The 53,946-nt window shown below is 72.1% G+C and carries 61 protein-coding genes and 2 pseudogenes (2 of these 63 running past the window's edge); 31 read left to right on the top strand and 32 right to left on the bottom strand.

Annotated elements, in window-relative coordinates; translation table 11 throughout:
- The 4 genes in view from P8R59_RS01650 to P8R59_RS01635 are tightly spaced (at most 11 nt apart) and all read right to left on the bottom strand, a layout consistent with a single transcriptional unit that may run on beyond the window.
- Positions 1-686: the beginning of a carboxylesterase/lipase family protein gene (locus P8R59_RS01650; protein WP_278102441.1), read on the bottom strand. It extends 868 nt beyond the left edge of the window; the window shows 686 of its 1,554 coding nt (coding positions 1-686); it begins with the start codon at positions 684-686; its stop codon lies off the left edge, out of view.
- An 8-nt stretch (positions 687-694) separates the two neighbouring features.
- Positions 695-1,372: a GAP family protein gene (locus P8R59_RS01645; protein WP_278102440.1), complete on the bottom strand. Its 678-nt coding sequence runs from the start codon at positions 1,370-1,372 to the stop codon at positions 695-697.
- An 11-nt stretch (positions 1,373-1,383) separates the two neighbouring features.
- Positions 1,384-3,099 (bottom strand): hypothetical protein, encoded by a 1,716-nt coding sequence (locus P8R59_RS01640; RefSeq protein ID WP_278102439.1) that lies wholly within the window; start codon positions 3,097-3,099, stop codon positions 1,384-1,386.
- The gene (locus P8R59_RS01635) at positions 3,096-3,734 is read right to left on the bottom strand and encodes a response regulator (RefSeq protein WP_278102438.1); all 639 of its coding nucleotides are present in this window, start codon (positions 3,732-3,734) and stop codon (positions 3,096-3,098) included. The genes P8R59_RS01640 and P8R59_RS01635 overlap by 4 nt, the downstream gene beginning before the upstream one ends.
- 61 nt (positions 3,735-3,795) lie before the next feature.
- On the opposite strand from P8R59_RS01635, the gene P8R59_RS01630 reads away from it, so the two are divergent.
- The 3 genes from P8R59_RS01630 to P8R59_RS01620 are packed head-to-tail and all read left to right on the top strand — an operon-like array spanning position 3,796 to position 6,335.
- Complete coding sequence (locus P8R59_RS01630; RefSeq protein ID WP_278102437.1) at positions 3,796-5,418, top strand: SDR family oxidoreductase; 1,623 nt, start codon at positions 3,796-3,798, stop codon at positions 5,416-5,418.
- Between the two features lie 9 nt (positions 5,419-5,427).
- The gene (locus tag P8R59_RS01625; protein ID WP_278102436.1) at positions 5,428-5,910 is read left to right on the top strand and encodes a MogA/MoaB family molybdenum cofactor biosynthesis protein; all 483 of its coding nucleotides are present in this window, start codon (positions 5,428-5,430) and stop codon (positions 5,908-5,910) included.
- On the top strand, positions 5,907-6,335 hold the full coding sequence (locus P8R59_RS01620; protein WP_278102435.1) for a molybdenum cofactor biosynthesis protein MoaE: 429 nt from the start codon (positions 5,907-5,909) through the stop codon (positions 6,333-6,335). Before P8R59_RS01625 ends, P8R59_RS01620 begins: the two co-directional genes overlap by 4 nt.
- A 28-nt stretch (positions 6,336-6,363) precedes the next feature.
- Here P8R59_RS01620 and P8R59_RS01615 read toward each other — a convergent pair whose 3' ends face one another.
- From P8R59_RS01615 to moaA, 6 genes are all read right to left on the bottom strand, one after another.
- Entirely contained in the window at positions 6,364-7,038 is a 675-nt protein-coding gene (locus P8R59_RS01615; protein ID WP_278102434.1) for a hypothetical protein, read from the bottom strand.
- Between the two features lie 119 nt (positions 7,039-7,157).
- The gene (locus tag P8R59_RS01610; RefSeq protein WP_278102433.1) at positions 7,158-7,394 is read right to left on the bottom strand and encodes a MoaD/ThiS family protein; all 237 of its coding nucleotides are present in this window, start codon (positions 7,392-7,394) and stop codon (positions 7,158-7,160) included.
- On the bottom strand, positions 7,391-7,870 hold the full coding sequence (moaC, locus tag P8R59_RS01605) for a cyclic pyranopterin monophosphate synthase MoaC (protein WP_077052274.1): 480 nt from the start codon (positions 7,868-7,870) through the stop codon (positions 7,391-7,393). Before moaC ends, P8R59_RS01610 begins: the two co-directional genes overlap by 4 nt.
- Positions 7,867-9,090 carry a molybdopterin molybdotransferase MoeA gene (locus P8R59_RS01600; RefSeq protein WP_278102432.1) on the bottom strand — a complete coding sequence of 408 codons (1,224 nt, stop codon included), beginning with the start codon at positions 9,088-9,090 and terminating at the stop codon, positions 7,867-7,869. The genes moaC and P8R59_RS01600 overlap by 4 nt, the downstream gene beginning before the upstream one ends.
- Entirely contained in the window at positions 9,087-9,857 is a 771-nt protein-coding gene (locus P8R59_RS01595; RefSeq protein ID WP_278102431.1) for a HesA/MoeB/ThiF family protein, read from the bottom strand. Before P8R59_RS01595 ends, P8R59_RS01600 begins: the two co-directional genes overlap by 4 nt.
- Positions 9,854-10,909 (bottom strand): GTP 3',8-cyclase MoaA, encoded by a 1,056-nt coding sequence (gene moaA, locus P8R59_RS01590; RefSeq protein WP_278102430.1) that lies wholly within the window; start codon positions 10,907-10,909, stop codon positions 9,854-9,856. The genes P8R59_RS01595 and moaA overlap by 4 nt, the downstream gene beginning before the upstream one ends.
- A 70-nt stretch (positions 10,910-10,979) precedes the next feature.
- Here moaA and P8R59_RS01585 point away from each other — a divergent pair, with 70 nt between their 5' ends.
- The 4 genes from P8R59_RS01585 to P8R59_RS01570 all read left to right on the top strand — a co-directional run bounded on the left by P8R59_RS01585 (position 10,980) and on the right by P8R59_RS01570 (position 14,056).
- The gene (locus P8R59_RS01585) at positions 10,980-11,375 is read left to right on the top strand and encodes a TOBE domain-containing protein (protein WP_077052270.1); all 396 of its coding nucleotides are present in this window, start codon (positions 10,980-10,982) and stop codon (positions 11,373-11,375) included.
- 91 nt (positions 11,376-11,466) lie between these two features.
- Positions 11,467-12,231, top strand: a complete 765-nt coding sequence (gene modA / locus P8R59_RS01580; RefSeq protein WP_278102429.1) for a molybdate ABC transporter substrate-binding protein — start codon at positions 11,467-11,469, stop codon at positions 12,229-12,231.
- Positions 12,228-13,010, top strand: a complete 783-nt coding sequence (modB, locus tag P8R59_RS01575) for a molybdate ABC transporter permease subunit (RefSeq protein ID WP_278102428.1) — start codon at positions 12,228-12,230, stop codon at positions 13,008-13,010. The genes modA and modB overlap by 4 nt, the downstream gene beginning before the upstream one ends.
- Positions 13,007-14,056 carry a sulfate/molybdate ABC transporter ATP-binding protein gene (locus P8R59_RS01570; RefSeq protein WP_278102427.1) on the top strand — a complete coding sequence of 350 codons (1,050 nt, stop codon included), beginning with the start codon at positions 13,007-13,009 and terminating at the stop codon, positions 14,054-14,056. Before modB ends, P8R59_RS01570 begins: the two co-directional genes overlap by 4 nt.
- Positions 14,057-14,075: 19 nt before the next feature.
- Here P8R59_RS01570 and P8R59_RS01565 read toward each other — a convergent pair whose 3' ends face one another.
- Positions 14,076-14,888 carry a DUF2690 domain-containing protein gene (locus P8R59_RS01565; protein ID WP_278102426.1) on the bottom strand — a complete coding sequence of 271 codons (813 nt, stop codon included), beginning with the start codon at positions 14,886-14,888 and terminating at the stop codon, positions 14,076-14,078.
- Between the two features lie 242 nt (positions 14,889-15,130).
- Between P8R59_RS01565 and P8R59_RS01560 the strand changes: the two genes are divergently transcribed.
- Entirely contained in the window at positions 15,131-15,814 is a 684-nt protein-coding gene (locus P8R59_RS01560; protein WP_278102425.1) for a hypothetical protein, read from the top strand.
- On the opposite strand, the gene cydC is transcribed toward P8R59_RS01560, so the two are convergent.
- The 4 genes from cydC to P8R59_RS01540 are packed head-to-tail and all read right to left on the bottom strand — an operon-like array spanning position 15,807 to position 21,604.
- Positions 15,807-17,501 (bottom strand): thiol reductant ABC exporter subunit CydC, encoded by a 1,695-nt coding sequence (gene cydC, locus P8R59_RS01555; protein ID WP_278102424.1) that lies wholly within the window; start codon positions 17,499-17,501, stop codon positions 15,807-15,809. The two genes, P8R59_RS01560 and cydC, sit on opposite strands and share 8 nt — an antisense overlap.
- Positions 17,498-19,123 carry a thiol reductant ABC exporter subunit CydD gene (cydD, locus tag P8R59_RS01550; protein ID WP_278102423.1) on the bottom strand — a complete coding sequence of 542 codons (1,626 nt, stop codon included), beginning with the start codon at positions 19,121-19,123 and terminating at the stop codon, positions 17,498-17,500. Before cydD ends, cydC begins: the two co-directional genes overlap by 4 nt.
- Complete coding sequence (gene cydB, locus P8R59_RS01545; protein ID WP_278102422.1) at positions 19,120-20,151, bottom strand: cytochrome d ubiquinol oxidase subunit II; 1,032 nt, start codon at positions 20,149-20,151, stop codon at positions 19,120-19,122. Before cydB ends, cydD begins: the two co-directional genes overlap by 4 nt.
- Positions 20,152-20,161: 10 nt before the next feature.
- The gene (locus P8R59_RS01540; RefSeq protein WP_077052263.1) at positions 20,162-21,604 is read right to left on the bottom strand and encodes a cytochrome ubiquinol oxidase subunit I; all 1,443 of its coding nucleotides are present in this window, start codon (positions 21,602-21,604) and stop codon (positions 20,162-20,164) included.
- Between the two features lie 133 nt (positions 21,605-21,737).
- Here P8R59_RS01540 and P8R59_RS01535 point away from each other — a divergent pair, with 133 nt between their 5' ends.
- The 3 genes from P8R59_RS01535 to P8R59_RS01525 all read left to right on the top strand — a co-directional run bounded on the left by P8R59_RS01535 (position 21,738) and on the right by P8R59_RS01525 (position 23,203).
- The gene (locus tag P8R59_RS01535; protein WP_278102421.1) at positions 21,738-22,289 is read left to right on the top strand and encodes a PadR family transcriptional regulator; all 552 of its coding nucleotides are present in this window, start codon (positions 21,738-21,740) and stop codon (positions 22,287-22,289) included.
- A gap of 99 nt (positions 22,290-22,388) precedes the next feature.
- The gene (locus P8R59_RS01530; RefSeq protein ID WP_278102420.1) at positions 22,389-22,628 is read left to right on the top strand and encodes a hypothetical protein; all 240 of its coding nucleotides are present in this window, start codon (positions 22,389-22,391) and stop codon (positions 22,626-22,628) included.
- A gap of 212 nt (positions 22,629-22,840) precedes the next feature.
- A complete protein-coding gene (locus P8R59_RS01525; protein WP_278102419.1) occupies positions 22,841-23,203 on the top strand; it encodes a hypothetical protein in 363 nt (120 codons plus the stop codon).
- Here the strand turns inward: P8R59_RS01525 and P8R59_RS01520 are convergent.
- Positions 23,184-23,885, bottom strand: coding sequence for an ABC transporter ATP-binding protein (locus tag P8R59_RS01520; protein ID WP_278102418.1), 702 nt, complete (start codon positions 23,883-23,885; stop codon positions 23,184-23,186). The two genes, P8R59_RS01525 and P8R59_RS01520, sit on opposite strands and share 20 nt — an antisense overlap.
- Positions 23,882-24,771 (bottom strand): annotated as a pseudogene (locus tag P8R59_RS01515) (FtsX-like permease family protein). The gene P8R59_RS01520 and the pseudogene P8R59_RS01515 overlap by 4 nt, the downstream one beginning before the upstream one ends.
- Before the next feature lie 144 nt (positions 24,772-24,915).
- On the opposite strand from P8R59_RS01515, the gene P8R59_RS01510 reads away from it, so the two are divergent.
- From P8R59_RS01510 to P8R59_RS01490, 5 genes are all read left to right on the top strand, one after another.
- A complete protein-coding gene (locus P8R59_RS01510; RefSeq protein WP_278102417.1) occupies positions 24,916-26,079 on the top strand; it encodes a sensor histidine kinase in 1,164 nt (387 codons plus the stop codon).
- Positions 26,076-26,696 carry a response regulator gene (locus P8R59_RS01505; RefSeq protein ID WP_077052256.1) on the top strand — a complete coding sequence of 207 codons (621 nt, stop codon included), beginning with the start codon at positions 26,076-26,078 and terminating at the stop codon, positions 26,694-26,696. Before P8R59_RS01510 ends, P8R59_RS01505 begins: the two co-directional genes overlap by 4 nt.
- Positions 26,697-26,733: 37 nt before the next feature.
- Positions 26,734-27,237, top strand: coding sequence for a bifunctional nuclease family protein (locus tag P8R59_RS01500; protein WP_278102416.1), 504 nt, complete (start codon positions 26,734-26,736; stop codon positions 27,235-27,237).
- A gap of 78 nt (positions 27,238-27,315) precedes the next feature.
- The gene (gene gnd / locus P8R59_RS01495; RefSeq protein WP_278102415.1) at positions 27,316-28,377 is read left to right on the top strand and encodes a phosphogluconate dehydrogenase (NAD(+)-dependent, decarboxylating); all 1,062 of its coding nucleotides are present in this window, start codon (positions 27,316-27,318) and stop codon (positions 28,375-28,377) included.
- Between the two features lie 46 nt (positions 28,378-28,423).
- Entirely contained in the window at positions 28,424-28,990 is a 567-nt protein-coding gene (locus tag P8R59_RS01490) for a ribonuclease H family protein (protein ID WP_278102414.1), read from the top strand.
- 15 nt (positions 28,991-29,005) lie between these two features.
- On the opposite strand, the gene P8R59_RS01485 is transcribed toward P8R59_RS01490, so the two are convergent.
- From P8R59_RS01485 to P8R59_RS01460, 6 genes and pseudogenes are all read right to left on the bottom strand, one after another.
- Positions 29,006-30,307 (bottom strand): HNH endonuclease signature motif containing protein, encoded by a 1,302-nt coding sequence (locus tag P8R59_RS01485; RefSeq protein ID WP_278102413.1) that lies wholly within the window; start codon positions 30,305-30,307, stop codon positions 29,006-29,008.
- A 93-nt stretch (positions 30,308-30,400) separates the two neighbouring features.
- A complete protein-coding gene (locus P8R59_RS01480; RefSeq protein ID WP_341210461.1) occupies positions 30,401-30,883 on the bottom strand; it encodes a nuclear transport factor 2 family protein in 483 nt (160 codons plus the stop codon).
- A 56-nt stretch (positions 30,884-30,939) separates the two neighbouring features.
- A pseudogene (locus P8R59_RS19220) lies at positions 30,940-31,050 on the bottom strand (GNAT family N-acetyltransferase); the annotation flags it as partial.
- A 294-nt stretch (positions 31,051-31,344) separates the two neighbouring features.
- The gene (locus P8R59_RS01470) at positions 31,345-32,073 is read right to left on the bottom strand and encodes a hypothetical protein (protein WP_278102412.1); all 729 of its coding nucleotides are present in this window, start codon (positions 32,071-32,073) and stop codon (positions 31,345-31,347) included.
- A complete protein-coding gene (locus tag P8R59_RS01465) occupies positions 32,070-32,966 on the bottom strand; it encodes an ABC transporter ATP-binding protein (RefSeq protein ID WP_278102411.1) in 897 nt (298 codons plus the stop codon). Before P8R59_RS01465 ends, P8R59_RS01470 begins: the two co-directional genes overlap by 4 nt.
- Positions 32,963-33,325, bottom strand: coding sequence for a GntR family transcriptional regulator (locus P8R59_RS01460; protein WP_077052248.1), 363 nt, complete (start codon positions 33,323-33,325; stop codon positions 32,963-32,965). The genes P8R59_RS01465 and P8R59_RS01460 overlap by 4 nt, the downstream gene beginning before the upstream one ends.
- 89 nt (positions 33,326-33,414) lie before the next feature.
- On the opposite strand from P8R59_RS01460, the gene P8R59_RS01455 reads away from it, so the two are divergent.
- On the top strand, positions 33,415-34,104 hold the full coding sequence (locus tag P8R59_RS01455; protein ID WP_278102410.1) for a hypothetical protein: 690 nt from the start codon (positions 33,415-33,417) through the stop codon (positions 34,102-34,104).
- Here P8R59_RS01455 and P8R59_RS01450 read toward each other — a convergent pair.
- The 3 genes from P8R59_RS01450 to P8R59_RS01440 all read right to left on the bottom strand — a co-directional run bounded on the left by P8R59_RS01450 (position 34,101) and on the right by P8R59_RS01440 (position 35,671).
- Entirely contained in the window at positions 34,101-34,784 is a 684-nt protein-coding gene (locus tag P8R59_RS01450; RefSeq protein WP_278102409.1) for a nucleoside/nucleotide kinase family protein, read from the bottom strand. The genes P8R59_RS01455 and P8R59_RS01450 overlap by 4 nt on opposite strands.
- Positions 34,781-35,224, bottom strand: a complete 444-nt coding sequence (locus P8R59_RS01445) for a hypothetical protein (protein WP_278102408.1) — start codon at positions 35,222-35,224, stop codon at positions 34,781-34,783. The genes P8R59_RS01450 and P8R59_RS01445 overlap by 4 nt, the downstream gene beginning before the upstream one ends.
- A gap of 165 nt (positions 35,225-35,389) precedes the next feature.
- Positions 35,390-35,671 carry a GlsB/YeaQ/YmgE family stress response membrane protein gene (locus P8R59_RS01440; protein ID WP_278102407.1) on the bottom strand — a complete coding sequence of 94 codons (282 nt, stop codon included), beginning with the start codon at positions 35,669-35,671 and terminating at the stop codon, positions 35,390-35,392.
- Positions 35,672-35,926: 255 nt separating this feature from the next.
- Here P8R59_RS01440 and yiaA point away from each other — a divergent pair, with 255 nt between their 5' ends.
- A complete protein-coding gene (yiaA, locus tag P8R59_RS01435) occupies positions 35,927-36,394 on the top strand; it encodes an inner membrane protein YiaA (RefSeq protein ID WP_278102406.1) in 468 nt (155 codons plus the stop codon).
- Positions 36,395-36,451: 57 nt separating this feature from the next.
- Here yiaA and P8R59_RS01430 read toward each other — a convergent pair whose 3' ends face one another.
- Positions 36,452-37,486 (bottom strand): LLM class flavin-dependent oxidoreductase, encoded by a 1,035-nt coding sequence (locus P8R59_RS01430; RefSeq protein ID WP_278102405.1) that lies wholly within the window; start codon positions 37,484-37,486, stop codon positions 36,452-36,454.
- Between the two features lie 87 nt (positions 37,487-37,573).
- Here P8R59_RS01430 and P8R59_RS01425 point away from each other — a divergent pair, with 87 nt between their 5' ends.
- The 3 genes from P8R59_RS01425 to P8R59_RS01415 all read left to right on the top strand — a co-directional run bounded on the left by P8R59_RS01425 (position 37,574) and on the right by P8R59_RS01415 (position 41,456).
- Positions 37,574-38,326, top strand: coding sequence for a hypothetical protein (locus P8R59_RS01425; protein ID WP_278102404.1), 753 nt, complete (start codon positions 37,574-37,576; stop codon positions 38,324-38,326).
- Positions 38,327-38,371: 45 nt separating this feature from the next.
- Complete coding sequence (locus P8R59_RS01420) at positions 38,372-40,903, top strand: DEAD/DEAH box helicase (protein WP_278102403.1); 2,532 nt, start codon at positions 38,372-38,374, stop codon at positions 40,901-40,903.
- A 115-nt stretch (positions 40,904-41,018) separates the two neighbouring features.
- Complete coding sequence (locus tag P8R59_RS01415) at positions 41,019-41,456, top strand: hypothetical protein (RefSeq protein WP_278102402.1); 438 nt, start codon at positions 41,019-41,021, stop codon at positions 41,454-41,456.
- A gap of 66 nt (positions 41,457-41,522) precedes the next feature.
- Here P8R59_RS01415 and P8R59_RS01410 read toward each other — a convergent pair whose 3' ends face one another.
- Positions 41,523-42,080 carry a Dps family protein gene (locus tag P8R59_RS01410; RefSeq protein WP_077052231.1) on the bottom strand — a complete coding sequence of 186 codons (558 nt, stop codon included), beginning with the start codon at positions 42,078-42,080 and terminating at the stop codon, positions 41,523-41,525.
- A gap of 163 nt (positions 42,081-42,243) precedes the next feature.
- On the opposite strand from P8R59_RS01410, the gene P8R59_RS01405 reads away from it, so the two are divergent.
- Entirely contained in the window at positions 42,244-44,052 is a 1,809-nt protein-coding gene (locus tag P8R59_RS01405) for a glycoside hydrolase family 15 protein (protein ID WP_278102401.1), read from the top strand.
- 53 nt (positions 44,053-44,105) lie between these two features.
- Entirely contained in the window at positions 44,106-44,999 is an 894-nt protein-coding gene (locus P8R59_RS01400) for an SDR family oxidoreductase (protein WP_077052229.1), read from the top strand.
- A gap of 97 nt (positions 45,000-45,096) precedes the next feature.
- Here P8R59_RS01400 and P8R59_RS01395 read toward each other — a convergent pair whose 3' ends face one another.
- Positions 45,097-45,558 (bottom strand): GNAT family N-acetyltransferase, encoded by a 462-nt coding sequence (locus tag P8R59_RS01395; RefSeq protein ID WP_278102400.1) that lies wholly within the window; start codon positions 45,556-45,558, stop codon positions 45,097-45,099.
- A gap of 84 nt (positions 45,559-45,642) precedes the next feature.
- On the opposite strand from P8R59_RS01395, the gene P8R59_RS01390 reads away from it, so the two are divergent.
- Entirely contained in the window at positions 45,643-46,608 is a 966-nt protein-coding gene (locus P8R59_RS01390) for a helix-turn-helix transcriptional regulator (RefSeq protein ID WP_278102399.1), read from the top strand.
- Between the two features lies 1 nt (position 46,609).
- On the opposite strand, the gene P8R59_RS01385 is transcribed toward P8R59_RS01390, so the two are convergent.
- On the bottom strand, positions 46,610-46,870 hold the full coding sequence (locus P8R59_RS01385; RefSeq protein WP_077052226.1) for a hypothetical protein: 261 nt from the start codon (positions 46,868-46,870) through the stop codon (positions 46,610-46,612).
- A 141-nt stretch (positions 46,871-47,011) separates the two neighbouring features.
- Between P8R59_RS01385 and P8R59_RS01380 the strand changes: the two genes are divergently transcribed.
- Positions 47,012-47,170: a hypothetical protein gene (locus P8R59_RS01380; RefSeq protein WP_139340730.1), complete on the top strand. Its 159-nt coding sequence runs from the start codon at positions 47,012-47,014 to the stop codon at positions 47,168-47,170.
- A gap of 13 nt (positions 47,171-47,183) precedes the next feature.
- Here the strand turns inward: P8R59_RS01380 and P8R59_RS01375 are convergent, their stop codons facing one another.
- Positions 47,184-48,203, bottom strand: a complete 1,020-nt coding sequence (locus tag P8R59_RS01375; protein WP_278102398.1) for an epimerase — start codon at positions 48,201-48,203, stop codon at positions 47,184-47,186.
- Between the two features lie 54 nt (positions 48,204-48,257).
- Here P8R59_RS01375 and P8R59_RS01370 point away from each other — a divergent pair, with 54 nt between their 5' ends.
- From P8R59_RS01370 to P8R59_RS01350, 5 genes are all read left to right on the top strand, one after another.
- Positions 48,258-48,854, top strand: coding sequence for a hypothetical protein (locus P8R59_RS01370; RefSeq protein ID WP_278102397.1), 597 nt, complete (start codon positions 48,258-48,260; stop codon positions 48,852-48,854).
- Between the two features lie 255 nt (positions 48,855-49,109).
- Positions 49,110-49,667 carry a copper resistance CopC family protein gene (locus P8R59_RS01365; protein ID WP_278102396.1) on the top strand — a complete coding sequence of 186 codons (558 nt, stop codon included), beginning with the start codon at positions 49,110-49,112 and terminating at the stop codon, positions 49,665-49,667.
- A 10-nt stretch (positions 49,668-49,677) separates the two neighbouring features.
- Positions 49,678-50,226 carry a copper chaperone PCu(A)C gene (locus P8R59_RS01360; protein ID WP_278102395.1) on the top strand — a complete coding sequence of 183 codons (549 nt, stop codon included), beginning with the start codon at positions 49,678-49,680 and terminating at the stop codon, positions 50,224-50,226.
- The gene (locus tag P8R59_RS01355; RefSeq protein ID WP_278102394.1) at positions 50,226-51,449 is read left to right on the top strand and encodes a Dyp-type peroxidase; all 1,224 of its coding nucleotides are present in this window, start codon (positions 50,226-50,228) and stop codon (positions 51,447-51,449) included. The genes P8R59_RS01360 and P8R59_RS01355 overlap by 1 nt, the downstream gene beginning before the upstream one ends.
- Positions 51,446-52,873, top strand: a complete 1,428-nt coding sequence (locus P8R59_RS01350; protein ID WP_278102393.1) for a PepSY-associated TM helix domain-containing protein — start codon at positions 51,446-51,448, stop codon at positions 52,871-52,873. The genes P8R59_RS01355 and P8R59_RS01350 overlap by 4 nt, the downstream gene beginning before the upstream one ends.
- A gap of 9 nt (positions 52,874-52,882) precedes the next feature.
- On the opposite strand, the gene P8R59_RS01345 is transcribed toward P8R59_RS01350, so the two are convergent.
- On the bottom strand, positions 52,883-53,263 hold the full coding sequence (locus tag P8R59_RS01345; protein ID WP_278102392.1) for a hypothetical protein: 381 nt from the start codon (positions 53,261-53,263) through the stop codon (positions 52,883-52,885).
- Between the two features lie 134 nt (positions 53,264-53,397).
- Between P8R59_RS01345 and P8R59_RS01340 the strand changes: the two genes are divergently transcribed.
- Positions 53,398-53,946 carry the 5' portion of an aldo/keto reductase gene (locus P8R59_RS01340; RefSeq protein WP_278102391.1) on the top strand. It continues 444 nt past the right edge of the window, so only the first 549 of its 993 coding nucleotides appear in the window; it begins with the start codon at positions 53,398-53,400; its stop codon lies off the right edge, out of view.

Raw genomic sequence — 53,946 nt, 5'->3', positions numbered from 1 at the left:
CGCGTCGTGCCGTACACGCTCGAGGCCGGGGACGACTGCGCGATCGCGCGGTGGAACAGGCCCCGCGCGGACGGTGTCGCCAGGAGGGTGGTCACCAGCCCGCCGCCCGCCGACTCGCCGAACACCGTGACCCGGTCGGGGTCGCCGCCGAAGGACGCGACGTTGCGCTTCACCCAGCGCAGAGCCAGCAGCACGTCCTTGAGCGCCAGGTTGCCGTCGAAACCGCCGTCGGGCACCGCGCCCGAGAGGTCGAGGAAGCCGAGGGCGCCCAGACGGTAGTTGACCGTGACCACGACGACCTCGCCCGTGGACACCATCGACGTGGCGTCGTACAGGGGCTGGCTCGACGACCCGAAGGTGTAGGCGCCGCCGTGCAGCCACACCATGACCGGCCGGGGCGACTCCGCGGAGGCGGCCGGTGCCCACACGTTCAGGGACAGGCAGTCCTCGTCCTCCACGGCCGCGTCGCCGAGCGGCACGGCGGGGTTCAGGGGCTGGGGACAGACGGGGCCGAAGGCGGTGGCATCCACTTCTCCCTCGGCATCCGGGGCGGGGAGGGGGTCGCGCCAGCGGCGATCGCCCGTGGGGGCGACGGCGAAACGGATGCCGCGCCAGGAGAGCACCGAGCGGTCGAGGAGGCCCCGGAAGGTTCCGGCGGGAGCGGTGACGGTGACGGGAGCGTCCATGGGGGTCCTCACACGGTGAGCTGGCGGATCAGATGGGCGGCCTCGGTGGAGGCCAGGACCGCGAAGAGCACGGTCATGATGACGGCATTGTGGGCGATCATCTCGTCCTTGAGGCGGCGCAGCGCCGCAACGATGCCGGGCAGCCCGGTCGCGGCGAGCACCGTGGGGACGATGAGCGTCAGCGATCCCGCCACAGCGAGCGCGACGCACAGCAGCACCGTCGCCGCCATCGGAAGGTGCGCCGTCCCCAGGACCGCGCCGCCCTTGAGCTCGAGGGGGATGTTCTTGCTGTTGGTCGCCGCCATCAGCAGGCCGAGACCGGCTGCGCGCGCCGGAGTGATGGCATCCACCGCGGAAAGCCACCCGGGCGTCGCGGGCGGGGTCCCCGGCTTCGGGCGGCCGAGCCAGCTCACGAGGGCGAAGGCGGCGAAGCCGACCGTGAGCAGCGCCGTGAGGATCAGGACGACGATCTTGCCGCCGCTCCCGTGGGACGCGGAGGACGCACCGGCGGACGTGATCGCGCCCACGGCCACCACCGCGAGGGTCACGGCGAGGAACGCGCCCGTGTACGCGGGCGCAGCGGTGCGGCCGCGGGCCGAGAGCAGGATCGCGACGACGGCGACGATCGGCAGCGGCGAGATCGCCATGCCGACCGCGAGGGGCAGGAGGGAGGAGAGTTCGGACATCGGGGCCGACGCTACGCGCTGCGGTCGACCCGACCACCGGAATGTTCGGTCCACACGACAGAACCCGCTGGCGCCGGGTCGTGGGCGACCAGGAAGAGCGCTTCGAGCTCCGCGTCGCCGCCGCGCGCCGCCAGACGGGCGCCCAGGCGGTCGGCCCGCGAGCCCGGCCTCAGGCGCGCCCCCGCGACGGGGGTGCCCGGCGAGATCACTCGCACGCGCAGACGCGGACCGGCCGCCGTCGCCGTGAGACGTACCTCGACGCGCGCGGTCCGCACGCGCGCGTGCTTGGCGGCGTTGAGCAGCCCCTCGGCCACGACGTCGATGACATCGTCGGCGAGCGCGGGGTCGGCGTTCAGCGCGGCGGCCGCGTCGTCGGCGACCTCCCCGTCGACGGGCATCGCCGCCCCCCAGGTCCGGAGCAGGGGGCCGAGGGAGGTCGCGCGCGGGGCGGGGGTGTCGAACACGCTCCGCACGGCGGCCGCGAGCGGAAGCATCCCGGCGCGGAATCCGGCCACCTCGGCGGGGCCGGCATCCGGATGCCGCAGCGTGAAGTGCACCGCCGCGCCCTGGGCGTCGGCGTGCACGAGGTCGGCCGCGCGGTGCAGGCCCGCCCGGACCCGGCGCGTGCCGAGGTCGTCGGCGCGTCCCCGGTCCGCGATCGCACTCGACAGCCGCCGGCGTTCCACCCGGAGGCGGTGGAGTCCGCCACGACCCAGGGCGAGCGCGAGGGCGAGCGCCGGGTAGGTCAGGGCGGGTACGGCCGCGAGCGGCAGCGTGACGCCCTGCAGCATCGCGACGGCCGTGAGCGCCTGCCCGACGAGCACGGCGGATGCGACGAAGACGAGGGTCCGGGCACGCGGGCGTCGAGCGAGCGGGGGCACCCGGGCGACGAGGTCGGCCGCCGACCCGCACGCGAGGGCCCCGACCACCCCGAGCAGGAGATCCGCCGGGGCGACGCTGCGAAGGGCGTAGGGGAGGACGGCGACCCCGTACAGCAGCGCTGTCGTCCCGATGGGCGGGAGGCGCAGGGGGAGCGGCGTCCGCACCCGCGGGCGGTCATCCACGAGCCCGCCGGCGACCGGGGTCGTGGGCGCCGCGTCGGCGCGCGCGGAGAGGTCGCGCGCGTGGGTGCGGAGAGCGGATGCCAGGGCTCGGACGTCCGCGACGGTGTCCAGTCGCGCGGTCTCGAGGGTGTCCGCGACGGCCGCGACCGCGGCCCTAGCCTCGGCGGTGTAGTGGCGCACGCGCGCAGCGCCGTCGTCCCACTGCGCGAGGACCTGGGCGAGCAGGGCATTGGTCTCGCGTGTCGAGCGGACGATGTCGACGAGCACGGCGGTCGCCACCAGGGCGATCGTCCACACCAGGAGATTCGTGGCTGCCCGCAACGGAGCATCTGCGGGGGGCAGCACGGCGAGTCCGGCGGCGTGCGAGACCGCATCCAGCAGGAGGGGGCGTCCGAGGGCGGTGGCGACGAGCGCTCCGGCGACGAGCGACGCTCGTGCGCGCGGGCGGCCGAGGGCGCGCTCGGCCAGCCCCACCCCGACCCACACGGCGCAGGAGATCGCCGCCGTCACCGTCGCGACCAGAGCACGTTCTGCGGGCGACAGCCCCGCGGGGAGCGGCGCCAGGACGGTCAGCGACACCGCGGCGATCGCGACGAAGGTCCAGCGCGTGACGAACCGGCTGCCGGAGAGCGCGCGGTCCACCGCCCGCAGCAGCGTCCTCACCCGACGGGGCCGAACTCGGCGAGGTAGAGCGCGCTCGCCCGGACGCGCGGGTTCGTCCCCGCCGCGCCGAGGCCGAGCCGCGAGAAGATGCGGCTCACCGCGCGCTCGACCGCGCGCGTCGTCGTGTCCCGCTCGCGCGCGATCTGCTCGTTCGACCATCCGCGCGCGACGAGGGCGAGCACCTCGACCTGCCGGCGGGTGAGCCCGGCCAACGGGGAGGCGCGCTGCGGCACCGGGGGAGCGGGCGGTGTCGTCGTGCGCAGCGCCGCCTCGATGGCATCCACCACGACGTCGGCGGAACTGACGTCGAGCTTGGACACGAACACCGCGCGGGTCGGGCCGGGGCGTCCGGCACCCGCGACCGCGCCCGGGAAGCTGCTGAGGAAGACGACGGCGAGGTGCGGGGCGAGACCGGTGAGCATCGTGGCCAGTTCGACGCCGGAGGGCCGCGACCCGAGGTCGATGTCGGTCACCAGCACATCGGGATCCGTGTCCGTGAAGAGGCCGGTCGCCTCGGCGGCGTCGGCCGCGCCGGTGACCTCGAAACCGCGGTGCGCGAGCATGTCGCACAGCAGGACACGCATCGCCGGCTGATCTTCCACGACGAGCACGCGACGCACCCACGCGGTCTCCACGCACTCACACTATCGACGTCAAGCCCCCTCGGATGTCGGGGGCCGGGCGTACCTTTTCGGCATGAGCGAGCTGTCCGCCCCCACCGGTCGTGAACCCGCCCTCGTCGCGCACCCCCGCCCCGACGGGTCCGCGCCGCGCGCGCTCGTCCTCGGCGCGACCGGCTATCTCGGCGGGCGTCTCGTGCCCCGCCTCCTCTCGGCCGGATATCGGGTGCGGGTGCTCGCCCGCGACGCCCGGCGCGTCGAGGCGTTCCCCTGGGGCCACGACGTCGAAACGGTCGAGGGCGACGCGACCGACGCGGCGGCAGTCGCCCATGCCGTCGACGGCGTCGACGTGCTCTACTACCTCATCCACTCGATGGGCGGCGGGCGCGACTTCGAGGACACCGACCGTCGCGCGGCCCGCACCGTCGCCGACGCCGCCGCGGCGGCATCCGTCTCCCGCATCGTCTACCTGGGCGGACTCCACCCCGACGACGCGCCGCTGTCGGCGCACCTGCGCTCGCGCGTCGAGGTGGGCGAGATCCTGCTCGCCAGCGGCGTGCCCGCGCTCGTGCTGCAGGCCGGCGTCGTGATCGGTTCGGGGTCGGCGTCGTTCGAGATGGTGCGGCACCTCACCGACGTCCTGCCCTACATGCCGGCGCCGAAGTGGGTGCGCAACCGCATCCAGCCGATCGCCGTGCGCGACGTGCTGCACTACCTGCTCGGCGCCGCGCGCGTGGCCCCCAACGTCAACCGCGCCGTCGACATCGGCGGACCCGACGTGCTGCGCTACGGGCAGATGATGAACGGCTACGCCCTCGAAGCGGGGCTGCACCAGCGCGCCATCGCGTCGCTGCCCGTCCTCACGCCGCGCCTGGCGTCGCACTGGGTGAACCTCGTGACCCCCATCCCCAAGTCGATCGCGCGCCCGCTCGTGGAGTCGCTGCAGAACGACTGCGTCGTGAAGGACCGCTCGGTCGACGACCTCGTGCCACGCCCCGAGGGCGGGTTGATGCCGTACCGCGAGGCCGTCCGGCGCGCGCTCGGCCGCGTGAACGACGACGCGATCGAGACCAGCTGGCAGGACTCCGAGGTCTCCGGCGCCCCCAGTGACCCGCTCCCCAGCGACCCCGAATGGGCGGGGCGCCTCGTGTACACCGACGAGCGCACCATGCGCACGAGCGCGAGCCCCGCGCAGCTGTGGTCGGTCATCGAGGGCATCGGCGGCGAGAACGGGTGGTACTCCTCCCCGCTCCTGTGGGCGATCCGCGGGTGGATGGACCGCCTCGTGGGCGGCGTCGGACTCGCGCGCGGGCGCCGGAGCCGTAGTGTCGTCACCGTCGGCGACGCGCTCGACTTCTGGCGCGTCGAGGCGATCGAGCCCGGCCACCTGCTGCGCCTCCGCGCCGAGATGAAGGTCCCGGGCGGTGCGTGGCTCGAGCTGCGCGCGAGCCCCGAGGGCGAGGGGGCGCGGTTCGACCAGCGCGCACTCTTCTTCCCCACGGGTCTCGCGGGGCGCCTGTACTGGCTGTCGGTGCTGCCGTTCCACGGGCTCATCTTCAGCGGCATGGCGCGGCGCATCACCGCGGCCGCCGAGTCGGTGCAGCGTGACGATCCGGAGCCGAAGGCGAAGGCCGGGCGCATCCCGCCGGAGGTCCCCGAGGTCGAGACGATCCCGTCCGCGGCCGACACGCGCGCCTAGGCTGGGACGGTGCCGTACACCGCCCGCGTGATCACCGTTTCCGACCGCTCCGCCGCCGGGCTCCGCGAGGATCGCGGCGGACCGCTGGCGGTGTCGCTGCTGCGGGAGGCGGGGTTCGACTGCGACGACCCCGTCGTCGTGCCCGACGGCGCCGACAACGTCGAGGCCGCCGTGCGCGGAGCGGTCGCGACGGGCGCCGCACTCGTCGTCACCACCGGCGGCACCGGCATCGCGCCCACCGACCGCACCCCCGAGGGCACCGCGCGCGTCCTCGATCGGGAACTCCCCGGCATCGCCGAGGAGCTCCGGCGCCGTGGCCTCGCCGACACCCCGCTCGCGGTGATCTCGCGCGGCCTCGCCGGGATCGTCGACCCCGCGACCCTCGTCGTCAACCTCCCGGGCTCCACGCGCGCCGTGGCATCCGGGATCGCGGTTCTCGCCGAGCTGGCCCCGCACGTCCTCGATCAACTCTCCGGAGGAGACCACTCATGAGCGCCGTCCGCATCGCCCAGCTGTCCGAGGAACCGCTCGATCTCGACGTGCACCTGCGCGCCGTCGAGGACGACGCCTCGGGGGCCGTCACGACGTTCGTCGGGCGCGTCCGCAACACCGACCCGGATGCCACGGATGCCGTCGTCGCGCTGGAGTACAGCGCGCACCCCGACGCGCCCGCCGCGCTTCACCGCATCGCCGAGGAGGCCGCCGCGGGCACCGACGCGATCGTGGCCGTGAGTCACCGCGTCGGCCGGCTCGGCGTGGGCGATGCCGCCGTCATCATCGCGGTGGCCTCGGGTCACCGCGCGGCGGCGTTCGAGGTGTGCCGCACCGTCATCGAGACGATCAAGACCGACCTCCCCGTGTGGAAGCGCCAGGTCGAGGCCGACGGCACGACGGCGTGGAAGGGGCTCGGCGGGTAGCGGCGAGCGGCGAGGCTGAGCCCGCGCGTCATACCTCCGCGAGGCGGGCCCCGCCGGTCGGGCGTCGGGCGATCGTCCGGCGGAGTGCCGAGACCGCCGAGGCGATCAGAAGGACGGCTGCGGCGGCGGCTGTGGCCACGGCGATGACCGTCTCGGTGTGCGGTGTGGTGTCGTAGGAGGAGCTGCCGACGACGGCCGGGGCGATCACGAAGCAGGCGAAGAAGTATCCCGGCACGGTGGTCATCAACAGCAGCGCGAAGGTGAGCGCGGTCGCCGGCGCCGACCGGATGCTCACCGCGACGAGGACGATGAGACCCGCGAAGGCGACGACACTGAAGAGGATGATCGGCCACTGGAGGAACGTGGGCGCCCCGAGGACACCGGAAGCGAGCGCGTGCACACCGGTGAGGCCGAGGCCCACTGCCGTTGACACCGCGGCCATCCTCGAGAGGCCGTGTGCGGGGCCGTGCCCTCGGCCGACGAGTACGAGCACGCCCGCGGCCAGCAGAAGGTAGCCCGCCCCGAACCACTGCGCGGCTGCCCCGATGTTCTCCCACGGGTCGGCGGGGTAGGAGTAGTCGAAGAGATGGTCTTCGATCCAGCGATCCCGGCGCGTCCACGTCGTCAGGGCGACCAACCATCGTTCGGCTGCGGCGATGTACTGCAGAGCAGCCGAGCCGAGCAGGAATGCGGCCGCGCTCACCTGCCTACGCGGATCGACGGCCGGTCGAAAGAGGATCCTCCCCATGGCAGCAGGCTACGGCTGATGCATGCGGCACGGGCTGAACATCGGGTGACGCGTGAGCACGGCCACCCGGGGTGTCACCCGCCGGCGAACGGCGGCAGAACGTCGACGTGCGCGACCCCGGCGAGGGGCGCGTCGTCGTCGCGGCGCTCGCCGTCGACGATCACGGCGCAGCGGTCCAGGATGCCGACGAGCGCGGGGTGGGCGGCGAGCACCGCCGCGCGCAGCGCCGCGAGCGAGGATTCCCCGCGGTCCTCGGCATCCGTTCCCGCAGCCTCCGCCGCGGCGGCGAAGTAGCGCACCCGCACGCTCACGCGGGCTCCCCGGGACGATGCCAGTCGCCGGACTTGCCGCCGGTCTTGGCGACGATGCGCACGTTCTCGATGAACGTGCCCTTGTCGAGACCCTTCACCATGTCGACGATGGCGAGGGCGGCGACCGAGACGCTCGTGAGCGCCTCCATCTCGACTCCGGTGCGGTCGGCGGTGCCGACGGTGGCCTCGATCTCGACACCGTCGTCGACGATCTCCAGGTCGACCGAGGCGCGGTGCACGCCGATCACGTGCGCGAGGGGCAGGAGCGTCGGCGTCGACTTCGCGGCCTGGATGCCGGAGATCCGCGCCACGGCCAGCACATCGCCCTTCGGTGCCGTCCCGTCGCGGAGGGCGGCGACCACCTCGGGCGCGCACCGGACGAACCCGCGCGCCGTGGCGGTGCGGACGGTGGGCTGCTTGGCGGTGACGTCGACCATGCGGGCGTGGCCCGCGGCATCCAGGTGGGTGAAGGTCATGGAATCAGCATGACATCGACGGGATCGCCGACGGCGACGGCGGACACCTCGGCGGGGACGATCGCGAACGCCTCGGCGCGCGCGAGGGACGCCGCGAGGTGCGAGCCGGAGCCGCCCGCGGTGGCGGGGCGAACAGTGCCGGCGACGAGGTCGATCGCGGCGGGGAGGTACTGGCGGCGACCGGGCGGGGTCTTCCACGGTTCGGACGCGGTGAGCCGGGCGCGACGGCGGTCGATGGTCGCGCGGCCCTGCAGGGCGAGGAGGGCGGGGCGCACGAACACCTCGAACGACACCGCGACGCTCACGGGGTTGCCGGGCAGCCCGAACACGAGGCGGCCGTCGTCGAGCACGCCGAACGCCTGCGGCTTGCCGGGCTGCATCGCGACCTTCACGAAGGCGATCCTCTCGGAGAGGGCCTGCCGCACCGGTTCGTACGCCCCCGCGCTCACACCGCCCGTGAAGATGACGACGTCGACACCGTCCTCGCGCGCGAGGACACCGTCGACCGTGCCGGCCTCGTCGGTGACGTGCGCGACGAGGACGACCTCGGCGTCGGCGTTCGCGACGAGGGAGGCCAAGAGGGTGGAGTTCGAGTCGGGCGTCTGACCGCGGCCCGGAGCGAGTCCCGGCGGCACGAGCTCGCTTCCCGTCGACACCACGGCGACCCGCGGCCGGCGGCGCACCTCGACGCGGTCGACACCCGCGGCCGCGACGGCCGCGAGCGCGTACGGTCCCAGCCGCTCGCCCGCCGCCAGCACGACGTCGCCCGTGCGCACGTCGCCTCCGCGGCGGCGGATGAACGCCCCCGCGGCGGCGGGCGCACGCCGTACCTCGACGGTGCCGAGCGAGTCGGCGAGGCCGCCCGTGGTGTCCTCGAACGGGACGATGGCGTCGGCGCCGGTGGGTACGGGCGCACCCGTCATGATCCGCACCGCTTCGCCCGGGCCGAACGCCGGATCGTCGTCGGATCCCGCCGGCAGGTCGGCGACCACTCGCAGTGACACGGGGGAATCGGCATCCGCGCCCTCGACGTCGGCGAAACGCACGGCGAACCCGTCCATCGAGGAGTTGTCGTCGCCGGGGAGGTCGTGGCGGGCGTGCACGTCCGCGGCGAGCGTGCGGCCCGCAGCCTCGGCGAGCGAGACGGTCTCGACGGGCAGAGGCTCCACGGCGGCGAGGACGCGCGCGCGGTGCTCTTCGACGGTGAGCAGATCGGTCACGGGGTCCTCCGGGGCGCGAGCGGGACGATGTCGTGGCGGGAGCGCAGGGCGTCGATGACGACGAGGCGTCCGAGGAGTGGTTCGCCCGCGCCGGTGATCAGCTTGATCGCCTCGGTCGCGAGCAGCCCGCCGACCTGCACGCACAGCGCGCCGAGCACGCCCACCTGCGCGCACGTCGGCGGCTCACCGACCGAGTCGGGCGGGAACACGTCGCCGAGCGTCACAGGGGCGTGCCCCTCGGGCGGCCGCGACCAGAACACCGTGGCCTGGGCCGACCACTCCTGCACGGCGCCCCACACCAGCGGCATCCCGAGCTCGTCGGTCGCGGATGCCACGGCGCTGCGGGTGTCGAACGTGTCGCTGCCGTCGATGACGACGTGGGCTCCGCCGAGGAGATCCCGGGCGTTCTGGGGGGTGAGGCGGGAGTTCTCCTCGCGCACCTGCGTGAGGGGCGAGAGGTCGCGGATCGCCCGGGCGGCGGATGACGTCTTGGGCGCGCCGATGTCGTCCACGCGGTGCATCAGCTGACGCTGCAGGTTCGTGCGCTCGACGACGTCGTCGTCGATCACGATCAGTTCGCCGACGCCGGCGGCGGCGAGGGCGAGCAGCACGGGTGACCCGAGTCCCCCCGCGCCGACGACCGCGATGCGCGCGGCCGCGAGACGGCGCTGTCCTTCTTCGCCGATCCCGGCGAGGACGGCGTGCCGGGCCGTGCGGATGAGTTCTTCGGGGGCGAGGGATGCCACCGGCTCAACGAGCGGGATCATCCGCCGATCGCGCTCATCGTGCGCTCCGGCTGGACGAAGTCGGCACGCGCCAGGCCGACGCGGTCGGAACCGTGGGCGCGGGGCTTGCGCCACATGGCATCCCGCCAGATCTGTGCGAGGTCGGCGTCGCTCGCGCCGTCGCGCAGCGCCGTGAGAAGGTCGGTCTCTTCGTGCGAGAAGAGGCACGAGCGGACGCGGCCGTCGGCGGTGACGCGCGTGCGGGTGCACGCGGCGCAGAACGGTTCGGTGACCGAGGAGATGATGCCGACGTGCCCGGCCAGGGTGCGGTCTCCGCGGCGTCGCACCTCCCAGCGTTCGGCCGGCGCGGCACCCCGACCGCGGGGGTCGCCCTCGAGGTCGAACACGTCCTCGAGGGCGGCGCGGATCTCGCGGGCCGGCACGACCTGCGTCTCGGTCCACGACCGGTCGCCGTCGAGCGGCATGTCCTCGATGAAGCGCATCTCGTAGCCGTGGGTGACCGCCCAGTCCACCAGCGGCACGATCTCGGTGTCGTTGATCCCGCGCAGCAGCACCGCATTGATCTTGATGGGCCCGAGGCCCACGGCCTGGGCTGCCTCGAGCCCCGCGAGCACCTTGTCGAGGTGCGGGCGGCGGGTGAGCTCGGCGAAGGTCTCGGGGTGCAGCGTGTCGAGCGAGGCGTTCAGGCGCGTGAGTCCGGCGTCCTTGAGCGCCCGCGCACGGCGGTCGAGCCCCACGGCGTTCGTCGTCATCGCGATCGGCAGATCGGGGTGATCGAAGCGGATGCGGGCGATGACGTCCTCGAGGTCTTTGCGCACGAGCGGTTCGCCGCCCGTCAGGCGCAGCTCCTCGGCCCCGAGGGCGCGGACGGCGACGCGGACGATGCGAGCGATCTCCTCGCCGGTCATCAGCTGCTGCTGCGGCATCCACGGCAGACCCTCGGCGGGCATGCAGTACGTGCAGCGCAGGTTGCACTTGTCGATCACCGACACGCGCAGGTCGCGGGCGACGCGGCCGAACCGGTCCAGCAGGCCCCCCTCGCGGGGGGCTCCGGTCTCGCGCACGGCATCCATGGGTCGAGCCTAGGCGAGTGGGGGAGGCCCGGGGTCGCTGTGCGAGGGGTCGCGGCGCTAGCGTCATGACATGCCGAACACCTTCCGCATCGCGCCCGCCGCGCGGCTGCTCGGAGTGAGCGACGACACCGTGCGCCGCTGGATCGACCAGGGGCTCCTCCCCACCACCGGCGCCACGCCCACGGAGATCCCCGGCGAAGCTCTCGCCGCCCGCGCCGTCGCCCTCGCCGACGAGCCCGACGACCCCACCGGGGTGTCCTCGAGCGCCCGCAACCGCTTCGTCGGCATCGTCACACGGGTGCGCGTCGACGGGGTGATGGCGCAGGTCGATCTGCAGTGCGGTCCGCACCGCGTGGTCTCGCTCATGTCGGCCGAAGCCGCGGAGGAGCTCGCTCTCGAGCCCGGCGCTCTGGCGGTCGCCTCGGTGAAGGCGACGGTCGTGACGGTGGAGACCCCCCGCGCCTGAGGTGTCGCGAATACGGCTTACAACGACCCTATGGTCCGCAGATGAGGAACAATGGATGCCGCGGCCGTCGGTGTCGCCGAAAGGACCTCTCATGCGACGCCCCCTCCGCCTCGCCGCGCTCCTCGCCGCCGGCGCCCTGCTCGCCGGCTGCGCCGCTCCGGCCGCCTCGTCCGCTCCCTCGGCATCCGCCGACGGACTCTCCGGCACCGTCGAGGTGTACGCGGCGGCGTCGCTGCAGCGGTCGTTCGACCAGATCGCCCAGGCGTTCGAGACCCGGCACCCCGGCGTCACGGTGACCGCGGTGTACGACGGCTCCAGCACGCTGGCCACCCAGATCGGCGAGGGAGCGCCCGCCGACGTCTTCGCCTCGGCCGACGAGAAGAACATGGCGAAGGTCGCCGACCGGGCCCCCGAGCCGCAGATCTTCGCGGGCAACACCCTGGTCGTCGCGGTGCCCACCGGCAACCCCGGGAAGGTGCAGAGCCTCGCCGACCTCGCGCGCGTGACCACGGTGCTGTGCGCGGCGGAGGTGCCGTGCGGCGCCGCATCGCAGACGTTGCTGTCGAACGCCGGTGTCGCCGTGACCCCGGCCAGCGCCGAGCAGAACGTCACCGCCGTGCTCACCAAGGTCGCCGCCGGCGAGGCGGACGCGGGCCTGGTGTACGCCACCGACGTGGTGGGCCGCACCGACGTCGCGTCGATCGTGCCGGAGGGGGCGGATGCCGTGGTCAACCGCTACCCGATCGCCGCGCTGGCCGATGCTCCGAACCCCGCCGCGGCCGCCGCGTTCGTCGACTTCGTGCTGTCGGCGGACGGGCAGAAGATCCTCGCCGACGCGGGGTTCCGGGCTCCGTGAAAGGGGCAGGCTACGTTCCCCGCTGGCTGATCGTGCCGGCGGTCATCGGGCTGCTCTTCCTCCTCGTCCCGCTCACCGCGCTCGTCGCGCGGGTGGAATGGTCCACGCTGATCGCCGACGTCACCTCACCGACGGCGCTGCAGGCCCTCGGCCTGTCCCTGGGCACCGGGGCGGTGGCGACGCTCGTGTGCGCCGCTGTCGGCATCCCGCTCGCCCTCCTCATCGCGCGGAGCTCCCCCCGGACCGCGGCCCTCCTCCGGGCGCTCGTGACGGTTCCGCTCGTGCTCCCGCCGATGGTCGGCGGCGTCGCGCTCCTCTACCTCTTCGGCCGCAACGGCTGGTTCGGCGCGCTGGGCCTGCCGTTCACCACGACCGCGGTCGTGCTCGCGCAGGTGTTCGTGGCGCTGCCGTTCCTCGTGCTCGCCGTGGAGGGGGCGCTGCGCAGCACGGGCGTCGAGATCGAGCGGACCGCGGCCTCGCTCGGTGCCTCGCGGGTGACGATCCTGCGGCGGGTGACCCTGCCTCTGGCCGCACCGGGCATCGTCGCCGGCATCGTGCTGTGCTTCGCCCGCGCGATCGGCGAGTTCGGCGCCACCGCCCTGTTCGCCGGCAACCGGCCGGGCGTCACGCAGACCATGCCCCTCGCGATCTACACCGCGTTCAACGGTGGCGGCGTCGGCCAGGGCACCGCGGTCGCGCTCGCGCTCCTGCTGCTGGTGACGGCGATCGCGGTGCTGCTGCTCGTCCGCGGCTGGCGGCCTCCCGTGGGGGCGTCATGAGCGCCGCGCTGTCCGCGCACGTCGTGGTGCAGCGGCGGGCGTTCCGCGTGGACGTCGCGTTCGACGTCGCCCCGGGAGAGACGCTGGCCATCATGGGGCGCAGCGGCGCGGGGAAGTCCACGGTGCTCGAGGCGCTCGCGGGGCTCCAGCGGCTCGACGGCGGCGAGATCGCGCTCGACGGACGCGTGATCGACCGTTTCGCGCCCCCGCGGGTGCGCACCGACCCGATGCGGCGCGGCATCGTGCTGCTCGGGCAGGATGCGCGGCTCTTCCCGCACCTCTCGGTGCGCGAGAACGTCGCCTTCGGTCCCCGCGCGGCCGGCGTCGCGGTCGCCGATGCCCGCGCGGACGCCGACGCGTGGCTCGCCCGTGTCGGGCTCCCGGGGGTCGGGGACCGTCGGCCGGCCGAGCTCTCCGGCGGCGAGCAGCAGCGGGTGGCGGTGGCCCGCGCCCTCGCCGCGCGACCGCGGGCCGTGCTCCTGGACGAACCGCTCGTCGCGCTGGATGCCGTGACCGCCGCCGAGATCCGCACGATGCTGCGGGACGCCCTCGACGGAGTCACCGCCGTCGCCGTCACCCACGACGCCGTCGACGCCGCGATCCTCGCCGACCGGCTGCTCATCGTCGAGGCGGGACGGGCGACCCAGCTCGGACCGGTGCGCGAGGTGCTCTCGGCACCGGCGTCGGAGGTCGCGGCACGCATCGCCGGCCTCGAGCGCGTCGACGGCACAGCCTCCGCCGGAAGCTGGGTGCTCGGCGACCTCCGGCTCGCGTCGACGGATGTTAGATCCCGCGCGCTCGCGGCGGAGGCCGGGCGCGCGATCGCCGCCGTGTTCCGGGCGGCGGACGTACGCGTGGGGGAGTCCGCGGTCAACGCGTGGCGCGCACGGGTGGTGCGACTGGAGCCGACTCCGACCGGTGTGCGGCTCCTCGCCGATGTCGGTGCCGCGGAGATCGACGCGGTGACGGCGGCCGACCTGGCGGCGGGAGACGTCGTGACCCTGTCGATTCCGCCGGATCGCGTGCGGTTCGTCGCGGCATCCTGACGCGCGCGTCACGGCATCGTCAGATGCACAACGGACCGCCCAGATCGACGGTGCGTCCGTTCAGCGTGTAATCGCCCTCCGCGCACAGCAAGGTGTCCGGCGTCGGACGGACGATCAGCGGAGTGTAGGCACCCTGGACGTCGTGTTCGGTGGCTTCCATCCGCAGGGGTCCCGTGGGAGCTGTCAGAGGGTAGATCGCGATCGTCACGGTATTCCCCGCGCCCTGCGCGTCGTAGCGAGTGAGACGCCCCCATCCGGCCTGGCATTTGTCGGACCAGATGATCTCGAGCAGGGAGTCGCCCGCTCGTGTGTCCGAGGTCGCGACGGCCGCGTCGTCGATGCAGGGCGTCGTAGCGGGGTCCACGCCGTTCGCCACCGTGATCTGCGGCTCGCCGATCCGCGGTGCGGTGACGGCGGAGACCACGGCGACGCCCCCGAGGGTGCCGAGGACACCGACCGTGAACGCGGCGACCGAGAGGAGCGCGGCGTTGCGGCGGGTGACGGTCCGCGCGGCCGGAGTCTCGCCGGAGGGTGTCGTCGCGGCATCGCTCTCGCGGGCCGCGCGGGCGAGCGCCCGTCGACGCCGGAGGAGGGCCTCCGGATCCTCGTCGAGCGCGCTCACGAGCGCCGACACCGTGCGTTCCGTCGGCAGAGTGCGGCCGGCGAACGCATCCGACAGGACGCTGCGCGAGATTCCGGTCCGATGCTGCAGATTCACCAGGGTGGGGCTTCCCGCATCCAGACGCAGTCGGCGCAGCTCTCCCGCGAAGTCGCGGATCGGATCATCCTCGCCGGATTCCGTGGATGCCGTCGTTTCCGTGCTCTCGTCCACCGCGTCTCCCCCTGACGACATGAACTTCTTTTCCGAGTTCGTCCGGAACGGATCCTTCCGGACGCTTTCGAGAACCTACATGGGGAATCCTCCCCATGGGGGCGCGGCGGGAAAAGCGCTTTCGTGGGGGGAAGCGGAGGGGACCCATGGGGGGCGATGTGACAGGCGGGGGCGAGACCGGGGGGCCGACGTCCATCCCGTCGGCAGGGCTCCAGTTGGAGTACTGCGGGGAATGGACGTCGGTGCCTCCGGGCGCCGCCTTCACGGTCGGGAGGTCGGGGGACCTCGTGCTCGACGACAACTCCGAGCTGGACCCGGCTCTGGCGGAGTTCTCCGACGTGGACGGCATCTGGTTCCTCCGGAACACCGGTACGCAGACGTCCCTCTCCGTCGCGGACGGAGAGGGACGATTCCACTCGCAGGTGCCGCCGGGCTGCCGGATCCCGGTGGTCTTCGGCCATACCGCCGTGGTCTTCCGCGCCGGCCCCACGACGTACGAGATCGGCGTGTACGTCGCGGCCCCGATCTATTCCGCGCCCGCGTCCGCCGTCGCGGATCGTGACCGGCACGCGGGGAGGGAATCGCTCGGCGAGATCGTCCTCACGCTGTCGCAACGCCAGCTGATCGTCGCACTGGTCGAACCGCTCCTGCGCTCCGAGAGCGCGGGTCTGGGCGACATCCCGACCAGTGCCCGGGCTGCGGCGCGTCTGGGGTGGACCCTGACGCGCTTCAACCGCAAGCTGGACAACGTCTGCGACAAGCTCGATCGTCACGGAGTCCCGGGCCTGCGCGGGGGCGTCGGGGCCTACGCGACCAACCGGCGGATCCGTCTCGTGGAGTTCGCGGTCGCCGCGCGGCTCGTGACCCGCATGGATCTCCGGCTGCTCGACCTGGCGGATCCCGTGGGGGACGGCGCGCTCAGCTGAGTCCGGTCACGACCCGCCCGTCCTCCAGCCGTACGGTGCGGTCGACCAGTTCCTCGGGCACGTCGACGTGCGAGACGAGCACGACGGCGCGCCCGCGGTCGACCGCGCCGAGCAGGTCGCGCAGGAGCGCGTCGGATGCCGCCGGGTCGACGCCCGCGGTGGGCTCGTCGAGCACGAGCACGGGGAACCCGCGCAGCAGGGCCCGCGCGAGCGCGAGGCGCTGGGCCTGTCCCCCCGAGACGAGGCCGCCCCGGTCGCCGACCGTCGCATCCAGTCCGCCGCGTTCGGCGACCCACGCGTCGAGTCCGACGCGGGCGAGCGCCGCGGTCAGTTCGGCGTCGCCGGCGTCGTCGCGCGCGAACAGCAGGTTCTGACGCACCGACTCGTCGAAGAGGTACGGCGACTGTTCGACGAGGCCGATCGTGCGGCGGAGGTCGTCGCCGGCGAGGTCCCGGGCTTCGACGCCGCCGATCGTGAACGAGCCGTCGTAGTCGAGGAACCTCGCGAGGACGTGGGCGAGCGTGGTCTTCCCGGCCCCGCTCGGACCCGTGACGAGGACGCGCTCGCCCGCACCGACGCGGAGGTCGACATCGGCGATGCGTCCGGTGTCGTCGAGTCCGGCGTCGGACCGGGCCGGCCAGTGCGCGCGCACGTCCCGCAGCTCGATGCCCTCACCGAGGGCGGGGGCAGTTCCCGTGGCGGCGGGCTCGTCACGGGGGAGACCCTCGGGGATCTCGGACGGGACGGCGTCGGCGATCCGCTCGGCCGCGGCGCGCACCTGCCGCCACGACGCTAGCGCCAGCGGCACGGGCCCGAACACCTCGAACACCGCCATCGGGAGCAGCACGACGACCGCGAGTCCGGGGCCGGAGAGGGTGCCGCCCGCGACGGCGGGCGCGGCGACGGCGAGCGCGAACAGCGACGCGAGTCCGGCGAGCACCGACACGGTGCCGGAGGTGAGTCCCTGGGCGGCTCCGCGTCGCACGACCGCGCGGCGCAGCGCCCGGTCGGCCGCCCGCACCCGCGCGCGTGCGGTGTCGAGGGCGCCGTAGGCGGTCAGGACGTCGAGGTTCGTGAGGAGGTCGTGGACGGCGTCGGCGACGTCGGCTCGGAGCGGAGCGATCGCCCGCTCGGCGCGCGCCCCGGCCGCCCACCCCGCGGCCACCGACACCGCGAACGCCGCCGCCAGGCAGGCCAGGAGGACCAGTGCCGCGGGCCACGACACGAAGGCCGTGAACACGACCGCCGCGAGCGAGGTCAGCGCCGCGACCGAGAGGGGCAGCACGACCCGCAGGGGCAGGTTCTGCAGCTCCTCGACGTCGTCGACCACGCTCGACAGCAGCCCGCCACGGCGCGCGCGGCCGAGGCCGTCGGGGGCCAGCGGCACGAGCTCGCGCACGAGGTCGGCGCGGACGTCGGCGAGGCGTTCGAGGGCCGCGTCGTGCCCGGCGAGGCGTTCGAGGTACCGGAAGACGCCGCGGGAGAGGGCGAACGCCCGGACACCGACGACCGCGACGGAGAGGTACATGACCAGCGGCTGCTCGGCCGCCCGGGCGATCAGCCACGCGCTCGTGGCGAGGAGCGCCACCGCGCTCCCGGCCGTCCCGAAGCCCGACAGCACCGCCGGGGCGAATCGCCGCCGCGACGGCATCGCGGAGGCCAGGATGCCGCGCACCCGCCCGTTCACGCGCGCACCCCCAGGTCGATCACGCGGTCGGCGATCTCCCGCGCCGACGGGCGGTGCGACACCAGCAGCACTCCGGCGCCGGCGTCGGCCTCGCGGCGGAGTGTGCGCCACACGTGCGCTTCGGTGTCGGCATCCAGGGCGCTCGAGGGTTCGTCGAGGACGAGGATCCGTGCCCCGGCGGTGCGCGAGCGGCAGAGGGCGCGGGCGACGGCGACGCGCTGCGCCTGCCCTCCTGACAGCCCCGCGCCGCCCGCACCCAGCGGGGTCGCCGGGTCGAGGTCGGCGGCGCCGGCGTCGGCGAGCGCCGTCGCGATGGTGTCGCGATCGACGTCGGCGCCGAGGGCGACGTTCTCGGCGACGGTGCCCGACACCAGTCCGGGTCGCTGGCCCGCCCACGCGACGGCGGCGCGGGCGTGGGCCACGGGGCGTCCGTCCAGGCGGATCTCGCCGGAGTGCTCGGCGTAGCCGAGGAGCGCGGCGACGATACTCGACTTGCCCACTCCGCTCGGGCCCGTGACCAGGACGACCTCGCCCGGTCCCACGGACAGGGAGACCGTCGGCATCCGGTGCGCTCCGCGGTCCACGCGGACGTCGCGCAGTTCGAGCACCGTCCCTGCCGCGGGGGCGGGGGCCTCGGTCGTGGGCGCGAGGCGGGCGGCATCCAGGGCGTCGAAGATCTCCTCCGTCGCGGCGACCCCTTCGGACGCGGCGTGGAACTGCACGCCCACTTGGCGCAGCGGCAGGTACGCCTCCGGCGCGAGCAGCAGGACGAACAGCCCGACCAGCAGGCTCAGGTCGCCCGAGAGGAGGCGGAAGCCGATCGTCACGGCGATGATGGCGACCGAGATGGATGCCAGGAACTCCAGCGCGAAGCCGGAGAGGAACGACACGCGCAGCACCGTCATCGTCTCGCGCTTGTAGTCGCGCGTGACCTTCTCGATCGTGTCCGCGGCGCGGTGTTCGCGGCCGAAGGCCTTGAGCGTCCCGAGACCCTCCACGGTGTCGGCGAACCGGGCCGCGAGTCGGCCGAGGGTGCCGTACTGCTTCTTCTGCACGGCGCGGGTCGCGAGGCCGATCAACACCATGAACAGGGGGATCAGGGGGATCGTCAGCACGACGGTGAGGCCGGACAGGGGGTCGGCGAGGGCGATCGCGCCGATGAGGATGGGGGTCGTGATCGCGGTGGCCACGAGCTGCGGGAGGTAGCGGCCGAAGTAGGCGTCGAGGGCCTCCAGGCCGTGTCCGGCCGTGACCGACAGCGACGCGGCGTTGCGGCGACCGAGCCACCCCGGACCCAGGGTCGTGACAGCGGCCACCAGGCGCTCGCGCAGTTGCAGGGACGCGGCCGCCGCTCCCCGGGCGGACACGCGTTCGGATGCCGCGATGAGGAGGCCCCGAACGGCGACCAGCGCCGCCGCGGCCGCCACGAAGCCCGTCAGCTCGCCGATCGGCCGCCCGTCGATCGCGCCGACGAGCGCGGAGGTGAGAGCCCAGGCGAACCCGACGACGACCCCCGTCTGGGCGAGGACGACCGCCGCGCTCACCGCGAAGAAGCTGCGTGAGGCGGAGGCGTACCGCACCAGTCGGGGGTCGACGGGGCGCACCCGTGTCGTGTCGGTCAATGCGCCACCAGGGCTGCCTTCTCGATGCGGGCGCGGGTGACGCGCTTGCGGAACACCCAGTAGGTCCACCCCTGGTACGCCAGGACGAGCGGGAGGAAGACGAGCGCCGCCCAGCTCATGATCGTGAGCGTGTAGTCGGTGCTGGAGGCGTTCTCGATCGTCAGACCCGAACCCGGTTCGAGGGTCGAGGGCATGACGTTCGGGAAGAGCGCGAAGAACAGGGCGCCGACCGCGGTGACGATCGTGATCGCACCGAGAGTGAAGGCCGTGCCCTCGCGGTCGCGCAGGTTCGCCACCCACGACCCGATGAGCGCGAGCGCGGCGATCCCGGAGAGGGCCACGACGCCAAGGAGGAGCGGTGCCTGATTGTTCGCCGCCTGGATGATCGTCCAGACCAGGAACAGGGCGGCCGCGACGATCGTGGCCAGGCCCGACTTCTTCGCCAGGGCGCGGGCGTCCTCCCGCACCTGACCGTCGGTCTTCAGGGCGACGAAGTAGACGCCGTGCGTGAAGAACAGCAGCAGGGTCACCAGGCCCCCGAGGATGCCGTAGGGGTTGAGCAGCGTGAAGAGGGTCCCGACGTATTCGTGGTCGGCATCCAGGGGCACGCCCTGCACGATGTTCGCGAAGGCGACGCCCCACAGGAACGCCGGCACGGCGGAGCCGATGACGATCATCCGGTCGAAGCCGCGCTTCCACTTCAGCGAATCGCGCTGGTGGCGGTACTCGAACGAGACGCCGCGGGCGATGAGCGCCAGCAGGATCAGCAGCAGCGGGAGGTAGAACCCGCTGAACAGCGTGGCGTACCACTCCGGGAACGAGGCGAACAGCGCCGCCCCGGCGACGATCACCCACGTCTCGTTGAGGTCCCACACGGGGCCGATGGTGTTGATGATCTGCCGGCGGGCGATGTCGTCCTTTCCGAGGAAGGGGAGCGACATGCCGACGCCGAAGTCGAACCCGTCGAGGACGAAGTAGCCGATGAAGAGGAATCCGACGATCCAGAACCAGAGGTATGCGAGGTCCATGACTGTGCTCCTAGTAGACGGTCGTCGGGGTGTTCTCGACGGTGTCGGGCTCGCGCGGCGCGTTCGGGTCGGGTAGCGGATCCGGGCCCTTCTGCGCGTACTTCTTGATGAGTCCGAACTCCACCACGGCGAGCGTGGCGTAGATCGCGGTGAAGGCGACGAGCGAGATCAGCACGCTCCAGCCGGGGACACTGGGGGAGACCCCGTCCTGCGTGAGCATCAGGCCGAACACGATCCAGGGCTGGCGGCCCATCTCGGTGAAGACCCAGCCGACCAGGCTGCCCAGCAGCGGCAGAGGAGCGGCCCAGATCGCCACGCGCCACATCCACGGCGCGACCGGGCGCTTGGCGTTCTTGCGCGTGACCCACAGGCCCACGACGCTGATGAGGGTCGCGAGACCGCCCAGCGCGATCATCCAGCGGAAGGCCCAGTACGTCACCCACAGGACGGGGGCGAAGTTGCCGTCGACCTGGTCGGCGAACTGCGGGAACATCTGCTGGCTGTACATGGTGTTGAGGTCGTTGATCCCCTCGACGCAGCCGTCGAGCGAATGCGTCGACAGGATGCTGAGGAGGAACGGCACGCGGATCGAGAACAGTTCGCTCGTTCCGTCGGGGGTGCCGAGCGTGAAGATCGAGAACGAGGCGTTCGCCCCGCACACGGTGTTGAAGGTCGCTTCCGCCGCGGCCATCTTCATCGGCTGGGTGGCCACCATCACCAGGCTCAGCTGGTCGCCGGCGATCGCGACGAGGACGAAGGACACGACCGTCGCCCACAGGCCGAATCGCAGCGGCGCGCGCATCATCTCGACGTTGCGACCGCGGGCCAGGTGCCACGCGGAGACGGACACGACGATCATCGCCGCGAACATCCAGCCGGAGAAGATCGTGTGCGGGAAGGCGGCGAGGGCCACGGGGTTGGTCAGCAGCTTCCCGAAGTCGATCAGCTCGGCACGGTGGCCGTCGGCGGACATCTGGTAGCCGACCGGGTTCTGCATGAACGCGTTCGCGGCGATGATGAAGTACGCCGACAGCGTCGCGCCGATGCTGGCCAGCCAGATGCTCGCGAGGTGGAGGCCCCGCGGGAGCTTGTCCCACCCGAAGATCCACAGGCCGATGAACGTCGCTTCGAGGAAGAAGGCCAGCAGTCCCTCGAAGGCGAGGGGTGCGCCGAAGACGTCGCCGACGAAGCGGGAGTAGGCCGACCAGTTCATGCCGAACTGGAACTCCTGCACGATGCCGGTCACGACGCCCATGGCGAAGTTGATCAGGAAGATCTTGCCGAAGAAGCGGGTGAGGTGCAGCCACTTCACGTCGCCCGTGCGGTACCAGACGGTCTGGAAGATCGCCACGACCAGCGACATGCCGAGCGTGAGGGGCACGAAGAGGAAGTGGTACAGGGTGGTCAGTCCGAACTGCCACCGAGCCAGCATGAGGGGGTCGAGCCACTCCACGGGATGTCTCCGATCGACGGTCTTCTCTGTGGTCTGACCACAGGCTACTCCCGCGTCACCGCGCGGAAAACAGGGTGATTCGGTATCGAACGATATACTTGGGAAAGCTTTTCGCGGTGGGTCGGAGGTCCCTATGACGGTGCGCCAGAGCCTGCTAGCGATCCTCGATCAGGGCGATTGCTACGGTTCCCAGCTGCGCGCCGAGTACCTGCGTCGCACGGGGGTCGCGGTGAACGTCGGTCAGGTCTACACGACCCTCGAACGACTCGAACGCGACGGCCTCGTCGAGCATCGCGGCGTGGATGACGAGGGCCGCGTGCTGTGGGGGGCGACCACCGCCGGCCGCGCCGAGGCGCGGGCATGGCTGCGGGCGGCCTCGATCGTCGACCGCCGCGACGATCTCGCCCTGCGCATCGCGCTCGCGCTCACCCTCCCCGGCGTCGACGTGGCCGACGTCATCGCCGCCCAGCGTGCCGCCGTCCAGGACGCGCTGGCGACCGCCGAACCGGACGACGACAACTCGGATGCCGTGACCCGCGCCATCGTGTCCGCTGCGCGTCGCTCGCGGCTCGAGGCCGAACTGCACTTTCTCGATGAGGCCGAACACCTCGCGGGGGAGGCCGCGCCGTTCGACCTGTCGGACGAGCGTCCCCGCCGCGGCCGTCCCGTTCGCAGCGCGCTCTGAGCACGTAACGCCCCTTTGCGGATCCGTCAACCCCGGCACGGCATCCCGCCCTTCGACGCACCCTGAGAGCACCCCGGTACGCAAGGAGCTCTCATGGTCATGGACATTCCGCTCGATCGCCCGGGGCAGCCGAACACCGTCACCGAGATCCCCTGGACGCGCATCGACCTCGACCTCTACGAGGTCGCCCGCGAGGGTCGGATCGCCGGTTACGTGGAGGTCGTCGGCGCCGTGTTCGTCGCTCTCGGCGGCACGCGGTACGACCGCGCGGTGGAAGTCGCGCAGCACCTGACGTTCCACGCGGCCGTCGACACCGTTCTCCGACGCGCCGGTCGCTGACGCCCCGCGGGTAGCACCGTCTCCGGGAGAGTCAACCCCCTCGGCCATGGCCTCGTGCTGACGCAGTGTCGGAGAACCAGGAGGTCGACATGTTTCCGCGACTCGCCGGTGGTGGTCGACGATGACCGCCGACCCTTTCCCCACCGGACCCCACCGCCCCGTGCGCATCGCGCACCTGCCCCCGCTGCGTAAGCACGCGCGAGAATCGAAGGATGACACGAACGCTGGCCGTTCTGCCAGGCGCGGCGCGCCGATTGTGCCTGAGCCGCCGGAAGGGCGAGATCTGCACGCGTAAGAAGGGCCATCGCGGCCTCCATCACCGGCGCGGCGGTGCGCTGCTGTGGAACGACCTGCAGGCGGACCCGCCCGAGTGCGCGGGAGCGGGAGCGCCCGCCGAACCCGCCCCGACCCTCCCGGACGGCTTCCCGGGCGGGAGGGCCGTCTGCCCCGTCTGCTGGGCGTTCGTCCCCCTGCAGGCCGACGGGACGCTGAGCCCGCACGACACGTGGCGCGGTGACCCGACGCGGGCCGAAGCCGACCAGCGCCGGGAGTGGTTCAACGCGTTCGGGTGGTGATCTCCCGCACCCGGGCTCGGCCGTCGATCACCTCGACGGTCTCGTCGAGCGTGTCGCTGTGGACGAGGTCGTGGGTGACGAGCAGCGTCGCGGTGTCCCGCTCGCGGGTCAGCCGCGACAGGAGATCCATGATCGCCGCCCCGCGCTCCCGGTCCAGGGCGCTCGTGGGCTCGTCGACCAGCAGGACGCGAGGCTCGTGCACGAGCGCTCGAGCGATGGCCACTCGTTGGCGCTGACCACCCGAGAGCTGCGCCGGTCGACGGTCGGCCTGGTCGCCGAGGCCGACGGCATCCAACAGCTCGTCCACGCGCGAACGCACCGCCGCGCGCCGGGCTCGCGACCCGCGGCCGCCGAGTTCCCCCATCACGCGCAGCTGCTCGCGGGCGGTGAGCGCGGGGAGGAGCTGCGGCTGCTGGAAGACGATGCCGATCCGCTCGCGCCGGAGCGCGGTCGCTTCGGCGCGCGTGAGCGCGGTGGCATCCGTCCCGTCGACGATCACGCGGCCCGAGTCGGGGCGGATCAGCGTCGCGGCGAGGGCGAGCAGGCTCGACTTCCCCGAGCCGGAGGGGCCCGTGATCCCGGTCACGAGGCCGGGGCGGCCCTCGAGGGTGACGTGGTCGACCGCGGTGACGCGGGCATCGCCGTCGGGATAGGTCAGGGTGACGTCGTCGAGAAGGATCATCGCGTGCTCCCGAGGGCTGTGAGGGGGTCGGATTTCGTGACGGTGCGCAGCGACACGGCGGCGCCGAGGAGGCCCAGGGCGATCATCACCAGCGCGGGCGCGAGGGTCGTGAGGGGGTTCAGGATGAACGGGAGGGTGCCGCCGGCGAGCGCGCCGAGAGCCGCCGTGAGACCGATCCCGACGCCGACGCCGACGACGAGGACGACCACGGCCTGACCCAGTGCATCGCGCACGAGGGCGCCCGTTCCGGCCCCGAGGGCTTTCAGCACGGCGATGTCGCCGGAGCGCTGCATGGTCCAGACGGTGAAGAAGGCACCGACGACGAGAGCGGAGACCCCGAAGAGCATCGCGATCATCAGGGCCAGGGACCCGATCTCGGAGCGGAACGTCGGCAGGGCCGTCAGGCTCGCCAGCGGACTCGTCGCCGTCGTCGCTGTCGCGGCGGTGAGGGAGTCCCAGTCGGGCGCCCCGCTCACGGCGAGCACGGTCGCCTCTCCCGAGCCGCCGAGGCGGGTGTCGAGGGCCGCCCACGCGGTCGGCGTGAGCGCGACGACGGGCGTGTGGCTGTACCAGGAGTCGCCCCCGATGGATGCCACCCGGAAGGTGGTCCCGGCCACGGTGATGTCGTCGCCGATCGCCGCTCCCGCCACGTCGCGACGGTGTCGGCGTCGAGCGTGGAGTCGGCGAAGGTCGCGGCCGCCGAACCCTCGGCGTGCAGCACGAGCCGGTCGCCGGGGAGTTGCAGGACCGCGGACACGTTCTGTGCGGCCAGGCCCCCGGTGAGTCCCGAGAGGAATCCGACGAGCAGGGTGATGAGCGCAACGACCGCCCCGATGAGGGCGAATCGACCGCGGGCGAACCGCAGATCCCGCCATGCGACGTACACGTCGCCTCCTTTTCTCCGACGGATCTCGCCGGTGATTCCACCCTCCCCGGGATGCTCCGGCGGGTCATCGGCGGGGCGGGCGAACTCCCTCTCCACCTTTCGGATGATCCGCGACGGGGGCGGCGTCCGTACGCTGGAACCGATATGCCGCATCGCACCCTGGCTCCCGTGTTCACCGGGCTGCGCGCGGGGCTCCACGCACTCTTCGCCGGGCTCCTCGCGCTCGTCGTCGTCCGCGTCGTCTGGACCGGCGGTTCGCCGTGGGCGCTCGCCCTCGCCGCGCTGCTGGCTGCGGTGTATCTCGCGGGGCTGTGGCTCGCCCGCCGGGAGCGGAAGGCCGGCGGCATCGCCTGGGTGTGCGCGCTCACGCTGGTGTGGGCGCCGTTGATGTGGCTCGTGCCCGAGGCCGCGTACATCGTGTTCCCGCTGTTCTTCCTCTATCTGCACGTGCTGCCGGGATGGGTCGGGCCGGCCGCGGTCGTCGCGGCGACCGGGCTCACGATCGCGGCGTTCGCGGTGCACGGCGGCCTCACCGTCGGGGGCGTGGTCGGTCCGGTCGTCGGCGCGGGCGTGGCACTGCTCATCGGCCTGGGCTACGGCGCGCTCCAGCGCCGCAGCGTCGAGCGGGAGGCGCTCGTGGCCGAACTCCTCGCCACGCGGGATCGTCTCGCGGCGACCGAGCGCGAGCAGGGCGTCCTCGCGGAGCGCGCTCGGCTGGCGCGCGAGATCCACGACACCGTCGCCCAGGGGCTGTCGAGCATCCAGATGCTGCTCCACGCGGCGGAACGGGCGGATGCCACGGGCCCCGGCATCGCGCACATCCGTCTGGCCCGGCAGACCGCCGCTGATGGTCTCGCCGAGACGCGGCGGTTCATCCGCGAGCTCGCGCCGCCGACCCTGGACCGGGGCCTGGGCTCCGCGTTGCAGCGGCTGGCCGAGGGCTGGGCGCAGCGCGAGGGGGTCGACGTCGAGACCGAGATCCCGGGCGAAGTGGCGCTGCCGATGGATGCGCAGGCGGCGCTGCTGCGCATCGCGCAGGGCGCCCTGGCCAACGTCGCCCAGCACGCCGACGCCACGGTGGTGCGCGTCGACCTCGTGCAGGACGGCGACGACGTGCGGCTGACGGTCGCCGACGACGGCCGCGGGTTCGATCCCGCGAGCGCCGAGGAGACGGCATCCGGGACCGATTCGTTCGGTCTGCGGGCGATGCGCGAGCGCGTCGAGCAGCTCGACGGCGACCTCACGGTCGTCAGCGCGGCGGGGGCCGGCACGGTCGTCGCGGTCACCCTGCGGGGGGTCGCCCTGTGATCCGGGTCGTGATCGCCGACGACCACCCCGTCGTGCGCGCCGGAGTGCGGGCGCTGCTCGAGGGCGAGGCCGACATCGAGGTCGTCGGCGAGGCGTCGACCCCGGACGCCGCCGTCGCCCTGGCCGCCGAGCTCTCGCCGGAGCTGGTGCTCATGGACCTGCAGTTCGGCGACCGGGCCGCGGGGGCCGAGGCCACCCGACGCGTCCGCGCGCTGGCGGCTCCGCCCTACGTGCTCGTGCTCACCAACTACGACACCGACGGCGACATCCTCGGGGCCGTCGAGGCCGGGGCGAGCGGGTACCTGCTCAAGGACGCGCCGCCGCACGAGCTGCTCGCCGGTGTCCGTGCCGCGGCCGCCGGGCAGAGCGCCCTGGCCCCCGCGATCGCGGGACGACTCCTAGCGCGATTGCGTGAACCGCGGGTGAGCCTCTCGGCCCGCGAGATCGAGGTGCTCCGACTGGTCGCCCGGGGTGCGTCCAACGCCGACGTCGCGGCACGACTGCACATCACCGACGCGACGGTGAAGTCGCACCTCGCCCACGTGTTCTCCAAGCTCGGCGTCTCCTCGCGCACCGCCGCGGTCTCCGCCGCGCGGGCCCTCGGCGTCCTGCGCTGACCCTTCCGCCGCGTCGACCGCCCCGTACGATGGCGTCATGGTCCCGGTTCGCGTGCTCGGCGTGGCCCTGGATTCCGCCCAGCAGCACGTCATCCTCCTCTCCCCGCTGCCCGGCACGGCCGCCGAGGAGGGGATCGTCCTCCCGGTGTGGATCGGTCCGCAGGAGGCGATGTCGATCCTCGTCGCGACCGAGGGTGCGGTGACGCCGCGCCCTCTCTCGCACGACCTGATGGTCGTGATGCTGCGGGCGCTGTCGGCATCCGTCGATCGGGTCGAGGTGACGCGGCTGTTCGAGGGCACGTTCTACGCCGAGATCCACGTGCAGACGCCCCGTGGGCCGCTCGTGATCGACGCCAGACCCTCGGATGCCATCGCCCTGGCGGCGCGGACGGACGCGCCGATCGCGGTGGCCGAGGCGGTCCTCGCCGAGGCGGGGGTGCCCGAGGGAGCGGTCGAGTTCGACGCGCGCGGCGACGACGACCGCGTCGAGGAGTTCCGGAAGTTCCTCGACGACGTCGACCCCGACGACTTCCAGGGGTGACCCGGCCGCGTCGGTCGCGCGCGCTCCTAGACTCGTCAGTGCCGCCCGTCGCGGCGGATTCAGACGAATGGGGTACGGATGCAACTCGCCATGGTCGGACTCGGACGGATGGGCGCCAACATCGTCCGCAGACTCATGAAGGACGGCCACGACTGCGTGGTCTACGACGTGAACCAGGATGCCGTGGCGGCCCTGGCCGCGGAGGGCGCCACCGGTGCGTCGAGCATCGCGGACCTCGCGTCCAAGCTCCAGAAGCCGCGCGCCGTCTGGCTGATGATCCCCGCCGGGCTCACCGGCTCGGTTGTCGACCAGGTCGCTGAGGTCCTCGAGGCCGGCGACATCATCATCGACGGCGGCAACTCCAACTACCGTGACGACGTGCGTCGGGCCGCGAAGCTGCAGGACACCGGCATCCACTACGTCGACATCGGGACCAGCGGCGGCGTGTTCGGTCTCGAGCGCGGCTACTGCCTCATGGTGGGCGGGCACGACGAGGCCGTCGCCCACCTCGAGCCCGTCCTGCGCACGATCGCGCCGGGGCCCGGCGACATCGAGCGCACACCCGGCCGGACGGGTGACTACACCCCCGAGGAGCGCGGCTACCTCCACTGCGGTCCGTCGGGGGCGGGGCACTTCGTGAAGATGGTCCACAACGGCATCGAGTACGGCATCATGGCCGCGCTCGCCGAGGGACTGAACGTCCTCAACAACGCCGACGCGGGGCTCAAGCAGGGCGAGCACTCCGCCGAGGTCGCCCCGCTGGAGGAGCCGGAGTTCTACCAGTTCGACATCGACACGGCGAAGGTGTCCGAGCTGTGGCGGCGCGGGTCGGTGATCTCGTCGTGGCTGCTCGACCTCACGGCGGCGGCTCTCGCTCAGAACCCGACGCTCGACGGCCTCGCCGGGCGGGTCTCCGATTCAGGCGAGGGGCGCTGGACGGTGAAGGCGGCCGTCGACACCGGTGTTCCGGTGCCCGTGCTCGCCTCGTCGCTGTTCGAGCGCTTCGCCTCTCGCGGCGAGGACCACTTCGCCAACCAGGTGCTCTCCGCGATGCGCCTGCAGTTCGGCGGTCACCAGGAGCTGCCGGCGGGCGACGTGCTCGAAGCCGGCGGCAAGAAGGCGGACAGCAGCAGCAGCTGAGGGTGCTCGGTCCGGGGACGCGGACGCGGTCGGGGAGACTAGAGGGATGAGTAGTTCCTCCGCGCCCGCGTCCTCCGACCGCTACGTCGTCGCCACCGACGGCGCGTGCAAGGGGAACCCCGGACCGGCCGGGTGGGCCTGGGTCGGCGAGGACGGCCACTGGGCCGCCGGATCGATCCCCGAGGGCACGAACAACATCGGCGAGCTCCTCGGTCTGCTGCACGCGATCACGGATCACGCCAACGTCCGCGACCTCGTGGTGCAGGCCGACTCGAAGTACGCCATCGACACGTACTCGTCGTGGATGGACGGCCACCGTCGTCGCGGCTGGGTCACCTCGGCGAAGAAGCCCGTCGCCAATCGCGGCATCCTCGAGGCGCTCATCGCCGCCCGCGACGCCCGCCGGGCGGCGGGTCTGCCCGATGTGGTGCTCGAGCACGTGCGCGGTCACAGCGGCCACGTGTTGAACTCGTGGGCCGATGAGCGCGCCGTCCGCGCGTCGCAGCACGCGGCGAAGGGCGAGGAGCTGATCTGGACGTCGCTGCGCGGCCTCGACACGCTCGACGTCGCGTCGGCTCCGCCGCGTTCGGCAGCCGACCGCAACGGGCGCTGAGCCCGGGGCCGTTCGTCAGAACGGCGGCGGATCCGGTTCGGGCGCGAAGGCGACGGAGCGCTCGGGGCGGTCGGTGACGCTGCGCCCCAGCGGACTCGTCCATTGGATGCTGCCGTCGGGTCGCTGCCGGGCGGTCCAGGGCGTCTCGGTCTTCAGCGTGTGATGCCGGGTGCACAGGCACGAGAGGTTGTCGGCGGCGGTCGGGCCGCCGCGCGCGTGATCGTGGTTGTGGTCGAGGTCGCACCGCCGCGGCGGCTGACGGCATCCCGGGAATCGACAGTGCACGTCGCGGGCTCGGACGAACCGCTGGATCGCGGGGGAGGGGCGGTAGCGGTCGACCGCGAGCACCGCGCCCGTCACGGGGTGGGTGACGACGCGCTCCCACGCCGGTGCCCCCGCGAGGAGCCGGCGCGCGGTATCGGCGTCGATGGGGCTCTGCCCGTCGATCGAGGCGCCGCGGTCGCTCGCCCCCGCGGCGGTGAGGGCGGGGACGACGACCGAGACGTGCGCACGGATCGCGCCCAGGCCGCCCGGGAGCGTGTCGGTCGTGGCGTCGATCGCGGGCTGCCCCGTGAGCACGAGGTCGCACAGGAGGTCGGCGCGGACCTGGTCGATCGCGCGGCGGTCCTCCACGGCATCCGGGTCGTCCATGCTCTCGGGCCGCGGAAGAGCGCGGATCGCCCGCGCTTGCCGCGTGAGGCGGTCGTACATCGCGCGGATCTTCGCCGCGCCGTCGAGCACGCCGAGCCGCGCCATGCCGTCGACGTCGTCGTCGATCCAGACGCGGCGCTGCTGCTCGGCGTGCGCGAACCGCTCGCTGATCGAGAGCGGGTGGAGTTCTTCGAGGACCGCACGCGCGAAGGCCCGCGTGCCGGCGACGGTGTCGGTCGCAGCGCGCTCGACCACGCGGGACTCGAACGACGCCCGGGCCGCCCGGTCTTCGAGCTCGACTCCGAGGTCGCGGATGACGGCGACGTGGCGTGCGCTGATCCGCGCCTCGGCGAGAGCCCGCAGCGTCGCGGGGAAGTCGTCGACCAGTTGGAGAGCCTCGCCGAGGCGGCGTTGGACGGTCCGGTCGTTCCACCGGAGCGCCACGCCGATCTCGGCCGCGATGGACCGCAGCGCCATCTCGCGTTCCTGCACCGCGCGCGGGCGGTTTCTCGACCGCTCGAGCGCGACGCGAATCGCGGCGGCGAACTGCACGACCCGGGCCGCCTCGAGCTCGGCCAGCGCCCGCTCGCTCTCGACGAGCGCGGCGACGGCGTCGGTGAGGACGGCATCCTCCCGATCGTCGAAGACGGGCGGTCGATCAGGCATGCACACATGCTGCCACGGACCTCCGACATCGCGCGGCGGCTGTCCACAGGCGCACCCGCCGGCACGATGCCGGTGCCACCGCCCCGGTGAGGGCTACGGAACCGGCGTGCCCTGGTGGAACACGCATCGCGGTTCGGGCTCCGAGCGCCAGATCGACGTGCGGCGGCTGTTCCGTCCGTCGAGGCGCAGCAGGTAATGCAGCAGCACCAGTGCCGGCGCGAGCCGTCGCGCCTCGCGCTCGCTCAGCTCACCGCCGCCACGGCCGGGGTCGGAGACCAGCGCGGCGATGATGTCGTCCCGCGTCCAGCGGCGTCCGGACTGGCCGATCTCGACGAAGTCCTCCGCGAGCAGCCGGCGTAGGGCGGCCGAGTCGCCGCGGACGCCGGGCGTGAGCAACTGCTCCTCGGCGGCCCACGCCGCGGCGATGACCCGTGCCCGATCGTCGGGCGACGACGACGGCACGGGTGTCGTCGTGCCGTTCGCCCAGTCGCGGCGCAGCACGCTGTAGGCGACGGATGCCACGGGCTCGCCGTCGGCGACCGGCAGCCGCCCCGATAGTGCGCCTCGTGAACCCACCCGCACCGCTCGAAGGTCCGGCGCATGGCGATGTTGTCCTCGCGCGTCTGACCCTCGAAGCGGATGACGCCGGGGTGCTCCCGGAAGACGCGCTCCGTCGCGGCGGTGAGGGCGGCGGCCCCGAGACCGAACCCCCGGTGCTGCTCGCCCAGTCGCAGATCGACCATCGCCGTCGCGTCGGCGAGGTCGTCCAGGCGGACGACCCGACCCGGCCGCGTTCGTCGTTCTCGATCCAGAACGTCTCGATCTCGTCGGCGCCCCATCGCCCGGCGTCGATCGCCGCACCCGCCTGTCCCGCGGTGGTCCGGGGACGTACATGGAACGGGAAGACGTTGCGGGTGAGGAACGAGACGAGCTCGTCGCGGTCCGCTCCCGCGGCGGCGAGGGGCGTCAGCTGCAACGACACGGATCCGCCTTCCGACCGGGGCCCGGACGTGAGCCCCACAGCGATGCGGCCACGGTCAGCGCACCGACGCGCGGCGCAGAGGCGCGTACTGCCCGAGGACTGCGGCGGCGATGGCGATCCCCGCGGCCAGTGCGGCCCACCAGGGCTGGGCGTCGGCCGCGAACGGGATGACCAGGATCGCGGTGAAGCCCAGAATCAGCACCAGCACCGCGGCGAGGGCTATCGGCCCGAGCGCCCCGAACCGCACCCAGGCGGCGGAGAACAAACCGCCGACCGAAAGGACCGCCAGCGTCGCGAGGAACGATGTCGCGGCGAGCTGGAACGGATTTCCGGCACCGAGGAGCCAGACGTCGGTCATGTAGATGTGGAAGAACCAGTGCCCCGTCGCCAGCTCGATGCCGAGCAAGACGAGCAGCATCGCCGTGACGTACAGGGCGATCGCGACGCGGCTCAGGACCGTGCCGACCACGAACGTCCGGCGGGTCGTTCCCAGAGACAACGCGAGAGGGAAGGTCAACGAGACCGTCTGTACGCCGAGCCAGCCGAAGAACCCCGGGAGGGCCCAGAAGACGGCGGCGTTGCTCCTGCTGTTCTGAATCCACTCGCTGCTCCCGGGCACGGAGCCCATCCGCACGAAGATGACCGCGAAGATGATGGTCAACACGAAGACGACGAGCATGATCAGGGGCGGAGTGCGCAGGAGCAGGCCGCGTTGCGAGAAGTGCAGGCGCACCACGTCGAGCGGAGTGGCGCCGCGCCGAGCGTCGGCGGTGAGGGTGGTCATGCGCGCGTTCCTTCCAGCGACTCGGACTCGACGCCGTAGGCGGCGACGAGGTCTTGCAGGGTGGCGGGCGTGAGCTGCACGCCCGAACGACCGGCTTCGGCTCGGAGCTCCTCGTCGGCGGGCGTCTCGAGGACGACGGAGGTGAGACCACCGATCGTCCGTCGCTGGAGGACGCGGTGCCCCGGAGTCAGCGCCTCCACGGCGCTGGTCAGGCCGCTGGCGGTGACGGCGCTTCCGCGGAGGTCGTCGGCGGCGGCGGTCCGGACCAGGCGTCCTTCGTCGACGATCACGACGTGCTCGAGCAGCGGTTCCATCTCGTCGATGAGGTGCGTGGAGACGAGGATCGTGCGCGGGTGGTCCAGATAGTCCTGCATGAGGGTGTCGTAGAAGAACCGGCGGGCCGTGGCATCCAGTCCGAGGTAGGGCTCGTCGAAGATGGTCAGCGGAGCGCGCGAGGCGAGCCCCAGGACGATCCCGAGCGAGGAGGCCTGGCCCCGGGAGAGCTTCTTGATCGCCGTCTTGCGAGGGAGGCGGAAGCCGTGGACGAGGTGCTCGGCGATGTCGGCGCTCCAGCCCGCGTGGAACAGGGGAGCCACTTCGAGAACCTGCCGCAGTGTGAATTCGTCGGGGTAGCGCTGGTTGTCGCGGACGAAGCTGATGGAGGACATCGTCGGGGCGTCTTCGAACGGGTCGATGCCGAAGACCTCCACGGATCCCGTCGACGGGCGGTCGTGTCCGGCGATGATCGACATGAGCGTCGTCTTCCCGGCGCCGTTACGACCGAGGAGTCCGGTGATGGCGCCGGCGGGGATGTCGAGGGTGAGGTCGTCGAGGGCCCGCGTGCGCCGGAAGCGCCGCGACACCCCCGACAGGCGGACGGCGGGCTGCGTCATGAGGATGCCCCTTCCTGATCGATGATGCGATGGATGTCGGTGAGGTCGAGGCCGAGCGAACGCGCCTCGACGAGCAGCGGCGCGACGAAACCGGCGCGGAAGGCCGTGGTGCGTTCGTCTCGGAGGCGCTGGCGGGCGCCCTCGCTGACGAACATGCCGAGTCCGCGCCTCTTGTGCAGGATGCCGCGGTCGACGAGGAGCCCGAGTCCCTTGCCGACCGTCGCGGGGTTGATGCGGTGGAAGGCGGCGAGCTCGTTCGTCGACGGGACCTGTGTGCCTTCCGGGTAGCTGCCGGCGAGCACGCCGTCGGCGATGGACTCCGCGATCTGGATGAAGATCGGCTTTCCGTCGTCGAGCATCGGACTCCTTGGGTTAGTTACTTGAGTAATGAACCTAGGAGGTGGCGTGCGGGATGTCAATACCGGGCGGGAGGCCGCACACTGGGCACATGGAGTTCGTCGGCGTGATCCCAGAGGATGCGCCCGACCCGCGGCTCGCCGCGGACGCGCGGGTGCGCGCTGTGCCGTTCCCGGTCATGGAGCTGACGCCGCAGCCCGCGCTCTCCCGGCTACCGATCGCCGGTTTCGTCGAGGGAGGACTCGGGTCCGTGCAGGAGGAATGGGCGGTGACGTTCAGCTATACCTTCTGGCGGCATCCGGAGAATCACGCAGACCCGCGCAACGAGCGCGAACTCGATGAGCGCACGCGACGGTCGATCGAGGAGGAGCCGCCGTGGCCACGCCCCGCGTGGATCATCGAAACGGCGCGGCTGTTCCGCTACCCGATGCTGCAGGAGGCGGTGCGCACCACCCGCTACGGCTCGGAGCGTCAGGATGCCACGGTGTCGAGCCAGCTGGTCCATCACGCGAACCATGTGCTGCGGAACTCGTTCCGGGAGCAGCTCGGGCTGCCGACTCAGATCGGCGTGAACTTCGCCGGCGAGGTCGCACACTCGGCCGTGGCGCCCGCGTCGCTGGTGGTCGACGGGGAGCGGCGGTCGGCGCTGCACATCGATACCGATCCGTTCGTCTACGCCGTGGGCTTCGAGGTCGCCGAGCGGGTCGTCTGCACGGTCGTCCTCGACCGCGACGTCCTGCCGTTCCTCGACCTCGCGGTGTCGACGCTCGCCGTCGCCTAGACGATCTCGCCCGACACGACGAGATCCGCCCGTCCGCGCGTCGCTTCGATCAGTGCGGCGTTGACGCCGTCGACGTCCCGGGCCCACGCCGTCGCAGCGTCGATGGTGCGGCCGTGCCGTGTGTGCCGCTCGACGAGGCGCGCCTCGCGAACAGTGCTCGGCGCGGAGCAGAACCATGCCTCGTCGAGGGCGTCGCGCACGCGCGCCCACGGACCGTCGTCGAAGAGCAGGTAGTTGCCCTCCACGACGACCACGCGCGCGTCCGGCTCGATAGCGATCTCGCCCGCGACGCCCTCGTCGGCCTCGCGGCGGAAGCTCGGCGCGAACACCGTGTGGTCGGTCTCGGTGCGCACCCGGTGCAGAAGCGCGAGGAAGCCCCAGCCGTCGAACGTGTCGATCGCACCTTTGCGGTCGTGGCGGCCGAGCCGGTCGAGGGTGGCATTGGCGAGGTGAAAGCCGTCCATCGGCAATGCCGCTGCCGTACCGGGGTTCCGGGCGTTCAGTTCGGCGACGAGCGCCGTGGCGAGCGTCGTCTTGCCGCTGCCGGGGCTTCCTGCGATCCCGAGCAGGAAGCGGGGGGATCCGGATGCCGCCCGCTCGACGCGATCGGCGAGGGCGGCGACCGTCGCGCCCGGGGGACGGTCGGGAACGCCCCGGAGCCCCTCCGGTGTCGCGATCACGCGGGAGACAACGCGTAGGTGACGACGGCCCCGTACGGGTCCTGTTCGGTGACGGAGACCAGCACCGTGTACGTGCCATTGGTGAAGTTGGACGCTTCCGGCGAGGTGACTCCGGCGCTGTACCCCGCGGCGGTCAAGGCGCTCGTCGCCTGCGAGAATCCCTCGTCGACCGAGCCGACCTGGATGACGATCGACAGCGTCCCGTCGTTCAGGTCGCCCCGCACGAGGTCGCAGACGACGGTCCCGTCGACGAGGGGGATACCGGCGGCCGTGACGTCGGAGGGGATGCAGTTCTCCGCCGGAGCGCTCGGGTCGGCGGGTGCGGGCGTCTCGACGACGGCTGCGGAGGCGGAGGGCGCTGCGGCGGAGGAGTTCGCGGCGGGATCCGCGGTCGTGGTTCCGCCCGCGCACCCGCTGAGGGCGGCAGTCAGTATCAGCACAAGCGCGGAGGAGAGCAGAACAGTTCGAGGTGTCGGGTTCACGGCGTCAGCATAGGGTGCGGTGCGGTCACCGTCACGTACTCGGATGCTGCCCGTGGTCCGAGACGCGCGATGCCCCCGTCGCCCGGCGTGAGCCGAGGCGGCGGGGGCATCCGGCGACGCGTGTCAGCGCGTGCGGGCGCTGCGACCGCGCGTGGCGAAGACGTAGATCCCGAGCACGATGATCGCGCCGATGATGGAGCCGATGATGCCCGCCGGCTGAAGGAATCCGCCCATCGGGTCGCTGCCGAAGATGAGGAATCCGAGGAACCCGCCGACGAACGAGCCGACGATTCCCAGGACGATGGTCATGAGGATGCTCATGCTCTGCTTGCCGGGGATGACGGCGCGAGCGATGAAGCCGGCGATGAGGCCGACGATGATGAGACCGAGGATGGTCCAGAGCATGATGTTCTCCTTGCTGCGAGGTGCCGGGGTGTGGCACAGCGCTCCTGCTGTGTGGAGCGCCTCGGAGACGTTAGGCCGAGCGAGGCGCCGACCGCGTGCCCTTGAGCCCCGGGGATCGACTGACTATGCTCCCGCGCCCGTGAACGGGAAGACGGTCCGAGAGACATGCATATGGCTGTAGTCGCATGCGCTGGCCGCTACCTTCCTCGAAACGCATATGCCTCGTTCGCGAGGCCCGAGAGGAAGGTTGGACCAATGACGGATCAGCAGACGCACCTCGAGATCGGGCGGCCGACCGCCGCTTTCGTCGGGGCCTCGTGGGTGGCGCTGGGGCTCGGTGCCTCCGTGTATTTCATCGGTCTGGCGAACGCCCACATGGAACTCGCCGAGAAGGGATACTTCCTCGCGGTCTTCCTGCTCGGCCTCTTCGCCGCCATCTCCGTGCAGAAGGCCGTGCGCGACCGCGCGGAGGACGTGCCCGTGACCGGCGCGTACCTGGGCGTCGCGTGGGCGATGCTGCTCGCGGCCCTGGCACTCATGTCGATCGGACTGTGGAACGCCGAACTTCTGCTGTCGGAGAAGGGGTTCTACGGGATCGGTTTCGCGATGAGCCTGTTCGCCGTGGTCGCGGTGCAGAAGAACGTCCGCGACATCGCCGCCTTCCGGGTCGTGCACCCCGATCCGTCGCCGGTCGAGCGGACACCGGGATTCCCCGGCGTCTGATCGCCCCACATACGACAGAGCCCCGGATGCCATGGCATCCGGGGCTCTGTCGTTCGCTCAGACGGCCGCGAGGGTCGATTGCCAGCCGAGGGCAGGCGCGACGTGCGTCGCGAAGTTCTCGATGAGCCGGAGATTGAACTCCACTCCCATCTGCGACGGGATCGTCAGCATCAGGGTGTCGGCACTCATCACGGCCGCGTCGTTCTGCAGCTGCTCGATGAGGACGTCGGGCTCGGCCGCATACGTCTTGCCGAACGTGGAGCGCATGCCGTCGATGACGCCGATCTGGTCGGATCCGGCCGAGCCGCCGAAGTACAGGCGGTCCTCGTCGCTCACGATGGGGAAGATGCTGCGGCTCACCGACGTGCGCGGCTCGCCGGCGTGTCCGGCCTGCGTCCACGCCTGGCGGAACGCGTCGAGCTGGCGTGCCTGCAGGATGTCGAACGGTGTGCCGTCGGCTTCGGTGAGGAGCGTCGACGACATCAGGTTCACGCCCGTGCGCCCCGCCCACTCGGCCGTCGCCGTCGTGCCGGCGCCCCACCAGATGCGCGTCCGCAGGCCGGAGGAGTGCGGCTCGATTCGCTGGAGCCCCGCGCCGCCGCCGAAGGGGCTCATCGGGTCGCGCTCGGCGAGCCCTTCCCCGTCGATCGCGCGGAGGAACAGGTCGAAGTGGTCGCGGGCGATGTCGGCTCCGCGCGGGTCCTCGGACCCGGTGTAGCCGAACGCCTCGTAGCCGCGCAGGACGGTTTCGGGTGAGCCGCGGCTCACGCCGAGGGCCAGCCGGTTGCCGCTGATGAGGTCGACGGATGCCGCCTCCTCGGCGAGCATGAGCGGGTTCTCGTACCGCATGTCGATGACACCGGTGCCGACCTCGATGCGCGAGGTGCGTGCCGCGATCGCGGCGAGCAGCGGCATGGGCGCGGCCTGCTGTCGGGCGAAGTGGTGGACGCGGAACGAGACGCCGTTCACGCCGAGATCGTCCATGCCCTGGGCGAGGTCGATCGCCTGCAGCATCGAGTCGCCGGCGGAGAGATGATGGCCGCCGCCGAGGGGGCCGTAGTGCCCGAAGGAGAGGGTGCCGAAGGAGCGCATGACAGGTGCAACGCGGCATCCGCTGGTCTATTCCCGCGAATGGAAGCGACGGCCCCGACGCGTCCGGGCTGTGGCACGATGCAGGACATGGACGTCGAGCTGCGGAGCGAGCTGCAGGCCCTCCGCGCTCGGGCCTACGGGCCGGATGCCGACCTCGATCGCGATCCCGCCGCCGTGGCGCGGCTGCAGGAACTGGAGGACCTCGAGCGCCAGGCGCGGGTCGAGGCCGCCGTCAGGCCGCCGGTCACCCCGCCGATGGCTCCGGACGCCGCGCCGCTCGTCGTCGACGACGATGACGTCGAGGGCGGCGTGCCCACCGTGAGCCGACCGGTGGTGCGGCGTGCCCGCACGCTGTGGCTGTGGGCGGGGTCGCTCGCGGCCGTCGCCGCCGTCGCCAGCGCCGCGTCGATCGCGGCGACGACGTTCGTTCCCGTCGCGCGGACCGCGGGCGTGGCGCAGGTCGACACGCTGCGGGTCGATCCGTCCGCCGACGACTCCCCGGTGAGGAGCATGGGGTTCGATTCGTCGGAGGTGTCCGTCTACGCCGACTTCCACGGTCTCACCGCCTACGCCGGAACGACGCAGGTCGACTCGTCGGGAACCCGGGCCGAATGTCTGATCCTCCTGGACACGTCGACCCTCCCGGCGTCGGGCGACATCAACGCGTCGCAGATCGGGTATCGGTACGGCGGGTGCGGAGCGGGGGCTTTCCCCGCCACGATCGAGTTCGTCGTGACGCCCGACCTGCCCGACGCCTTCCGGGAGCGATTCCCCGTCGGCAGCTCCCTGCAGTTCGTGAGCGACGGCGACCACGTGGGGGTCTTCTCCGACGTGGAGTGAGTCCGGTCGGCCGGGTCGCGGTCGGGGGGATGAGAGGGTGGAGCAGTGACCTCGCTCCTCGACCATGTGCCCGCAGGCAGCGACCCGGATGCCGCCTACCTCGGGTTCGTGGAGTGGGCGAGCAGCCGCGGATTGACGCTCTACCCCGCCCAGGACGAGGCGATCATCGAGATCGTCTCCGGTGCGAACGTGATCCTGTCGACGCCGACGGGGACGGGCAAGTCCCTCGTCGCGGTCGCCGCGCACGCGGCATCCCTCGCCCGGGGCGGCCGCAGCTACTACACGGCCCCGATCAAGGCTCTCGTGAGTGAGAAGTTCTTCGCGCTGGTCGAGATCTTCGGCGCGGAGAACGTCGGCATGGTGACGGGGGACTCCTCCGTCAACTCCGACGCGCCGATCATCTGCTGCACGGCGGAGATCCTCGCCAACCTCGCTCTGCGCCAGGGATCGGACGCGGCCGTCGATCAGATCGTCATGGACGAGTTCCACTACTACGGCGAACCCGACCGCGGGTGGGCGTGGCAGGTGCCCCTGCTGCTGCTGACCCGGGCGCAGTTCATCCTCATGTCGGCGACCCTCGGCGACGTCGCCGACATCGCCGACGACCTCTCCCGCCGCACCGGGCGGGCCACCGCCCGTGTCACGGGAGTGGAGCGGCCCGTGCCGCTGCACTTCGAGTACGCCCGCACCCCCGTGCACGAGACGGTGCAGGAGCTTCTCGACACGAAGCAGGCCCCGGTCTACGTCGTCCACTTCTCCCAGGCGGCGGCGATGGAGCGGGCTCAGGCGCTGTCGTCGATCCGCATCATCGACCGTGAGCGGCGCGACGAGATCGCCGAGGCGATCGGCGGATTCCGCTTCACCACCGGCTTCGGCAAGACCCTCTCGCGCTATGTGCGCGCGGGCATCGGCGTGCACCACGCGGGCATGCTGCCGCGGTACCGACGCCTCGTCGAGACCCTTGCCCAGCGCGGGCTCCTGCGGGTCATCTGCGGCACCGACACGCTGGGCGTGGGGATCAACGTCCCCATCCGCACCGTGCTCCTGACCGCCCTCACGAAGTACGACGGCACGCGCATGCGCCAGCTGTCGGCCCGCGAGTTCCACCAGATCGCCGGCCGCGCGGGCCGCGCGGGGTACGACACCGCGGGAACCGTCGTCGTCATGGCACCCGATCACGAGATCGAGAACGCCGCGCAGATCCTCAAGGCCGGCGACGACCTGAAGAAGCAGAAGAAGATCGTGCGCAAGAAGGCGCCGCAGGGGTTCGTCAACTGGACCGAGCAGAGCTACGACCGCCTGGTGGCGGCCGAGCCCGAACCGCTGCAGCCGCAGATGAAGCTCACGGCCGCGATGCTCATCAACGTCATCGCCCGCGGCGGCGACGTGTTCGGCAACGTCCGCTCCCTGGTCTTCGACAATCACGAGCCGCGCCCCCGGCAGTACGAACTCGCCCGCCGCGCGATCGCGATCTTCCGCACCCTGGTGCAGGCGGGCGTGGTCGAGGCGGGGGAGGGCGGCATCCGGCTCACCGTCGACCTGCAACCGAACTTCGCGCTCAACCAGCCGCTGTCGCCGTTCGCGCTCGCCGCGATCGAGATGCTCGACCCCGACGTCGAACTCGGCAGGGGGCCGGATGCCGCGCCTCCGGCGTCGTCGGTCGGCACGGGGCACTACGCCCTCGACGTCGTCAGCGTGATCGAGGCGACGCTCGACGATCCGCGTCCGATCCTGTCGCAGCAGCAGTTCCGCGCGCGGGGCGAGGCCGTGGCCGCGATGAAGCGCGAGGGCATCGAGTACGACGAGCGGATGGAACTGCTCGAGGAGATCACCTGGCCCAAACCCCTCGACGCGTTGCTGGCGCAGGCGTACGAGGTGTTCGCGTCGAGCCAGCCGTGGATCCGCGACTTCGAGTTGTCGCCGAAGTCGGTCGTGCGCGACATGTTCGAGCGGGCGTGCTCGTTCGGTGAATACGTCTCGCTGTACCAGCTCGCCCGCAGCGAGGGGCTGGTCCTGCGCTACCTGAGCGACGCCTACCGCGCGATCCGTCAGACGGTGCCGGTCGACGCGCAGACGCCCGACCTGCTCGACCTCATCGCGTGGCTCGGCGAGCTCGTGCGGCAGGTGGATTCGAGCCTCGTGGACGAGTGGGAGCAGCTGATCAACCCCGCCGACGACCCGTCGGCCCCGGTGGTGCCCCCCGCGCCGCCGTCGATCCTCACGAACCGCCGTGCGTTCGTCGTGCTCGTACGCAACGAGATGTTCCGCCGCGTGCAGCTCGCCGCTCTCCAGCGCGACGACGAACTGGTCGGACTCGATCCCGACGTCGACTGGCCGGGCGTTCTCGACCGCTACTTCGACGAGCACGACAGCATCGGCACCGGGGGCGCATCACGGTCTTCCGCGCTCGTCGACATCGACGAGTCCGCGGCGACGGACGGCATCTGGCGCGTCGAGCAGACGATCGACGACCCCGCCGGCGACCACGACTGGCGCATCCGCGCCGAGGTCGATCTCGCCGCCTCCGAGGAAGAGGGCACGGCGATCGTGCGGGTCACCGAGGTGCTGCGGCTCTGACCCTTCCTCCCCGGTGGACGGCGGGGTGAAGTTGTGCACGGTTCGCGCACGTACGCGTGCAGGGCGACCGGCGGCGGCGTAGGTTCGACGACACCCCGCTCGAAAGGACCCGCCCGTGAACGTCGACACCGCTCAAGCGCTCATCGCGCTCGCCGCCTTTTTCGTGACCTTCGCCGCGGCGATCCTGAGCGGGATGAAGTGGATGCTCGACCGCGTCGAGCGGCGGACCCAGCAGGGCTTCGCGCAGGTCGACCGGGGGTTCGCGCAGGTCGACAAGCGCTTCGAGCAGGTGGACAAGCGCTTCGAGCAGGTGGACAAACGGTTCGAGCAGGTGGACAACCGATTCGAGCGGATCGAGGCGCGCATGGATCGTGCCGACGCCCGCATGGACCGCGCCGATGCACGGTTCGACGAGCGCATGGCGCTGATCAATGCGCGGGAGCGTCAGATCGACGGGCGTCTGCTCACCATCGACGTCAACCTCGCCGACATCAAGGCCTCGATCGCCCGCCTCGAAGGTCCGCGTCCGCCGCTGCTGTTGCCCACGCCGTGACCCGCGTGACGACGACGGATGCCGAGGCCCTCGAGCCCCGGCATCCGGTGTCATCGTCCGATGGGGTTACTTCCGTGCGACGCGGTTCTCCGCACTGACCATCCACGACAGCTGCTCGAGACGCTCGAGGATGCCGTGCAGGATGTCGGCGCTGGTCGGGTCTTCCTCGTCGACGTCGTCGTGCACGGCGCGCACGGTGCCGACGGTCGCGTCGAGGCGCTCGGTGATGAGGTCGACGACCTCGGCCGTGTCGACCTCGCCCTGCGGGAACTCCGGGAGGGTCGTCGTCTCGGCGATCGTGTCGCTGCGGCCGTCGGGCAGGGCGTGGAGCGAGCGCATGCGCTCCGCGACCGTGTCGCTGAACTCGCGTGCGGCGTCGATGATCTCGTCGAGCTGCAGGTGGGTGTCGCGGAAGTTCTTCCCGACGACGTTCCAGTGCGCCTGCTTGCCCTGGATCGACAGCTCGATGAGGTCGATGAGGACGGCCTGCAGGCTGTCGGTGAGCTTCTCCGAAGCCTGGAAGCCCTTCTCGGCGTTCTGCTCGTCGGTGGTCTCGGGGCCGCTGCCGCCGCGGGCCGGGCGACGGCGGTTCTTGGTCGGGGTGTCCTTCGTGGTGGGGGACATGCGTGTTCCTTTCACTCGCTGTCGCCCTCGACGTTAGGTCGTGCGTCGCGGCGACGGTCGGGGGTTGCGAGGGCGACGGTGCCGCGGTACCGGCCCCGTACCCGCTCGGCCCGCGATCGACAACCCCCGAAGCGCGGCGCGAGACGGTTCCTAGCGTGGGATCGTGCTCACGACCCCGCCTCCGCCGTCCCGCCCGCTGCGCGACTACGCCGCGATCGGCGACGGGCGGACGGTCGCGCTGATCGGGCTGGACGGCGGCGTCGACTGGCTTCCGCTGCCCAACATCCACTCGCGACCGGTCTTCGCCCGGCTCGTCGACGAGTCGGCAGGGGGGTGCATCCAGCTCGCGCCCGTGGAGGAGTACGAGATCACGCGACGGTACATCCCGCGCACCAACGTCCTCGAGACGACCTTCACCACCGCCTCCGGTGTCGCCACCGTCACCGACGCGATGGTGACGGGGATCGCCGGGCGTCTGCCCTGGGCCGAGCTCGCCCGCCGCGTCGACGGAGTGGCGGGCGAGGTCGAGTTCGCCTGGTGCGTGCAGCCGGGGACGATGCTGCGTTCGGCCGCGCCCTGGACCGAGCGCATCGACGGCTTCTCGATCATGCGCATCGGGCACGTCTCGCTCGCGGTGACCGGGCACGAGTACGGGCTCCGCGGCGAACCGGATGCCGGCGACGAGAGCATCGACGGCGGCTTCACGACCGCGGAGGGCTCGCGCCACCTGCTCGTGATCGCCGCGACGGAGGGCGAACCGCTCCGCATCCCCGACGCGCAGAACGTCGACCGCGGGGTCGACCGCACGATCGGCGGTTGGGAGATGTGGTCCGACGAGTTCTCGTACCGGGGCCCGTGGGCAGACGACGTGCAGCGCAGCGCGCTCGCCCTCAAGCTCCTGCTTTTCAGCCCCACCGGCGCCATCGCGGCGGCGGCCACCACCTCGCTCCCCGAGAACCCCCGCGGCGGGAAGAACTGGGACTACCGCTTCGCGTGGGTGCGCGACCTCGCCTATACGGCGCACGCGTGGGTGGGCTTCGGCCTCCGCGAGGAGACGCACGCCGCGATCTCGTGGCTCCTGCGCACGATCCGAAAGAACGGTCCCGAGGTGCAGGTGATGTACACCCTCGACGGCGATGCCGAGATCGGCCTGGAGAAGCACCAGGTTCCGGGGTGGAACGGGAACCAGCCCGTGGTCACCGGCAACCCCGCGCAGGGCCAGCTGCAGCTCGGCGTCTACGGCGACCTCATCGCCCTGTGCCGCACGTACGTCGAGGCCGGAAACCGCCTCGACATCCAGACGGGGCGGCTGCTCGCCGACGTCGCCGACCGCACGTGCGATCTCTGGCGGCGCGCGGACTCCGGCATGTGGGAGCTGCCCGAGCTCGAGCACTACACCTCGTCGAAGATGGGCTGCTGGAAGGCCCTCGACGACGCGCAGTGGCTCGCGGACGGCGGCCACATCCCCGACAACGGCGACCGCTGGCGCGCCGAGCGCGACCGCATCCACGCGTGGGTCGAGGAGAACTGCTGGTCGGAGTCGGTGCAGGCCTACACCCTGCGCCCCGGCTCCGACGACCTCGATGCGTCGGTGCTGCTGCATGCGCCGACGGGTTTCGACCGGGGCGAGCGCATGTCGAGGACCGTGGATGCCATCACCGAACGCCTCGGAACCTCGAACCACCTCGTCTACCGGTACACCGGCATGGACCAGGAGGAGCACACCTTCGTCGCGTGCGCCTTCTGGCGGGCGACGGCCCTGGCGTGCGTCGGCCGCCACGCCGAGGCCATCGAGGCCATGGACGTTCTCGTCGCGCAGGCGAACGACGTCGGCATGTACTCCGAGATGATCGCCGAGGACGACGGGGCCTTCTGGGGCAACCTCCCGCAGGCGCTCAGCCACCTCGCGCTCATCAACGCGGCGCTCGTCATCCGTGAGGTGGTCGACGAGGCCGACCTCGGCGACCGCTGACCCTTCCCCGCTGCGGCGACTCGCGCCGCGGCATCCCCCCGAAAGGACTCGCCATGACCACGCAATACACCTTCACCGATCCCGCGAAGCTCTACGCCGACATCGAGCCGTCGAAGCAGCACCAGCCCGAGCCCGGTCTGGATGCCGAGCTGAGCCCGAAGGCCGCCCTCGGCGAGGACACCTACGTCGGCAGCGGCCGGCTGGAGGGGCGCAAGGCCCTCATCACCGGCGCCGACTCCGGCATCGGCGCGGCCACCGCGATCGCCTTCGCCCGCGAGGGCGCCTCGGTCGCGATGTCGTACCTGCCGGAGGAGAAGGAGGATGCCGATCGCATCGCCGGGATCCTCCGCGAGGCCGGCGCGACCGTCGCGCAGATCCCGGGCGACCTCCGCGACCCCGAGTACTGCCGTGCGCTCGTCGCGCAGGCGGTCGAGGAACTCGGCGGACTCGACATCCTCGTCAACAACGGCGGCAAGCAGCTGTTCAACGAAGACCTCACGACCCTCACCGACGAGCAGTTCGACGCCACCTTCAAGACGAACGTGTACGCGATGTTCTGGGTGACCAAGGCGGCGCTCCCGCACCTGCCGGCCGGGTCCGCGATCATCAACACGACCTCGATCCAGGCGTACTCGCCGTCGGCGATCCTCGTCGACTACGCCTCGACGAAGGCGACCATCAACGCCTTCACCAAGGCGCTCGGTCAGCAGCTGGCGCCGAAGGGCATCCGCGTCAACGCCGTGGCTCCCGGCCCCATCTGGACGCCGCTGCAGGTCTCGGACGGTCAGCCCCAGGAGAAGGTCGCGGAGTTCGGCGAGGAGACGCCCCTCGGACGCATGGGGCAGCCCGCCGAGCTCGCCCCGGCGTACGTGTACCTGGCATCCGCGGAATCGAGCTACGTGATCGGCGAGACGCTCAACGTCAACGGCGGGATGCCGACCCCGTAAGCACCGCACCGTCGCGACGAGAACAGGCGACGCGACCGGAACAGGCCGATTCTGTATGAATCGGCCTGTTCTCGGTGCATCGCCTGTTCTCGCGGTGTCAGGTCAGCGGCTTGCGGTAGAAGATCTCGCCGTCGGGGGTGGTCTCGGAACGGTGATACCCCTCGCGCTCATAAAGGCGCTGGTTCGCCTCGCTGAGACCGCCGGTGAACAGTTCGGCCTCGGTCGCGCCGGCCTGGCGCCCACGTTCCTCGACGGCGGCGAGGAGCTTCGACCCGAGGCCCCCGCCCTGCTGATCGGGTGCGATGGCGAGGCGACCGATCAGCAGGAGCTCGTCGTCGCGGCGCGCGCGAACGGCCCCGACGAGACGGTGGCCGACGATGGCGACGCAGCCGAGGTTCTCGACGAGTTCGGCCTCGAGCTCCTCGAGGGTCTGGGTCAGGGGCGGCATGTCGGGGTCGCCGTAGATCAGCGCTTCGCTGGCGAAGGCGGCGCGCTGGATCGTCAGGACCTCTCCGGCGTCGTCGGGGTGGATGTCGCGGATGACGGGCGAGTCGGTCACGGGGGCTCTTCCTGGGGGTGGGTGAACTATCGGCGGAGAGGGGGAACTGCCGGCGGGATCGCCGGGTTAACTACTATGGCGGTGGTGCAGTCCAGCGGGAACGAGGTGCCCCCGGCCGTGAGCAGCGACTATTACGACACCCGCGTGCGCACGGCGGAGGCGGCTGAAACCCTGGAGTGGCTGCGCGCACAGTACGGCCGTGTCGACATGCAGGTGGAGGTGGGCTCGTTCGCCGAGCGCGCCGTCGGTGACGACGCCTTCTCGTTGCGTCACCTGTCGTGGCGATGCCGGGCCGAGGTCGAGTACGGGGTCGATCGGTTCTTCTTCGCCACCGGAACCCCCGGTTTCTCGTGGCGTATCGGGTCGGCAAGCGGCGAGTACAGCGTGGAGCCGGCCGTCGCCCAGCCGGGCCAGGAGTATTCCGGTATCGCCGATGGTGCGGAGATCGACATCGTCGCGTTCGACGCCGCGCGACTCGAGGACGCCGCCCGCACCATCTATGGAGACGACTCTCTCGAGGTGCGTTTCGACGGAACGGGCCCGGTATCCCGGCGGATGCGCGACTACTGGGTCGCCACCCTGCGCTGGGCGTTCACCCAGCTCCCTCTTCTCGCCGAACCCCTGGTGCGCGCGCACGTGCACCGCGCACTCGTGTCGTCCACCCTGGAAGCCTTCCCCCTGGCGGGCGACCCGCGTGAGCGGCGCGCCTCGGCGATGGCTCAAGCAGCCACCTACTCCGCCGCCATGCGATGGATGGATGATCACGCGTCGTTGCCCATCACGGCCGACGACGCCGCGCGCGCGACCGGGACCTCGGTTGCAGGGTTGCGTCGCGCCTTCGCCGCGAACGGGCAGCTCTCGTCGACTCCCGAGGGTTACCTGGAGCACGCACGCGTGAGCGCCGCGCACGCCGACCTGGTGGCATCCGATCCGACCCGGACGACGGTTGGGGAGATCGCGCTCCGCTGGGGTTTCGTCGACCTCCCCGGATTCGCCGCGGCGTACCACGCGGCCTACCGGGCCGACCCGAAGACGACGCTCGATCGCTGACTCAGCGATCGCGGTCGGTGTACTCGCCCGGACGCTCGGTGTCCTCGCGCGACTCGTCGCCGGAGGGGAGCTGCACGTCGGTGTAGGAACCGGCCTCGTCGGCGCGTGGCCGCGCCTCGGTGCCGTCGGCCCGCTCGTTGTCGACGTATTCGCCCGGAGCGTCGAGGTTGCGTCCCGCCTCCTCGCCGTCGGGCAGCTGAACCTCGGTGTACTCGCCCTCTTCGGGTCCGGTGCCGTGGCCGGTGGTGTCGCGATCGCCCATGATGCGCCTCTCTCGTGGTGACGGATCCGAGGCTAGACCGCGAGCCTTCCGCGCGCCGGGACCTTGACACGCGCGTGCACCGGCGTGTGCCGTCTGTCAAGGGCGCGGGCCGATTCCCGTAGACGGAGCAGGGTGGATGACATGCCAGCTCTCGCCATCCTCCTCATCGTCGTCGGTCTCGTCTTCCTGTTCCTCGGCATCTTCGTCGAGGCCGTGAAGTTCCTCCTGTGGATCGGAATCATCATCCTGATCGTCGGTGTGATCGCGGCACTGCTGCGCTTCGTGCGCCGCAACACCTGATCCACCCCTCTTCTCAGCTCGAGAAGAGATCGCGGGCCCGGGGCCGGCGCTGGGATGCCACGGCGTCCAGCGCCGGCCCCAGTTCGTCGTACGCGAAGGCGAACCCCGCGCGGGTCAGGACCCCGGGCACCGCCCATCGACTCTTGAGCACCAGCTCGGGTTCGTTGCGCAGGACCGCCATGGCGGGGTCGAGCATCCACCGGAACGCCGGGAGACCCACCGGCATCCCCGCGACCCGACGTACCTCGTGCATGAGGGTGCGGTTGTCGCTGACGCCGGGGGCGGACAGGTTCACCGGTCCCGCGATGTCGTCGCGATCGCGCAGGAAACGGACGGATGCCACCACGTCGTCGATGTGGATCCAGCTGAAGCGCTGGCGTCCCCGCGTGCGGTGCCACGACGACCACGCGGGTCCGCTCGGGCGTGCTCCGATCCCGCGATAGCGGCGGTGCGGGAACCACCAGCTGTCGATCTGCGGACCACCGAGGCCGAGCCTTCCCAGGGCGAGGAGCATGCGCGTGGCCGGGCCGTCGCCCAGCACGATCGCCATGCGGAGGGCGACCCGCCGCGTCGTGGGCAGCTCGCCGTCGAAGAACGCCCGCTCCCAGCTCGTGGCGACGTCGACCGAGAAGCCCTCGCCGATCACGCCGTCGACCTCGTCGTTGCCGCTCTCCGTCTCGTGCCGGTAGATGGTGGCGGTCGAGGCGTTCATCCAGACGCGCGGGGGGTGGACGGCATCCCGGACCGCCCGATGCAGAGCGCGGGTCGTATCGAACCGGGAGTTCAGGATCTCGTCGCGATTCGCGTCGGTGTACCGGCACGACACGATGCGGCCGGCGAGGTTCACGAGCACGTCGGCGCCGTCCACGAGCCGCGCGATCCCCGCCGGGTCGGTCCAGGTCGCCGTGCCGGTGCGCCCCACCGTGGCGACCTCGTCGCCGTCCTCGCGGAACGCCGCGACGAGCGCCTGACCGACGAATCCGCTCGCGCCGGCGATCACGACGCGGCGAGGGGCGGCCGGGGAGCTCGTCATCCGGCCAGCCTAGGGGTGGCGGGAGAGTCGGCGCTCGGCTGACAGAATGAGAACATGCGACGACAGGACCGGGGCACGCGCGTCGTGCGCGGGACGGTCGCTGCGAGCGTGGCCACCTTCGTGGCCCTCCTGTCCCACGTCACGGCCGGCGGCGCCGTGCCGGGGGCGTTCGGGATCGTCGTCCCGCTCGCGCTGTCCTTCGTCGTCTGCGTCGCTCTGGCCGGCCGCCGCCTCTCGGTCTGGCGCCTGGGCGCGGCCGTGACGCTGAGCCAGATCGTCTTCCACGCCCTCTTCGTCCTCGGCACGTACGACACCGGACGCGCCACGCACGTCCACGGCGTCGCCACCGTGCTCGACGGTCCCGCCGGCCCCCTGGTGACCGCGGACGCCACGATGGGCGGGTGGCACCTCGTCGCCGCCGTCGTCACCACGTTGGCGCTGCACCGCGGTGAGAGCACCGTCGCGCTCCTCCGGGTGCTGGCCGACCGACTCCTGGTCTGGCTGCGTGCCCGAGCGGCGATCATCGCCCTAGGCCCCCTCCCCGTTCCGCTGCGCCGCGTCCCCGTCGTCGTCATCGCCGCCGTGCGCCCGGCCTCGCTGCTGCTCACCGCCTCCGCGCGGAGGCGCGGACCGCCCCTCTTCGCGCTCTGACGCCCCGCGTCCCTCCGTCGGTGGAGGGATGCCGATGGCCTCCGCGCCCCGCGGCGCGGACGGTTCACGTCGGGTGGCAGAGCCTCGCATCCCCGACATCCACCAAGGTCGTCGCGCGCCGCGCGCGCGGTCCGACGTTCGCCATTGAGCGAGCACGGACTCCGACGGCCCTCGGCGTCCGCGTCCCGCGCGCCCCCGTGCGCCCGTGCGCGGCCGCTGTCCGACGGGTGCTCCGGCATCCGGGAAGAGGTTCCCATGCATCGCCTCCGCGTCGTCGCGGCGGGGATCGTCGTGGCTGCCGTCGCCGTCCTGGCGTCGTCGGTCCCGGCCTCCGCCCACGACGAACTGCTCTCCAGCTCACCCTCCGCGGGTGAGCGTCTGCCCTCCGCACCCCAGGAGATCTCCCTGAGATTCTCCGCCGACGTCATGGACGTCGGGGCAGAGGTGATCGTCGCCGACGGCGACGGCACCGACTGGGTGGCGGCCGACCCCGTGGTGGCATCCGGGACCGTCTCGGTCTACCTGGCGGACGGCATGCCGGTCGCCGGGTACGAGATCCGGTGGCGCGTCGTCTCGGTCGACGGCCACCCCATCTCGGGGGTCATCCCGTTCACCGTCGGAGACGCCGCGCCCCTCGAACGGGCCGCCGTCTCGGCGGCGCCCTCCCCGCAGGCGGTCCCCGCCTCCACCGACGGCGCGGGGATCCCCCGTGTCGTCGTCATCGCCGCGATCGGGGCGGGCCTGGCGCTCGCCGTCTTCGTCGCGGTCTCGTTCCTCCTCCGTCGTCGCGGTGCCCGCGGCGATCAGTCCTGAAAGGTTCTCCATGTCCGTCCGCACCACCTCCCTCCTGCGCTTCGGCGCCCTCGCCCTGGCCGCAACTCTCGCGCTCTCGGGGTGCGCCGGCGCCGCTGCGCCCACCACGTCCGTCACGCCGGAGGCCGACGCGTTCTCGACCAGCGACGTCTGGGTCAAGGCTGCCGATGCGGGGATGAGCGCCGGCTTCGGCGAGCTCCGCAACGACGGCGACACCGACCTCACGGTCGTGTCGGCCACCAGCCCCGCGACCTCCGCAATGGAGCTGCACGAGACCGTGCAGAACGAGTCCGGCCAGATGGTCATGCGCCCGGTCGAGGGCGGATTCGTCATCCCCGCCCACGGGGCGATCACCCTCGAGCCGGGTGGCAACCACCTCATGTTCATGGACGTCACGTCGCCCTTGCTCGTCGGCGACGAGACCACGATCACCCTGACCTTCTCGGACGAGTCCACGGCGGAGATCACCGCGCCCGTGAAGGAGTTCGCCGGCGCGAACGAGACCTACGAGGGCGACATGGGCGAGATGGACATGGGCTCCTCGGAGTCGGGCCACTGATGGCGTCCCGCGATCGATCCGCTCCGGGCGATGGCGGTCTCGGCCGGCGGGGGTTCCTCCTCGGGGGAGCCGTCGCCGGCGCGGGGGCGCTCGCCGCGGTCGGGATCGACGCGGCCGTCTCGGCCGGAGCGACGGATGCCGTGTCCGCGGCGCCGTTGAACGGCGATGTCGTCGTGCCCTTCCACGGCGCCCACCAGGCCGGCATCGACACGGACGCGCAGGCGCATGTGTCGCTCGTCGCGCTGGACCTGCGCGCCGACACCGACCGCGACGCCCTGCGCCGTCTCATGCGCCTGCTCACCGACGACGCCGTGCGCCTGACGCGGGGGAAGGGCGCCCTCGCCGACACCGAACCGGAGCTGGCGGTCTCGCCGGCGCGCTTGACGGTGACCTTCGGGTTCGGCCCGGGGTTCGTCGCGCGCTCGGGCGCCGCGGCCCCCGCCTGGCTGCGCCCGCTTCCCGCGTTCACGATCGACCGGCTCCGGCCCGAGTACGGCGACGGCGACCTGCTCCTGCAGATCGCCGCGGACGATCCGGTCACCGTCGCCCACGCCACGCGCATGCTGCTCAAGGACGCGCGGGCGTTCGCCACACCCCGATGGGTGCAGCAGGGCTTCCGCCGCGCGCACGGGACGACGCGCCCGGGGACCACGATGCGCAACCTCTTCGGCCAGGTCGACGGCACCGCCAACCCGCTGCCCGGGACCACCGGGTTCGACGAGGTCGTCTGGTCGCGCGAGGGCTGGCTGACCGGCGGGACGGGGATGGTGGTGCGGCGCATCGCGATGGACCTGGACAAGTGGGACCGGCTGGATCGCCCCGGGCGCGACCAGGCGGTGGGGCGCTTCCAGTCCACGGGCGCCCCGCTCACCGGGACGGACGAGTTCGACGAGCCCGACTTCGCCGCCAAGGATGCCATCGGCTTCCCCGTCATCCCGGAGTTCTCGCACGTGCGGCGGTCCCGGTCCGACGACCCCGCGGAGCGCATCTTCCGCCGCGGCTACAACTACGACGACGCGCTGCCGACGGACGCGGTCTCGGACGCGGGACTGCTGTTCGTCTCGTTCCAGGCCGACATCGATCGGCAGTTCGTCCCCCTGCAGCGTCGACTCGACGAGCTCGACCTGCTCAACGAATGGACGACCCCCATCGGGTCGGCCGTGTTCGCCCTTCCGCCCGGCTGCGCCGAGGGCGGTTTCATCGGAGAAGGAATCCTGTCATGACCACCACCGACACCGAGCAGGTGCCCGCCTCCGCGGCATCCGACTCCTCGCCTCCGCGCGTCCGGAAGGGCTGGTTCACGGCGCTCCTGCGCCGGCTGCACTTCTTCGCCGGGGTGCTCGTGGGGCCGTTCATCCTCGTCGCCGCACTGAGCGGGGCGCTCTACGCGATCACGCCGACGCTCGATCGCATCGTGTACGCGCACGAGCTGACGGCGCCCTCGACCGCCGCGCCCCTGCCGCTGGCCGATCAGATCGTCGCCGCCGAGGGGTACGTCGGCGGCGACGCGACCCCCGTCGCCGTGCGGCCCGCACCCGAACCGGGGGCGACGACGCGCGTCATGTTCGCCGACCCCTCCCTCGGCGCCAGCGAGACCCGCGCGATCTTCGTCGACCCGGGATCGGCCGAGATCCGCGGCGACCTCACGGCGTACGGCACCAGTGGCGCCCTGCCCGTTCGCACCTGGGTCAGCGATCTGCACCGGAACCTGCACCTCGGCGAGCCCGGACGGTGGTACAGCGAGCTCGCGGCATCCTGGCTCGGGATCGTCGCGCTCGCCGGCCTGGGGCTCTGGATCGGACGGATGCGGCGCAGCCGTCGGGGGCGCGCCGACCTCGTGCGTCCGAACCGTTCCCACACGGGCTATCGCGGACTGTTCGGGTGGCACGCCTCGATCGGCGTGTGGGTGGTGCTCGGGGCCGTGTTCCTCTCGGCCACCGGGATCACCTGGTCGACGTTCGCGGGCGCCAACGTCGCCGACCTGCGCGCCGCCGTCGGCGGGGGCACTCCGGCGCTGTCGACCTCGCTCGAGGGGGAGACGGCGACGGGCGGTGACCACGCGCACCACGGCGGTGCCGCGACCGCACCGACGGGGGCTGCGAACCCCGCGACCTTCGACGCCGTGCTCGCCATTGCGCAGCGCATCAACGTCAACACGGGGCAGGTCGAGATCAAGCCCCCCACCGCCCCCGGCAAGGCCTGGGTCGTGCAGGAGATCCAGCGCAGCTTCCCGACCGAGGTGGATGCCGTCGCCATCGACGGTTCCACGATGCAGGTGACGGACCGGGTCGACTTCGCCGAGTACCCGCTGCTGGCGAAGCTGTCGCGCTGGGGCATCGACACGCACATGGGCTCGATGTTCGGACTCGTCAATCAGCTGGTGCTGCTGGCGCTGGCTCTCGGGATCGCGACGCTCGTCGCTCTCGGCTACGCGATGTGGTGGAAGCGCCGCCCGACCCGGGGCGTCGCGGCCGCCCCCGCGCGCGGGGCGCTCCGCGACGCGCCGTGGTGGGGGATCGCCCTCGTGCTCGCCGGAGCGATCGGGCTGGGGCTCCTCCTCCCGTTCGTCGGCTACACGCTCGCCGCGTTCGTCGTGCTCGACGTGGTCCTCGGGTTCGTGCAGCGACGGCGCGCGACGGCCGGGTAGCCGCCGGGGTCAGTGCTCGTCGGGATCGGGCAGGTTCTGCGCGACCCTGCTCGATTCCGCCGAGGACCGACCGACGCCGGGCTGGTACCTGCCGATGGGGGAGTCGGCATCCACGTGATCCTCGCCCGTCGCCGGTGCGGATGCCTCGGAGGACTCGTCGGGTTCGTGGTGCGCGGTCGAGCCGCCGCCGCGGGTGCCCACGCCCGGGATGTCGTTCTGGCTCGAGACGTTCGGCACGCGCGCGTCGTCGGCGTCGTCGATCTCGGTGGCGGAGACGGCGCCGGTGTCGGCGCCCGCCCCGCCCGCGGGGACGTCGGCGGTCAGGCCCTCGGCGTCCGAGACGGTCTGCTCGTGGTCGGCGCCGGGGAGGTTCTCGGGGGGAGTGGTCACGGTGGTCCTTCCGGTGGGGGTGTGGCCTCACGCTAGGCGGACGTGCGCCGGGCGATGACGGGGTTGACGGGGCGCGGTGGCCCGGGTGTCGGAGGGGCTGGATAGGCTCGGGGAGACCCCCGAAAGGAACCGCAATGCAGCAGCGTCCCCTCTCCCGCACCGGCCGCGAGGTCTCCGCCATCGGCCTCGGCACCTGGCAGCTCGGGCCCGACTGGGGTGGGGTGAGCGAAGACGCGGCGATGCAGGTGCTGGGCGCGTCGGTCGACGCCGGCGTGACCCTCTTCGACACGGCCGACGTGTACGGCGACGGGCGGTCGGAAGAGCTCATCGGCGCGTTCCTGCAGACCTCGGATGCCGCGGGCATCACCGTGGCGACCAAGATGGGGCGTCGCGAAGACCAGGTGCCCGAGAACTACACGATGGAGAACTTCCGCGCGTGGACCGAGCGGTCGCGCCGCCTGCTCGCCCAGGACACGCTCGACCTCGTGCAGCTGCACTGCCCGCCGTCGGCCGTGATCGACGACGATGCGACGTACGACGCGCTCGACCAGCTCGTGTCCGAGGGCGTCATCGCCGCCTACGGCGTCTCGGTCGAGACGATGGATCAGGCGCTCTCGGCGCTGCGGCGCCCGAACCTGACCAACCTGCAGATCATCTTCAACCCGTTCCGCCTGAAGCCGCTC

The organism is Microbacterium proteolyticum (genome assembly GCF_029639405.1).
Taxonomy (GTDB): Bacteria; Actinomycetota; Actinomycetes; order Actinomycetales; family Microbacteriaceae; genus Microbacterium.
This window is presented reverse-complemented; position numbering and strand designations above follow the sequence as displayed.

Bases quoted from the DNA above. Each gene is read 5' to 3' on its own strand.
- P8R59_RS01470 (WP_278102412.1), bottom strand. From the start codon at position 32,073: ATGACCACCCTCACCGCCGACGCTCGGCGCGGCGCCACTCCGCTCGAC.
- P8R59_RS01465 (WP_278102411.1), bottom strand. From the start codon at position 32,966: ATGACGCAGCCCGCCGTCCGCCTGTCGGGGGTGTCGCGGCGCTTCCGG.
- P8R59_RS01500 (WP_278102416.1), top strand. From the start codon at position 26,734: ATGGTCCCGGTTCGCGTGCTCGGCGTGGCCCTGGATTCCGCCCAGCAG.
- P8R59_RS01440 (WP_278102407.1), bottom strand. From the start codon at position 35,671: ATGCTCTGGACCATCCTCGGTCTCATCATCGTCGGCCTCATCGCCGGC.
- P8R59_RS01510 (WP_278102417.1), top strand. From the start codon at position 24,916: ATGCCGCATCGCACCCTGGCTCCCGTGTTCACCGGGCTGCGCGCGGGG.
- P8R59_RS01410 (WP_077052231.1), bottom strand. From the start codon at position 42,080: ATGTCCCCCACCACGAAGGACACCCCGACCAAGAACCGCCGTCGCCCG.
- P8R59_RS01645 (WP_278102440.1), bottom strand. From the start codon at position 1,372: ATGTCCGAACTCTCCTCCCTCCTGCCCCTCGCGGTCGGCATGGCGATC.
- P8R59_RS01360 (WP_278102395.1), top strand. From the start codon at position 49,678: ATGTCCGTCCGCACCACCTCCCTCCTGCGCTTCGGCGCCCTCGCCCTG.
- P8R59_RS01595 (WP_278102431.1), bottom strand. From the start codon at position 9,857: ATGATCCCGCTCGTTGAGCCGGTGGCATCCCTCGCCCCCGAAGAACTC.
- moaA (WP_278102430.1), bottom strand. From the start codon at position 10,909: ATGGATGCCGTGCGCGAGACCGGAGCCCCCCGCGAGGGGGGCCTGCTG.
- P8R59_RS01430 (WP_278102405.1), bottom strand. From the start codon at position 37,486: ATGCGCTCCTTCGGCACCCTCTCCTTCGGGCACTACGGCCCCCTCGGC.
- P8R59_RS01620 (WP_278102435.1), top strand. From the start codon at position 5,907: ATGAGCGCCGTCCGCATCGCCCAGCTGTCCGAGGAACCGCTCGATCTC.
- P8R59_RS01375 (WP_278102398.1), bottom strand. From the start codon at position 48,203: ATGACGAGCTCCCCGGCCGCCCCTCGCCGCGTCGTGATCGCCGGCGCG.
- P8R59_RS01490 (WP_278102414.1), top strand. From the start codon at position 28,424: ATGAGTAGTTCCTCCGCGCCCGCGTCCTCCGACCGCTACGTCGTCGCC.
- gnd (WP_278102415.1), top strand. From the start codon at position 27,316: ATGCAACTCGCCATGGTCGGACTCGGACGGATGGGCGCCAACATCGTC.
- P8R59_RS01400 (WP_077052229.1), top strand. From the start codon at position 44,106: ATGACCACGCAATACACCTTCACCGATCCCGCGAAGCTCTACGCCGAC.
- P8R59_RS01355 (WP_278102394.1), top strand. From the start codon at position 50,226: ATGGCGTCCCGCGATCGATCCGCTCCGGGCGATGGCGGTCTCGGCCGG.
- P8R59_RS01370 (WP_278102397.1), top strand. From the start codon at position 48,258: ATGCGACGACAGGACCGGGGCACGCGCGTCGTGCGCGGGACGGTCGCT.
- P8R59_RS01630 (WP_278102437.1), top strand. From the start codon at position 3,796: ATGAGCGAGCTGTCCGCCCCCACCGGTCGTGAACCCGCCCTCGTCGCG.
- moaC (WP_077052274.1), bottom strand. From the start codon at position 7,870: ATGACCTTCACCCACCTGGATGCCGCGGGCCACGCCCGCATGGTCGAC.
- P8R59_RS01525 (WP_278102419.1), top strand. From the start codon at position 22,841: ATGACACGAACGCTGGCCGTTCTGCCAGGCGCGGCGCGCCGATTGTGC.
- P8R59_RS01520 (WP_278102418.1), bottom strand. From the start codon at position 23,885: ATGATCCTTCTCGACGACGTCACCCTGACCTATCCCGACGGCGATGCC.
- cydB (WP_278102422.1), bottom strand. From the start codon at position 20,151: ATGGACCTCGCATACCTCTGGTTCTGGATCGTCGGATTCCTCTTCATC.
- yiaA (WP_278102406.1), top strand. From the start codon at position 35,927: ATGACGGATCAGCAGACGCACCTCGAGATCGGGCGGCCGACCGCCGCT.
- P8R59_RS01425 (WP_278102404.1), top strand. From the start codon at position 37,574: ATGGACGTCGAGCTGCGGAGCGAGCTGCAGGCCCTCCGCGCTCGGGCC.
- P8R59_RS01535 (WP_278102421.1), top strand. From the start codon at position 21,738: ATGACGGTGCGCCAGAGCCTGCTAGCGATCCTCGATCAGGGCGATTGC.
- P8R59_RS01585 (WP_077052270.1), top strand. From the start codon at position 10,980: ATGCCGAACACCTTCCGCATCGCGCCCGCCGCGCGGCTGCTCGGAGTG.
- P8R59_RS01455 (WP_278102410.1), top strand. From the start codon at position 33,415: ATGGAGTTCGTCGGCGTGATCCCAGAGGATGCGCCCGACCCGCGGCTC.
- P8R59_RS01380 (WP_139340730.1), top strand. From the start codon at position 47,012: ATGCCAGCTCTCGCCATCCTCCTCATCGTCGTCGGTCTCGTCTTCCTG.
- P8R59_RS01460 (WP_077052248.1), bottom strand. From the start codon at position 33,325: ATGCTCGACGACGGAAAGCCGATCTTCATCCAGATCGCGGAGTCCATC.
- P8R59_RS01385 (WP_077052226.1), bottom strand. From the start codon at position 46,870: ATGGGCGATCGCGACACCACCGGCCACGGCACCGGACCCGAAGAGGGC.
- P8R59_RS01530 (WP_278102420.1), top strand. From the start codon at position 22,389: ATGGACATTCCGCTCGATCGCCCGGGGCAGCCGAACACCGTCACCGAG.
- P8R59_RS01365 (WP_278102396.1), top strand. From the start codon at position 49,110: ATGCATCGCCTCCGCGTCGTCGCGGCGGGGATCGTCGTGGCTGCCGTC.
- modA (WP_278102429.1), top strand. From the start codon at position 11,467: ATGCGACGCCCCCTCCGCCTCGCCGCGCTCCTCGCCGCCGGCGCCCTG.
- P8R59_RS01485 (WP_278102413.1), bottom strand. From the start codon at position 30,307: ATGCCTGATCGACCGCCCGTCTTCGACGATCGGGAGGATGCCGTCCTC.
- P8R59_RS01350 (WP_278102393.1), top strand. From the start codon at position 51,446: ATGACCACCACCGACACCGAGCAGGTGCCCGCCTCCGCGGCATCCGAC.
- P8R59_RS01570 (WP_278102427.1), top strand. From the start codon at position 13,007: ATGAGCGCCGCGCTGTCCGCGCACGTCGTGGTGCAGCGGCGGGCGTTC.